Source organism: Rhodococcus sp. SJ-3, assembly GCF_051918125.1.
Classification (GTDB): domain Bacteria; phylum Actinomycetota; class Actinomycetes; order Mycobacteriales; family Mycobacteriaceae; genus Rhodococcus.
This window is the reverse complement of sequence record NZ_CM123306.1, coordinates 3321519-3378443: the sequence shown is the minus strand read 5'-3', so window position 1 is coordinate 3378443 and position 56925 is coordinate 3321519. Positions and strand designations below refer to the sequence as shown.

Sequence of the window (56925 nt, the reverse complement as noted above, 5' to 3'; positions counted from 1 at the left end):
CTCACCGATCTCGGTGCCCGAGTCCTCAAGGTCGAGCCCCTCGCCGGCGATTCGATGCGCAACCTGGTTGCATTCCCCGAGGCGGGCGGAGCCAAAGTATTGCAGGGCAAAGAGTCTGTCGCGCTCGACATCAACACCCCCGAAGGCCTCGCGATCGTCCACGAACTCGCGAAGAGGTCCGACATCGTCCTCCAGAGTTACCGTGCGGGCGCCGCGAAACGCATCGGTGTGGACGCCGCGACCTTGAAGGGACTCAATCCGGATCTTGTGTACCTCAACGCTCCCGGGTACGGCACGGAAGGTCCTTACGGTGGCCGCCCGGCATACGCGCCCTCTGTCGGTGCCGCATCCGGCCTGACCATGAGCGACCTCGGTGGCCTCGACCTCCACGGCGACGATCTCGAGGAGATCAAACGTGTCGCCCTGCGCCGGCACACCGCAGGCGCCAATCCGTCCGTCCAGGCCGACGGGGTCGCCGCCCTCGGTGTCGCTTCGTCGATGCTGCTCGGTTTGCTCGCCCGTAAACGCGGCCGCGCGCTGGGCGACATGACCGCGACCATGCTGTCCTCCGCCACCCACGCGCTCATGGACCGTAACTCCGACTACGCGAACCGTCCCGAGCCGCCGGTCTCCGACCCGGACATGTACGGTCTCGGCGCTCTGTACCGCCTGTACGAGGCGTCGGATGGCTGGATCTTCCTCGCCGCACCGCGGGATTTCGAGTGGAACAGCCTGGTCGAGGCGCTGACCCCATACGCCGACCTCGGAGACGAGAAGTTCTCGACGCCGGATCTGCGCACCACCAACGATACGGACCTCGCCGAGACGCTCGCTGCCGTGCTGCGCACGCGTTCCAAGTTCGACTGGGAGAAGGAACTCAACGCGCACGACATCGGCTGTGTCGTCGTGACCGAACAAACCTCCGAGCGTCATCTGCAGGGCGACGAATACTTCGAGGCCGGATACACCGTGCTCGCCGACAGTCCCGTCTTCGACGAGCACCGACGTCTCGCTCCCCTGACCCGGTTCTCCCGCTCGGGCGTGAAGGCCGACGCCGGATGCACCATCGGTGAGCACACCGACTCGGTCCTCACCGAGATCGGGATCAGCCCCGAACGCATAGCCGAGTTGAGGGAGAAGGACGTCGTCGGCTGACCGATCCGAACCCCGTTACAGGACGAGGCCGGTGTCCCCTTCGGGACACCGGCCTCGTCTCGTGACAGTGAGTTCGCTCGGCCCGTCAGGACAGCCGGTCGAACACCTCGCCCACGGCACGGTCCCGAAGGACCTCCGGCCGGCCGATCCACGCCTCGTTGGCCGTGGCACGGCGCAGCAACAGATGCGCGGGATGTTCCCACGTGAAGCCGATACCGCCGTGGATCTGGATGCAGTCCTCCGCGGCGGACACCGCAGTGCTGAGCGCGGCCGCCGCGGCAAGGTTCGCGGAGGTTGCCGCATCGGGATCGGATTCGACGCAGTCCGCGGCCAAAAGCACCTGGCCCCGTGCACCTTCTGCGCCGACCAACAGGTAGGCACAACGGTGGGAGATTGCCTGGTACGAACCGATCGGCTGGCCGAACTGTTCACGCTGTCCGGCCCAGTCCACCGCCAGCGCGAGAGCTCGATTGGCGACACCCACCGAGTCCGCGGCAACGAGCAACTGCGCGACGCGGCGAGCGTGGACCAATACGTCATCGACGGTCTGCCCGGACGCGAGCACCGTGGCCGGTGCTCCGTTCGCGGTGACGATACCCACGGTTGCGGTGAGGTCCACCGAGTTCTGCACCGTGACAGTGACATCTGCAGGCTGCACCGAGACGAGCACGCGGTCGCCTGTGGCCGCGTCGGTCGCGAGAGCCACGAGCACGTCGGCGACGGGCACGCCCGCGACCCGCTCGACCCGGCCGGTCAAGCGACCACCGTCGAGCACGGGCAGACCTGAACCGGTAACCCAACCCCGGTCGTCGACAGGAGCGACGAACGCAGCGGTTGCACCAGAGATGACGGTGCGAGCAACGTCGTCCACGCCGGCAGCGACGAGCACCTCGAGTGCGATCGCGGTCGGTACGAGCGGCACCGGCGCGAGATGGTACGCAGCCTCTTCGACGGCGGCGCACAGCAGCCGCAACGACTGGCCGCCACCACCGAGAGATTCCGGCGCGGTCAAACCGGGCAGACCGAACTTCACGAGTTCGTCCCACAGGCCGATGTCGTAATCGCCAGGCGTCGACTCACGCGCAAGGAGCTTTTCGGTGTCCACGTAGGACGACACCAGGTCGCCGAGTACCTCGCGCAGCGCCGCCTCGTCTTCTTCGGGAGCAGTGAGCGGTCGGCCCGGTGCGACCACCGGGTCTCGGCGGCCCTCGCCGCGATGCGATGGCAGGCCAAGCACGTTCTCCGCGATGGTGTTGCGCTGGATCTCTGCGGTACCCGCACCGATCGTCGCGGCGCGTGCCATCACGTATCCGTATGTCCAGCGACCCTTTTCGACAACACCTTCGGACCGTGTATTCAGCAATGCGCCGGAACCGGTCAGGCGCAGTGCGAGCCGGTGCATGTGCTGCTCGAACTCCGACTTGACCAGGCGGTTGACCGAGGCGACTCCACCCGGATCCTCGTTTCGCAGCACCGCGTCGAGTGCTCGGGCACTGTTGGCGGCGATCGCGCGGACGTTGGTTTCGACCTTCGCAAGTTCCTGACGAATCAGCGGGTCGTTCGCGTAACCCTGCTCTGCGGCAAGCGTGAATACCTTGTCGACCGTTCCGCGGTAACGAAATTCGTCGGCGAGGAACGCGGTGGCGCGCTCGTGACCGAGCGAGGTCCGCATGATCGACCAGCCGCCGCCTTCTTTGCCGAGCCGGTTGGCGACGGGCACCTCGACATCGTCGAAGAAGACCTCCGCGAAGTGGTGACCGCCTGCGGCGTCGCGCAGCGGACGTACCTCGATACCGGGTGAATTCATCGGAATCAGGAGGTAGGTGATTCCGGACGTGCCGCGGCCGGGGGCGCCGGTCCGCACCAGCGCAAAGATCCAATCGGCCTTGTCGGCCATGGTGGTCCAGATCTTCTGGCCGGTCACCCGATAGACGTCACCGTCGCGCACCGCGCGGGTGGACAACGACGCGAGGTCGCTGCCAGCGCCCGGTTCCGAGAAGCCTTGGCACCAGAATTCGTCTGCGCGCAACAGTGGCTCGAGGAACCTGTCCTTCTGCTCCTGTGTGCCGTGCACGATGATCGTCGGTGCGACGATGAACGACAGGCCACACGGATGCTTCGGCGCACCGGCTTTGGTCGTCATCCGGTAATAGTCGAGCTGATCCTCGAGCGAGAGCTCCATGCCGCCGACTTCGCGGGGCCAGCCCGGCGCCGCGAGACCCGCATCAACGAGCTCGGACTGCCATGCCTTGGCAGCCTCGAAACGCTCACGGGACGTTGCCGGCCGCGGACGCTTCCGGTAGTCGTCGAGCAGAGTGGCCAGGCTGTCACGCCAGTCGCCGGTCGTTGCTTCGAGTACCGCCGTGGTCTTCTGTTCCACCGCGCCACCTCCCATGATCTCAGAGCTCGGATTGTGTATAGATCAGGACTTTTCGGAGCGACGCTTGCTGAACCGCGCGCCGATATCGGCGCCGTCGGAGCGATGCGTCGCGCTTGCTTCGGCCTCGAGGCCGAGCGCATGTGCGAGCGAGGTGCCCGCACCTTCCTTGAGCAGACGCAGCATCCGCTGTACTGCACCGGGATGTCCGTTGGCGATCTTGCCGGCGATCTCGAGCGTGCGTGCCATGAGCTCATCGTGCTCGACCACCTCGTTTGCGAGGCCGATCCGTGCGGCGACGTCTCCGTTGATCGGCTCACCGCTGAGAATGAACTGGATCGCGGCTGGCAGCCCCACCATGCGCGGCAGCATGGCGCTGCCGCCCCAGCCGTTGAGGAGCCCGATCTGGGCGTGGGTATCGGCGAATTCGGCACGATCGGACGCGATGATGAAGGAACAGTTCACGGCCAATTCGTAGCCGCCGGTGTAGCACGGCCCGTTCACGGCAGCGATCACCGGCTTCGTGATCCCTCGCAGAACCTGCGTCGGCGTCACACCCTCAGTGCGGGGCGGTGGCCCGGACAGCGCCTCGGGCAGGTCCACTCCGGACGAGAAGGAGGTCCCGGCACCGGTGATCACTACGACGCGCACGTCGTCGTCACCGTCTGCGCGCCAGAGTTCTTTCTTCAGAGCCTTGCGCATCGCCCGGTTGATGGCGTTGCGCCGGTCGGGCCTATTGAGTGTGAGGATCACGACCGGCCCGTCCTTGGTGACGAGCAGCGGAGATTCCTCTTGGGTTGTGGCGTCGCGTGCGTCGGTCTCGGTCATTGCGCGCTCCTCACGACACAGAAACGGAGTCGGTGATCTTGTGAGTCAAGGAGAGCAGCTTCTCCTCGGCGTCCCAAGCGATGCGGCGCACGAGTTCGCCGGCCGGCGGGATGTCGCGGATCAGGCCCTGTGCCACACCCACGGTCCAGATTCCAGCTTCGGGATCACCGTTCTCGTATACTTTGCGGCCCCGGGTGCCGGCGACGAGGTCCTTGACGTCCTTGAAGCGTCCGCCCTTGTTGAGGATGTCAACGACTTCTTCGCTCACCGAGTTCTTCGCCGCGCGCATGGTGTTGCGGAGCTGGCGGAAGATCAGTTGGGTGTCGAGCTCGCTGGCGCCGACGATCTGCTGCTTGATGTTCTCGTGGATAGGGCTTTCCGCGGTGCACATGAACCGGGTCCCCATGTTGATGCCGTCAGCGCCGAGCGTGAGCGCGGCAGCGAGGCCCCGGCCGTCTGCGAAACCACCGGATGCGATGAACGGGATGTCGAGAGCGTCGGCAGATGCCGGGATCAGGACCAGGCCGGGGACGTCGTCCTCACCTGGGTGGCCTGCGGCCTCGAAGCCGTCGATACTCACCGCGTCGGCGCCGATGCGCTGTGCTTTGAGAGCGTGGCGAACGCTTGTGCACTTGTGGATTACCTTGATGTCGTGCTCTTTGAAGTGCTCGACGTGAACGGTCGGATCGGAGCCGGCGGTCTCGACGATCTTCACGCCGGAGTCGATGATCACCTGTCGGTACTCTGCGTAGGGCGGTGGGTTGATCGACAGGGTGAGAGTGAGGTTGACGCCGAACGGCTTGTCGGTCAGCGCGCGGCACCGCTCGATTTCTTCGGCGAGATCCGCGGGGGTGGGCTGGGTCAGCGCCGTGATGATACCGAGGCCACCCCCATTGGAGACCGCGGCGGCAAGCTCTGCCCGGCCGACCCACATCATTCCGCCCTGCACGATCGGATGTTCGATACCGAATTCCTCGGTGAACCGCGTCCTCAACATTGCCGCTCCTCGGAGTCCGCCGGCAATCCGGCGCTTGGTCTCACGGTGAAAACCACCGTGTGCTTACATAGATAACATAGTTGACTATGTATGGTAGGCGCAAGGAGCGATCGTGTGCCTCGGGCGGCTGGCCCTACCGGCCATCTCATCACCGGAATCGGAGGACCTGTGTCCGAGAGCCTGCTGTTCTCGCCGATCTCACTGCGCGGCATCACTTCCCGAAATCGGATCTGGGCGGCCCCGATGGCGCAATACTCGGCACCGGAATCCGGAGTACCCACCGACTGGCATCTCGCGCACCTCGGCGGAATGGCACGCGGCGGCGCCGGACTGGTCATGACCGAAGCGACCGCCGTAGAACCGGCGGGGCGTCTCGGCCCTGCCGACACCGGGATCTGGAACGGCGAGCAGGCCGATGCCTGGAAACGCATCACCCGATTCATCTCTGACATGGGCGCTGTCCCCGCCATCCAACTTGCCCACTCCGGCCGCAAGGGCAGTATCCGCCACCGAGGCACTCCGCTACCCGCAGAGGAAGGCGGCTGGCAGGTCGTTGCGCCGTCGGCGATCGCCTACGAAGGCCTCCCCGAACCACACGCACTCACCCGCGACGAGATCGCAACGCTCGTTACCGCCTACGCCGACTCCGCGCGCCGTTCGATCGACGCAGGATTCGAAGTGGTCGAGATCCACGCCGCGCACGGCTACCTGATCAACGAATTCCTTTCCCCGCTGGGAAATACCCGCACCGACGAATACGGTGGGAGTTTCGAGAACCGTTGCCGTTTCCTACTCGAGATCGTCGCCGCCGTTCGTGCCGCGCTCCCCGACACCACCCCGCTGCTGGTACGCATCTCCGCCACCGATTGGGCCCACGGCGGCTGGGCCCTCGAAGACACGGCCGAACTGTGCCGCCTCCTCGACGGAACCGGTGTGGACATGATGGACATCTCGAGTGGAGGGATGGTCAAGCACCAGAAGATCACCGTCGGACCCGGCTACCAGGTCCCGTTCGCTCGGGTTGCCCGCGAAGCCAGTTCACTCCCCGTTGCGGCGGTCGGACTGATCACCGAAGCAGTCCAGGCCGAACAGATACTCGTCGATGGCGCTGCCGATGTCATCATGATGGGCAGGCAACTACTGCGGGATCCGCATTGGCCCTACCGCGCGGCTGTAGACCTGCGTTCAGAATTGCGCTGGCCCGCTGCATACAGCAGCGCCCGCTACCGGGGCAGCATCCCGTGACGTACCTTCACAAGTAGATTCCTTCGAGGACCGCTCGTCGGGTACTTTACTAGGTACGCGAAGTTCTAACAGAGCAGGAAGGTGCCCCCCGTGACCGACGAAGCATGGGCTCCGATCTTCGATGCCCCCGGCACGATGGGACGAGCAATTCGAACACCCAAGACAGCCGAACTCGTCGCACGCAAATTGCGCCGCATGATCGTCGACGGTGAGCTCAAGGACGGCGACCACCTGCCTCACGAAGCCGAGCTCATGGAGCATTTCTCCGTGAGCCGGCCCACGCTTCGTGAGGCCGTTCGGGTGCTCGAGGCCGAACGCCTCGTCGAGGTCCGCCGTGGTTCCCGCACCGGCGCTCGCGTATGCGTGCCGGGCCCCGAGGTGGTCGCGCGACCGGCGTCGCTGTTGCTGGAACTTTCGGGCGCCACCGTCGCCGACGTGTATGTCGCACGCGAAGCGATCGAACCCGCCGCAGCGCGGTTGCTCGCCGAAACGGGCACCGAAGAAGCCTTCGACGAACTCGAACGCATCGTGGATGAAGCCATTCCGTCGTCGTACGCGGCAGGAACCTTCGGCCAGACTGCTGCGAGGTTCCATCTCCGCATGGTCCAGCTGGCAGGCAACGCCACACTCGCCTTGATCGCAGGGATGTTGCACGAGATCTACGAACGGCACACCACCAATGTCACCCGCGAGCGACTCGCGACCGATGTGGACAAGTACGAGGCGAACTACAAGCTGTTCGTCCGTTCACAGCGCAAGTTGATCAAGCTGCTGCGGGCCCGCGACGGTGCGGGGGCGTTCACGCACTGGCAGAAACATATGGTCGTGGCTCAGGACATGGTGCTCGCTGGGCGGGACGGCACACAGGTTCGCGACATCCTCGACTGAGGTCGGGTTCGAAAGCCGGTACTCACGCTCCACGGTGGCGACGTAAACTGATTACGTTCGTCATCAGATGGAGGAAGGGTGCGCACCATCGAGTCGGTCGGTGATCTCGTCTCCCCACTCGGAGGGACGATCAACGCAGCCAACGTGATCATGCAGTTGGCCGACCCCGGCGTCGGCCAGGGTGTGGTCGACAGCTCCGTCGACTCCGGTCGCGCCGACCTGCATCCCATCAAACGCGCCCGCACGACGGGGACCTACCTGGCAGTGGCGGTGTTCGGCACCGAAACCGACCGCGAATACCTGCGCGAGACGGTGCGGAAGATCCACGCCCGCGTCGTGTCCGAACCGAACGCCGACGTCTCGTACAGCGCGAACTCACCCAGGCTGCAACTCTGGGTAGCCGTATGCCTGCTCAAATACTTCATCGACCAGCACGAATTCCTGCACGGCCCGCTGACCGAGAATGAATACACCAGCGTCCTGAGCGACGGCATCACCCTGGCGACCACGTTGAACGTGCGTCCCGACTCCTGGCCGAGGACCCGCGACGAATACGACGCGCTCTGGCGCGAGGGCCTTACCCGGATCTCCATGAACGACGGGGTGCGCGAATATCTCACGCGTCTGTGCAATCTGAGCTTCCTCGAAATGCGACTCGGCCGCGCCGGGCGGGCCGCCCACGAGATCTTCGGGCGGGATTTCGAACTGATCACCCGGGGAGCGCTGCCGCCGGAGTTCCGGAAGGTCATGCACTACGACTGGACAGCCGACGATCAGCGACGATTCGACAGATATCTGCGCACGATGCGCGCCGTCCACCGCATGACCCCGCACGTATGGCGCCTGTTGTGGCACGTCTATCTCGTCGACATGCGCATCCGACGCCGCCTCGGCGTGCGAGTGTTCTGAGGAGCCCTATCTCCTGACCACGTTCGAGTGTGCAGTCGTTGTCGTCTTTTTCGAAAATTGCGGCCACAACTGCACACTCGATTTCTCCGTATCAAGCTCCCCCGTACGGACATCCACCCGAACCATTGCTTTCCCGGAACATGTCGAACTATAGTCCAGACACCTGTCCAGAACGTTAGGGAATCGTCTGATGACATTGCGCCCGACCGACAGTTCCATGCTCCTGATCGACGGAAAACTCGTCCCCGGCAGCGGCGGCACATTCGAGGTGATCGATCCCACCACCGAGGAGGTACTCGGCCACGCGGCCGACGGCACCCCTGCGGATCTCGACGCTGCGATCGACGCGGCCCGCCGCGCCTTCGACCACACCGACTGGTCCCGCGACCACACCTTCCGCGCACATTGCCTGCGCCAACTCCGCGACGCCATCCACTGTCACATCGAGGAACTGCGGGAGATCACGATCGCCGAGGTAGGCGCGCCCCGGTTCCTGACCGCCGCCGCTCATCTCGAAGGGCCTGTCGACGACCTGCTGTGGTTCGCTGATCTCGCCGAGAGTTATTCGTGGCAACAAGATCTCGGCAATGCCTCCCCCATGGGCATTCCCACCCACCGGTACCTGCTCAAGGAAGCCACCGGCGTGGTCGGCGCGATCACCCCGTGGAACTTCCCGCACCAGATCAACTTCGCCAAGATCGGGCCGGCACTTGCCGCAGGCAACACCGTGGTTCTCAAGCCCGCGCCCGACACGCCCTGGTGTGCAGCGCTCATCGGCAAGATCGCGGCCGAGGAGACCGACCTCCCACCTGGAGTGCTCAACATCGTCACCTCGAGCGACCACCGCATCGGCGCACTGCTCGCCGAGGACCCCCGAGTGGACCTGATCTCGTTCACCGGTTCCACCGCAACCGGTAAGTCGGTCATGCGGGCCGCATCGGAGTCGCTCAAGAAGGTCTTCCTCGAACTCGGCGGTAAATCCGCATTCCTCGTACTCGACGACGCCGATCTCCGCGCGGCGTGCTCGATGGCGGCGTTCACGGTGTGCACACACGCCGGCCAGGGCTGCGCGATCACCACACGCCTCGTCGTGCCGCGTGACCGCTACGACGAGGCTGTCGAAGCCACCAAGAAGACACTGCAGGGCCTGCGCCCGGGCGACCCCCGCGACCCCGGCACCGTCTGCGGGCCGTTGATCTCGGCCCGTCAGCGAGACCGCGTCGAGGGCTACATCCGCCTCGCCGTCGAGGAGGGCGGCACGGTGGTGGTCGGCGGAGGACGGCCCACCGAGCACGACCGCGGGTTCTTCGTCGAACCCACCCTGATCTCGGGACTCGACAACTCCGCCCGCACCGCACAGGAAGAAATTTTCGGTCCGGTGCTGGTGATCCTGCCCCACGACGGCGACGACGACGCGATCCGCATCGCGAACGACTCCCCCTACGGACTCTCCGGCGCGGTCTACGGCACCGACCCCGATCGCATCGCACGCGTCGTCGCGGGTGTCCGCACCGGCACCCTCGGAGTCAACGGCGGCATCTGGTACGCCGCGGACGCTCCGTTCGGCGGATACAAGCAGTCCGGCATCGGCCGCGAGATGGGCCTCGCCGGGTTCGAGGAGTACCTGGAGACCAAGCTCGTCGCAGAACCCGCGCTCTGACGTTCGCAGTGCCCCACTTAATCGAAAGGACCTGCCATATGTCCAGATTCACCGATCGCACTGCGATCGTCACGGGAGCAGCCCAAGGAATCGGTGAGGCATACGCACGTGCACTCGCCGCCGAAGGTGCGCGCGTGGTGGTCGCCGATATCGATGCCGAACTCGGCGAGCAGGTGGCCAAGCAGATCGTCGTCGACGGCGGAACCGCCACATTTCTACCCGTGGATGTCTCCGATCCGGATTCGGCGAAGGAACTCGCCGACAAGACCGTCGAGACGTACGGGGGAATCGATCACGTCGTCAACAACGCCGCGATCTACGGCGGAATGAAACTCGATCTCCTGCTCACCGTGCCGTGGGACTACTACAAGAAGTTCATGAGCGTCAATCTCGACGGGGCCCTGAACATCACCCGCGCCGTGTGGCCTCACATGACGAGGAGTGGAGGCTCGATCGTCAACCAGTCGTCCACTGCCGCCTGGGTGTACTCGGGCTTCTACGGTCTCGCAAAGGTCGGGATCAACGGCCTCACACAGCAACTCGCCGTCGAACTGGGCGGGTCGAACATCCGGATCAACGCGATCGCACCCGGACCCATCGACACCGAGGCCACACGCACCACCACACCGTCGAACATGGTCGCCGACATGGTGAAGCAGCTTCCGCTCAAGCGCATCGGCACACCCGACGACCTCGTCGGCATGTGCCTGTTCCTGCTATCCGACGACGCGGGCTGGGTGACCGGTCAGATCTTCAACGTCGACGGCGGGCAGGTGATCCGGTCGTGACGATCCGCATCGGCTATATCGGCCTCGGCAACATGGGTGCACCGATGGCGCACCGGCTGCTCGACCACACCGGCAGGCTGTCCGTCCTCGACACCAACCCCGACGCCGTGACCCCGCTTGTCGAAGCGGGCGCCCACTCCGTCTCGAACGCCGCAGAACTCGCCTCCGTCAGCGACATCGTGTGTGTCACCGTCCTCGACGACACCCAGGTCCGCGACGTCGTAGCCGGCCCCGACGGACTGCTGTCGAGCGCGGAACCCGGCACTGTGATCGCCGTGCACTCGACGATCTCCGACACCACAGCCGTCGACCTCGGCGCGCTGTGCGCAACGCACGGCGTGGAGTTCGTGGATGCATCGGTCAGCGGTGGCGCTGCGGGCGCGAAGAAGGCAGCGCTGGCGGTGATGGTCGGCGCATCGGATGAAGCGTTCGAGAAGGTTCGAGATCCGTTCAGCGCATTCGCCGCGCTGGTCGTCCACGCCGGGCCGGTCGGTGCAGGCACCCGCATGAAACTCGCACGGAACCTTCTCCACTTCGTCTCGTTCACCGCCGCGACCGAAGCGCAACGCCTCGCAGAGGCCGCCGGAATCGACATCACCGAACTCGGCAAGGTCGTCCGGCACACCGACGCGATCACAGGGGGTGCCGGATCGATCATGTGGCGCGACAACACATCCCCACTCGAACCCGACGATTCGTGGTTTCCGATCTTCTCGCACGTGCGAGCGCTGGGCGAGAAGGATCTGGCGCTCGCCATGGCGCTCGGCGACCGACTCGACGTCGAACTTCCCCTCGCCACACGCTCCCTCGCAGGCCTCGGTCCCGGCCTCGGAGTCGGGATCGGCGACGTCGCACGCACCCACAGCATGGAGGAGCATTCATGACCGACGACAGGCGCCAGCGCGGCCTCGAGATGATGGGCAAGGTCTACGGGTTCGAGTTCCAGGACGGGCCCGGTGCCCATTTCGCAGCCACCGCCGATCATCTGTTCGCCGACATCTGGTCGCGACCGGGTTTGAGCATCCGCGACCGCCGGCTACTGCTACTCGGAGCCTTGACGGCGCAGGGGCTCAGCGACGTCGCCGAGATCCAGCTCGGCGCTGCCCTGCAGAACGACGAACTCGACGAGGAACAGCTGCGAGAGATCGCATTGTTCCTGTCGCACTATGTGGGTTGGCCACTCGGAACGAAGCTGGACAACGCAGTCGGGAGTGTGCTCGGCAAACGCCGTGCCGCGACGCGGTCGTGACCACGCCCGACATGCCGGAGTTCCCCGAACTCGGCTTCTATGCGCTTGCCGGGCACGCCCCCGACCCGCGCGCAGTGCTCCATGAGATCCGCCACGGCGAACAACTCGGGATGGGCGCGGTCTTCCTGTCCGAACGATTCGATACCAAGGACGCGGGCGTCCTCGCCGGAGCAGCTGCGGCCATCAGCGAATCGATCGGGATAGGTACCGCCGCGACGAATCCCCAGACCCGCCATCCGATGGTGACCGCGACCATGGCCACCACCGCCCACCGACTCAGTGGAGGCCGCTACGCCCTCGGGCTCGGTCGCGGCTTCGACGCCCTCTTCGATCTCATGGGACTGCCCAGAGTGTCGTCGGCGCGGCTCGAAGACACCGCCCAGGTGCTCCGCACACTGTTCCGCGGCGACGCCGCAATCGGCCACGACGGCCCCGCCGGCGCGTTCCCATACCTGCGTCGCACCGCCGACGGAACAGACCGCATCCCGATTCTCATGGTCGCACTCGGCGACCGATCGCTCGAACTCGCAGGCCGCATCGCCGACGGCGTCGTCCTGCACACCTTCTTCTCCGACGCGACGGTGGCGCGGGTCGTCAAGATTGTGCGCGACGCCGCTGCCGCAGCCGGACGCGACCCGGCCTCCGTCCGCATCTGGTCGGTGCTGGCGACCGTCGAAGAATCCATCCCCCACACCGAGCGACGGCGCAAACTCGTGGGCCGGCTCGCCACCTATCTCCAGGGTTACGGCGACGTGCTGATCAAGGCCAACGGTTGGTCCGCTGCCGACCTCGAGCGGTTCCGCACAGACCCGATCGTGCAGCAACACCAGGGCGCATTCGATGCGACCGGCACCGACGACGTACTCCGGCACCTGGAGGCGCAGTTGCCCGAGCACTGGCTCGCGGCGTCGGCCACCGGCACATCCCAGCGATGCGCCGAGCGGATCGCCGACCAATTCGACGCCGGTGCCGACAGCGTGATCCTGCACGGAGCCACCCCCGCAGAGCTTGCTCCGGTACTCGACGCGTGGCGGCACATCCGCGCTCCCCACCGTTTCGCACATCTACCCGCAAATCCCGGATGGAGTACTCGGTGAGCAACACCGTCGTTTCCGATATTGCAGAGCTGTCCCCCGAGTGGCTCAGTGCCGCCCTCGACGCTCCCGTACACACCGTTCGCGCATAGACCATCGGTACCGGGCAGATCGGCACATGCCATCGGCTCGAACTCACCGGCGACGGGGTACCGGAACGACTCGTCGCCAAGCTTCCCGCAGTCGACACCGGCGTACGCGCCATGCTCGCCGGAGCGTACCGCGGCGAAGTCCGGTTCTACACCGATCTCGCAGCAACCGTCTCGGTCCGTGCGCCGCGATGTCACTACGCGGCCCTGGGCGAGGACGGGAACTTCACGCTCCTTCTCGAGGACCTTGCCCCCGCCCGCCAAGGTGATCAGATCCGCGGATGCACACCGGGACAGGCACTCGACGCCGTTCGCAATCTCGCCGACCTGCACGCGCCGCGGTGGAACGACCCGGCACTGCTCGACCTGGAATGGCTCGGACATTCCGACGAAGCGCAGGCCCGTACCCTCTCCGAGCTGTACGGGCCCGCGGTGGATACCTTCGTCGCCGATCTGGGGCACCTGCTCGACGACAGCGACAACGACACGCTGCGCGGGTGCGTCGATGCCACAGAACAGTGGATACTTGCTCGCAGTGAGCGTTTCACCGTGCTGCACGGTGACTATCGCCTCGATAATCTGATGTTCCCCGACGACGGTGTGCCCGGGGTGACGGCCGTGGACTGGCAGACGATCACCGTGGGGCTTCCCGCGCGCGACCTCGCCTATTTTCTCGGCACATCGTTGCCGCCTGCCTTGCGTCGCGAACACGAACACCATCTGGTCACCGCGTACCACCGCAGGCTCGTGGAGCGCGGCGTGGACCGCTACGCGTTCTCCGAGTGCTGGGACGACTACCGATTCGGCGCTCTGCAAGGTCCGCTCATCGCTGTATTCGGGTGCGCCTTCGGCACCCGGACCGAACGGGGTGACCGGATGTTCGCTGCCATGGTGACACGCTCGTGTGCAGCGATACGCGAACTCGACAGCCTCGCCGTCATCGGATGACGGCAGTATCGCGTGCCGTCATCCGATGACGGCAGTATCGCGTGCCGAGTGCTCTCGGTAATGTGGCACACGAATATTCAACTCGTCCGACGAACGGAGACCGACCGCGATGACTCGTACCTCCCTCCCCCGTGAGGCGCTCGAACTCGCGGAAGCTACACCGGGTTTCATGCCCCTCGACGAAGGCACGGCATTACACGACGCAGCTGTCCGCTACCTCGGCACCGGAGTGGGCGTCGAGATCGGCACTTACTGCGGCCGCTCCACGGTGTATCTGGGCGAGGCTGCGAAGGCGACAGGCGGCACCATCGTCACCGTCGATCACCACCACGGTTCCGAAGAACACCAACCGGGCTGGGAGTACCACGATTCGTCGCTGGTCGACCCGCACACCGGCAAGCTGGATACGGTCGGGAAACTGCGGCACACCCTCTCCGACGGGGGTCTCGAGTCGCACGTCGTCGCGGTCGTGGGCAGTTCTCCTCAGGTCGCGGCGTTCTGGCGAACGCCGCTCGCCTTCGTCTTCATCGACGGCGGGCACAGTAGCGAAGCGGCGCAGGCCGATTACTCGGGCTGGGCACGATGGGTGGAGCCCGGAGGCGCCCTGATCATCCACGATGTGTTCCCCGACCCCGCCGACGGCGGACGCCCCCCGTACGAGATCTACTGCCGCGCACTCGAAAGTGGGGAATTCACCGAAGTCTCCGTCACCGGATCATTGCGAGTGCTCGAACGCACCGGAGGGGTCGTCGGCTCGTAAAGGTGTGGCTCGGATACTCCCTCAGACGAACACCTCGCAGTGCTCGGTGCAGTGTCAGACGAACACCTCGCAGTGCTCGGTGCAGTGTCAGACGAACACCTCGCAGTGCTCGGTGCAGTGTCAGACGAACACCTCGCAGTGCTCGGTGCAGCGATCACGACCCACCTGCCCCCGGGGCATTGCAGCATCACGAAACACCGCATTGCCGCCGGTCGTCCGCGACAACGCATCCGCCGCAAGGATCACCGCCGCGCTCGTCCACGAGCTGACCTCGACGGGCCACCGCTTACCGTCGTCGTAGACAAGGCCCGTCCAGTACGAACCGTCCGGGTCGCGCAGGTGCTGCATCGACGCGAACAGCTCGTGTGCTCGTTCGCTGTCGCCGAGGGCATCGAGCGCGAGAACGAGCTCGCACGTCTCCGCGCCGGTCACCCACGGTTTGTGGTCGACACAGCGGATACCGAGTCCGTCCACGACGAAATCGGACCATCGCTCGCGGATGCGCCGATGGGCTTCGGGGCCTCGCAGCGCGCCACCGAGTATCGGGTAGTACCAGTCCATCGAGTATTCGGGCTTCGGCGTGAACACCTCGGGGTGCCTGCGCAACGCATGCCCCAATCGATACAGCGCCACTTCCCATTCCGGCTGCGGGTCGTCGACGAGTTCTGCGAGCTGAACCCCGCACCGCAAGCTCTGGTGGATACTGGCGCATCCGGTGAGCAGCGCCTCGTCGACGAGTCCGCCCGACCCACGCGCCCACGCGATATGGCCGCCGGGAAACTGCATGTCGACGACGTGGTCGAGCGCGGCTCGCACGCTCGGCCACATCTCGGACGTGAACATCCGGTCGCCGGTCACGAGATGGTGATGCCACACCCCCACCGCGATGTACGCGGTGAAGTTGCTGTCGGTATCGGCGTTCTCGATGATCCCGTTCCGGAACTTCACGGGCCATGAACCGTCGGGACGTTGTGTACTGCGAAGGAATCCGAAGGCAGCCGACGCTTCCTCACGCAGCCCGGTGACCGTCAGCGACATTGCGGACTCGACGTGGTCCCACGGATCTGTGTGACCGCCCGGGAACCAGGGAATCGCCCCGGACGGCTCCTGCATGCGCGCAATCGCCTGCCCTGTCGCATAGCATTCGTCGCGCGACAGCACACCGGGTACCTCCGGCATCATCCGGCGATGGAACTCACTGCGGCGCACCGGATGCACCCGGCTTCTCGAGGTAGAACACGACGCTCTTGCCGATGACGGGGTCGAGGAGTTTCTCCGCGGTCCGGGTCAGCCACGGACCTTCCATCAGGTCCCACACGAGCATCCGGTGGTAGGCCTTGGTCAGTGGATTGTTCTCGTTGTCGACGCCGACCGCACACTTGAGCCACCAGTACGGCGAGTGCAGAGCGTGAGCGTGGTCGGTCCCGCGCACCGTCAAACCGGCCGCGCCGAGCTTCGTGGCCAGCTCGTCCGCCTTGTAGATGCGGACGTGCCCGCCCTCGACCTCGTGGTACGCGTCCGACAACGCCCAACAGATCTTCTCGGGTAACCATCGCGGGACAGTCACAGCTGCGACACCACCGGGTTTGAGGACCCGCACGAACTCCGCGATCGCGCGATCGTCCTCGGGAACGTGTTCGAGGACTTCGGAAATCATGACGACGTCGAAGGTCTCGTCGGCATAAGGCAACGCCAGCGCGTCACCCACCTCGGCGCGGGCAAGGGCCCCTTCGGGTACCTGACCCTCGAGTTCCATCGCCACGAACATGTCGGCGACCGCTTTCATGTCGTCGGCACTGCGGTCGAAGGCAACGACGTCCGCACCGCGCCGGTACAGCTCGAACGAGTGTCTGCCTGCGCCGGCGCCGATGTCTATCGCGCGGCAACCCGGCCGCACCCCCAGCCGATCGAAGTCGACGGTCAACATCAGTTACTCCTTCCTTCGTGTACGGCGATCGCGTTCTCGTAGACGCTCGCGGTTTGCGCGGCGACCGCAGCCCAGCTGTATTTCTCTTCGACGCGGGCGCGGGCAGCGGTGCCCAGTTGCGTCCTGCGCGCCGGATCGTCGAGCAGTGCCGCGATCGCGTCAGCCAACTGCTGGGCATCACCCGGTGGCACGAGCTCGCCGGCGTCGCCCACGACTTCGGGAATCGCGCCTGCGCGACTGGCCACGAGGGGTGTCCCGCACGCCATGGCCTCGACAGCAGGCAACGAGAAGCCCTCGTACAACGACGGGACCGCAGCGATCTCCGCCGACGCCAGTAGCTCCGCAAGCGCGGCGTCGTCGATCCCCGACACAGTGCGCACGACATCGCCGATCGCGAGATCTTCTATCCGACGCTCGGTGGCGCCGCCGGGGGCGAGCTTGGAAACGAGCACGAGCTCGATCTCGCGCTCGGTGTGCAATTTGGCCACCGCTTCGAGCAGCGTCGGCACACCTTTGAGAGGAGCGTCGGCGCTGGCCACACACACGATGCGGCCCGGGACCCGAGGCGTGGTCGCGGGAGCGAACAGATCGGTGTCGACGCCGAGGGGAATCGTGTGGATCCGGTCCTGCTCGATGTCGAACGCGGTGCGAATATCGTCGGCGGAGCTCTCCGAGACGGTGAGCAGCATCGGTATCTTCCGGGCCACCCGCCCCTGCATTCGCAGGAATCCGTACCACCGCCGCAGGGTGATCTTGCGACGCACGGTGGTTGCCGAGGCGAGATCCAGTTCGCGGTCCCGGGTGATGGGGTGGTGGATGGTCGCGACCAGCGGTAGGTCCTTTGCGATGCGGAGGAGACCGGATCCGAGTGATTGGTTGTCGTGGACGACGTCGAAATCGGCGATTCGATCACGAAGGAGCCGGGCCGCGCGAAGGCCGAAGGTGCGCGGTTCCGGGAACCCGGCCGTCCACATGGTGGCAACCTCGAGGACGTCGATCAGGTCGCGGTACTCGCCGGGTCGCGGCGTGCGGAACGGGTCGTCGTCGCGGTAGAGATCGAGACTGGGAACTTTCGTCAAGGTCACCGACGGATCGAGTTCCGGGTACGGCTGGCCCGAGAAGACCTCGACTTCGTGGCCTTGGGCTGCGAGCTCCCGACTGAGGTGGCGAATATATACGCCCTGACCTCCGCAGTGCGGTTTGCTCCGGTACGACAGCAGAGCTATGCGCACATCAACCCCCGGATTGTTCGGACGCGTGTCCATGCAGTTACGTAGGGCACACACTAGAACATGTTCACTCGGTCGCGGTAGCCGAGCACGCCGAATGCCGGTCGGCGACAGTGCTGTAACGACGACGAAGGCCCGGTATCTCATCGATACCGGGCCTTCGCGCAGAGCGACCCTGACGGGACTCGAACCCGCGACCTCCGCCGTGACAGGGCGGCGCGCTAACCAACTGCGCCACAGGGCCATAGGAACCCATCGGGCTCTCATAGCTGGGCCCACCGCACGCGGTGGGCCACTTGTATTCATTTTTCGATGGTCGAAACGCAACCATCGTGGTGGCCAGGGCCGGGATCGAACCGGCGACCTTCCGCTTTTCAGGCGGACGCTCGTACCAACTGAGCTACCTGGCCGGATGGCACCCGAACCGAATGCCGATCGCAAACTTCTGCGACCCTGACGGGACTCGAACCCGCGACCTCCGCCGTGACAGGGCGGCGCGCTAACCAACTGCGCCACAGGGCCTTGCTATTCAATTCTCTGCCAGCGTACTGCACACATTCGGCCGAAACCGAAGTGTACCCCCTACGGGATTCGAACCCGCGCTACCGCCTTGAAAGGGCGGCGTCCTAGGCCGCTAGACGAAGGGGGCCCGACCGGATTCCTCCGACCCGTACCCTCAACGGGATTTTCCGTTCCGCTGGGAGCTTGCACAGCTTATGTCACGGCATTCCTGATTCACAAATCAGCTGGTCATGCCATCATTCCGCTGTTCGCGGCCAACCCCGCTCCCGCCAGCGAGCCAGCCACTGCTCCGAGGCCATCGCTTCGAGCGGGACCTCGAGACAGGCTTCGAACTTCGACTTGACGTCGATGTCCGGCGAAGTGAGGTCCGCGAGGTAGCGCTGGCCGGCCAGCGACGATCCGACCGCCTCGACGAACCTACGAATATCCACGTCCGGACGGAACAATCCCTGCTCCTGCGCTTCGACCGCGAGCTGATAGCCCGCTCTCCCCCAGATATAACTGCCACGCAATCGCGCTTCGTTCATGAACTCGGGTTCGGTGACGAGCCTGAACTCGGCCGCAATCACATCGTCGTTGTGGAGAGCTTCTCCGAGCTCGGCGATCATCCCGTGCAGGCGCTCGAACGGGTCGAGGTCTGCGGCCCCGACCCAGTGAGTCACGATCGCCCGGTAGTGCTCGAGACCTTCTTCGAGCACCGCGCGCGCAAGTTCGTCCTTGGACGCGAAGTGGAAGTACATGGCGCCCTTGGTGGCGTTCGAGTGTTCGAGAATCGAGTTGATCGACGCGGCGCCGTAGCCACGCTTGGCGAACTCGACTGCAGCCGCCCTGATGATGGCGGAACGCGTACGACGCGCACGTTCCTGTTGACGTGACATGAGCGAATCGAGCCTTCCGAGTATCCGAGCCCCGAAACGAAACAGTAGTCGCGCAGCATCCCTCGTGACCGCGTGACCTGACCTTCGGAGCACCATGAACCACAGAACACACCGAGTGGTATGCTTTCCGCGGCTCGGGTGCGGAAGCAGGGGGTGTGCACCCGAGCCCATTGAAGTATTCGGCTGCGCGTCGGATACGATCAGGCGGCGCGGTGTGGTTACACTGTGCGCCCATGCCCCTATAGCTCAGTTGGTAGAGCTACGGACTTTTAATCCGCAGGTCGTAGGTTCGAGCCCTACTGGGGGCACCAGCGATGACCTGGTGATTCTCTTCGGAGGACGCCAGGTCATTTTCGTGCGTACCAACCAACTGCCAAATCGCTCCCCGATCGGGTTGAGCGTTGGGTGTGCCGCGACCGATGGACAACGTGCGACACCTTGTGCCAAGGTTCGACCACAACAAAAAGAGCCCGCCGCGAGATTAGGCCCTCGCGACGGGCAGATGTCCGACTAAACAGGAGTCGAACGATGTCCCAGCATACCCATGTCTCGAGCACGGGCGGTATCCGTCGCGGCCCACGCCTCGCCGACAACTTCACCATCCTCTCGAACACGATCATCAACAACGAAGCCCTCAGCTTCCGCGCCCGCGGAGTCCTGATCTGGCTCCTCTCCAAGCCGTTCGACTGGAGCATCCGCTCCGAAGTGATCGCCGACCAGTCCCCCTTCGAGGGACGCGAAGCGATCCGCACCGTGATGCGCGAACTCGTCGCCCACGGGTACCTCGTCCGCGAGAAGGTGCAGAACGAGAAGGGCCACTGGGCCACGATCCAGACCATCTACGAAGAGCCCGTCACCAGCGACACCACGCCTCCCGAACCGAAGACCAGGAAATCGACTTCCGGTCAGCCGCGCGACGGACAGACGGGCGCCTTTACAAAGGATGGATCACCAAGAACTGAAACCGACAACAACACCGGTCAGGCCGACACGTCACCTGTCGACATGCTCGGGACCTCGTTGTCGTTGCCTGACTCCGCCCAGAAAGAACTCGACGAGCGCGACCGCAACTACGCGGCACTGATCGACGCCTGCGCCCACGCCGGTCTCCCCGGATCGTTCGAGCACGTGAAGCCCGCCCAGAAGAGCGAGATCCTCGCGATGATCGATCTGCACGGCGCCGCAGCACTCGCCGAGCGCGCGAAGGCCATGCATCGTGACGCCAACCCGACGCTCTACGCGCAGGGCTGGATCCGGCTGTGGAAAGCCATGCCGCGCCCCCGCCCCACGCCCACGCCCGCCTACTACGGCACAGTGAAGTGCACCGCCTGCGAAGGCACCGGGTACGTGATGAACGACGACGACCTCGCCGTCCGATGCCTCTGTCGCACCCATGCCGTAGGACGGGCAGCCGCGTGATGGTGAGGATTCATGCCGACTTCGGACAATGGTCAGCGATCCACGGAACCCCTCGAGAAACCCTCCGGTGGTACACCGTCGGCTGAGCCACCCCGTGGATCGGTGTCGCGCTTCTCTGCGTCTGCAGCCTTCCGCTCGAGGTCGGCGCGCGCAGCACGAAGGTCCTTCCCGCGCTTCCGGTATCGGGCCACGGCGATGACGAGGAACACGAACACGAGGACGCCGATAACAGCTCCGACCAGGGAGGCCCCCCGGAATCCGGGCGCATCGACATCCATGATCCGTTCACCGGCGTGCGCCGCGTTCCCACCGCCGAGCACCACACTGAGCGTCATCAGGTTCGGTATCGCGACAACGAGCGCGAGCACCGTGAGGGCGATCTGGACGCCGCGACCGTACTTCCACCCGCGCACCTGCCAGACCCAGACGAGGAGAACGAGCGGGATCGCGGTGCACAGGATTCCGAAGAGCAGGCCCCACATGATTCCGCGGGAGAATCCCCCTTCGGCGAGGCCGGCGACGCGTTGCGCCCACCACCGAGGCAGGAAGGCGGCGAGCACGAAATAGGTGATGACGAGTACGAGCAGAGTCACGACCACTGCGATGGTCTTCTTGAGCCACGGCTTCATTCCCGCTCGCTCGATTTCGGACGATGTCCTGGCGTCAGACATGCACCCAGCCTACGGTCCACCCGGCGCGCAGTGGATTCGATTCCGTGTCCTGGCGTTTCAGCCCGCGTTCGCCGCCCCGGTTTGGATAGTGTGAGCACGCGCGAATCGAATTCGGTGGGAGGCACATGCGCAGTTTCGTGGATCTGGGCCTGTTCCTGGCTGCCGTGGCGCTGGGCATCGGCACCGTTTTGCCCATGGTCGGCGGGGTACGTTCCACCGAAGCCCCTCTTTCCGGGCTGCGCGACGGATTTCCGAGCGGCGATCCCACGAGCCTCGCCGTTGCGGGCCTACCACTGTACGAGTCGCTCGCGGTTCCGCTCGCGGCAGCAGCAGTACTACTGCTGATCGCCGCACTGTTCGACTCCGTGGTCACCGGCTGGGCCGGCACCGTCCTCGCCCTTACCGTGTGTGCGACTGCAGCGGTGCGTATCTTCCAATCTCACGGCGATTACCTGGTGGAGAACCACAGCACTGCCCTGACCAATCAGAACGGGTTCGTGCTACTGGTCAGCGGCACCCTCGTCAGCCTGGTGTGCTGCCTCGTTTCGCTACGACGACCCTCCCGCCAGCCGGCACGCGGCTGACTGTGACGCGGTCGATACTCTCACCACACCGGCGCCTCTCGGTGGGGTGCCCTGACCAGGCGAGGGTGCACATGGCAAGCCTTGACGAACTGATCTCCCAGGTACCGATAGACCAGGTGGCGCGCGAACTCGGCGTCGACACCGCAACGGCGGAGACCGCGGTCCGCGCGGCCCTCCCGACTCTCGTCGGTGGCCTGGACGCGAACGCTCAGGACACGGCGGGCGCGGCGTCTTTGATGTCGGCCGTGAACAAGCACTCGGGTTCGACGATCCTCGACGGCGGTGTCGATGTTGCAAAGGTCGACACCGCGGACGGCAACAAGATCGTCGCCAACGTGTTCGGTGCCAACAAGGACCAGGTCATCAGCACCCTCGGTTCGGTCAACGGTTCCGGAGGCAAAGACCTCATCGCGCAACTGCTGCCTATCCTGGCGCCGATCGTGCTGTCCTATCTCGCGAAGCAGATCACCGGCGGATCCGCTCCCGCCTCGACCACCGCGAGCACAGGCAACCAGGGCGTTCTCGGCGACCTGCTCGGCGGACTTCTGAAGAACGCTGCGGGCGGCTCGGGTAACACCGGCGGCGGACTCGGCGACATACTCGGGGGCGTCCTCGGCGGTCATTCCGGCGGCGGACTCGGCGGGCTGCTCGGCGGGCTGCTGGGCGGAGGAAAGCGCTGATCAGCACAACCTGATCTCTCGTGCGGAAACGGCCTCGGACCCACCCGGGGCCGTTTCCGATTCAGGGACTTCCGGCGGTACGCGGCGGTGACCCGGTACCGTAGCCACGGACATTTTGTGACAGGCAACATTGTGATTCCGATCGGCTGCCAGGTTCCGGTGCGCGGCGACAGACTTCGACGGGCACAAACCTACGGTCCCGTAGGCTGCAGCACGACACGACATCACACGGACAGGGGTACGAATTCATGACGCGAGTCCTGACTCAACTGGAGCTACTGCGTGAGCTGGAGCCCGTGGCCGAGGCGAACGTCAACCGACACCTCTCCATGACGAAGGATTGGCATCCCCACGATTACGTGCCGTGGGACGAGGGCCGCAACTTCGCCGCGATGGGCGGCAGCGATTGGGATCCCGAGCAGTCACGCCTCGGCGAGGTGGCCAAGGCCGCGATGATCACCAACCTGCTCACCGAAGACAACCTGCCTTCCTACCACCGCGAGATCGCCGTGAATTTCTCGCGCGACGGCGCGTGGGGCACATGGGTCGGACGGTGGACGGCGGAAGAGAACCGGCACGGCATCGTGATGCGCGACTACCTCGTCGTCACGCGCGGTGTCGATCCGGTGGCGCTCGAGAACGCCCGAATGGAGCACATGACGAACGGGTTCGCGTCGCCGAACGAAGATACGGGTTTGTTGCGTTCGGTCGCCTACGTCACCTTCCAGGAGCTTGCGACCCGCGTTTCCCATCGCAACACCGGCCACGCGTGCGACGACCCGATCGCCGACAAGATGCTCCAGCGCATCGCCGCCGACGAGAACCTGCACATGATCTTCTACCGCAACATCTGCGAAGCAGCCCTCGACGTGGCGCCGGTCCAAGCCCTCGAAGCGATCACCGAGGTCTTGAAGAACTTCCAGATGCCCGGCGCAGGCATGCCCAATTTCCGTCGCAACGGCGTCCTGATGGCAAAGCACGGCATCTACGACCTGCGCCAGCACCTCGACGACGTCGTGATGCCCGTTCTGCGCAAGTGGAAGCTGTTCGATCGCGACTACGGTAGCGCCGGCGCCCAGACGCTCGACGAACTCGGCACCTTCCTCGAAGACCTCGAGAAGCAGACCGTGAAGTTCGAGGAGATGCGCGACCGTTCTCTCGCCCGCGAGGCAGCAAAGCGCGAGCGCGCCGCGGCCGTCTCCTGACGCTGCGAGTGGAGCCCGAATCGACCGATTCGGGCGCCACCACCACCGGCAGTTATCCTGTGCCCGGTGCCGGTTTCGGCGCCGGGCACAGGTGTCCCACCCTGCATCTGCAGGAACCTGGTCGTATTCCTTTGCACCACAACGCTTTCTCGAGGTTCTCATGTCTGCCCTGAAGATCGGCTCGCTCGAATTGGACAGCCCGGTCGTGCTGGCTCCGATGGCCGGGGTGACGAATGTCGCATTTCGCACTCTGTGTCGTGACCTCGAACTCGAGCGGATCGGCAGCACGTCCGGCCTGTACGTGTGCGAAATGGTGACCGCGCGCGCCCTCGTCGAACGTCATCCGGTCACGATGCACATGACCACGTTCGGCCCCACCGAGACACCCCGTTCGCTACAGCTCTACACGGTCGATCCCGACACGACATATGCCGCAGCGAAGATGATCGTCGACGAGGACCTCGCAGACCATATCGACATGAACTTCGGGTGCCCCGTCCCCAAGGTCACCCGTAAGGGCGGTGGATCGGCTCTGCCTTACAAGCGTCGCTTGTTCGGACAGATCGTCGCGGCGGCGGTACGCGCCACCGAGGGCACGAATATCCCGGTCACCGTCAAGTTCCGCATCGGCATCGACGACGAACACCACACCCACCTCGATGCGGGGCGCATCGCTGCAGCCGAGGGTGCTGCTGCTGTGGCATTGCACGCCCGCACCGCTGCTCAGCGATACTCGGGCACCGCGGACTGGAACGAGATCGCCCGCCTCAAGGACCATGTCACGGACGTACCGGTCCTGGGCAACGGCGACATCTTCGATGCCGAGGACGCCGAGAAGATGATGGCGCAGACCGGATGCGACGGTGTCGTCGTCGGACGCGGGTGCCTGGGGCGTCCCTGGTTGTTCGCCGAATTGAGCGCGGCGCTGAACGGCCGGGAGATCCCCACCCCTCCCACGCTGGGCGAGGTCACAGTGATCATGCGCCGCCACGCCACGCTGCTCGCGAATCACCACGGTGAAGACAAGGGCATGCGCGAAATACGTAAGCACATCGCCTGGTACCTGCGTGGCTTCCCAGCGGGTTCAGAAGTCCGGAGCAGCCTGGCGCGGGTGTCGTCGCTGAGCGAACTCGACGATCTCCTCGGCCTGCTCGACCCGGCCGTCCCGTTCCCGGCCGATGCCGAAGGCCCGCGTGGCCGCCAAGGCTCCCCCAGCTCCGTGGCACTTCCCGACGGATGGCTCGACGACCCCGACGACACTCTGGTCCCAGCGGGCGCGGACATCATGCACTCTGGTGGCTGAACTGCGCTGATTCACCATCCGGGCGAGACAAAGCTCGCACATCTCCGTTCGTCGCCCGGCAGTCAGTATCATGGCGAGGTCGCTCGGACCGAGGGCGAACACTACGAGTGCGGAAACGCGACGCGGAGAGGCCGGGGCATCTGTGGATGAGGAGCACGATCCGGGTTCGCCCGACAGTCGTGCCCCCTGGGAGCGACCGATCGCCGACCCCTCCAACCGCGACGCACACTCCGGCCGAATCCGCCGGGACCGGCCCGACAGTGCAGGAACCGATCGCGCTGGGCCGGACACCGGGAGAAGTGGCGGTTCTCGCTCCGACAGCCGCCGCAGCGAGAGCGCACGCAGCAGGCGCAACGACTCTGCAGACAAATCGAAACAGCTCACCGTCGCGGAGCTGATGAACAAGGTGGATCGCGAGAAGAATTCGCCCCCCTCCACCCCGTCATCACCGTCCACCTCGTCATCGCCGCCTGCCCGGCCAGCACCGTCACTGCCGCCGCCTCCCGCCGCATCTCCACCTCCCCCGGCGCCACGACCGCCCACCTCACCTCGGGCTCCCGATACTCCGCCTGCGCCCCGGACGCCGCAGGCTCCGCCTCCGGTGGCGTCGCGGCCTCCACGCGTATCCGGGCCACCGCATCAGCAACCTCGCACGCCCGTGGAAGCGACACCTCCGCAGCGGACGGATCCACCTCCCCTGACCGCGGCGGCGGCGCTTCCCCCCGCTCACCCACCTCATGGCCGCGTCCCGACCCGGGCAACCCCGGCCGACCATGACCGCACCAGATCGGTCGCGCCGGCCACTGCCGTAGCCCCCCAAGGGCCAGGCACAGAGCCCGACGATGTCGGCGACGAGCCGACGGCGACGCCCCATGCGGTGGCCGGCGACGGCCTGAGCCGGCTGGCATTGAGCAAGAAGCGCAAGAAACGGAAACTCCGATTGTTCGCGCGTGCCTCGGTCGCGCTCGTATCCGTCCTCGCCCTGGTGGGTACTGGGTCGGTCTGGAGTTATCTCCGAGCGACGGAGGCCGGGTTCTCTCAGATCGCAGCGCTCGACACCGAGTCCGCAGACATCGTCGATCCGATCGGGCAGACCGGTGACGAGACCTACCTGATCGTCGGTACCGATACGCGTGCGGGCGCCAGCGGCGAGGTGGGTGCAGGCAGCGTCGAAGACGCGGAGGGCTCTCGCGCCGACGTCGCGATCCTCGTCAACATTCCCGCCGATCGCAGTCGCGTCGTTGCGGTGTCATTCCCCCGGGATCTCGATGTCGAACGGCCGGTCTGTCTCGCGTGGGACAGCTCGACCGGCGACTACAGTTCGGAGATCCACCCCGCGGCCGATGGCGACAAACTCAACGCGGTATACGCCCTGGGCGGTCCGAAATGCCTGGTCAAGACCATCCAGAAGATGTCGGGCCTGAAGATCGGTCACTTCGTCGGTATCGACTTCGCGGGCTTCGAATCGATGGTCGACGAGGTCGGCGGTGTCGAGGTCTGCACCCCGACTCCGTTGGTGGACGGTGAGCTCGGCACGATCATCGACACGGCGGGCACCCACCTTCTCGATGGTCGGCAAGCCCTCGATTACGTTCGTGCGCGCAAGGTCGAGTCCGAGATCAACAGCGACTATTCGCGTATCAACCGCCAGCAGAAGTTCTTGTCGTCGCTGCTGCGGTCCGCGCTGTCGAACAAGGTCCTGCTCGACCCGGGAAAGCTGAACGGTCTCATCGGTGCCTTCACCCGCGCGACCTTCGTCGAGAACGTCAACGCCGATTCGCTGGTGAAGCTCGGCCGGTCCCTTCAGAATGTCGACGCCGGGGCCGTGACTTTCCTGACCACACCCACTGCAGGCACCACCGAGTGGGGCAACGAGATTCCCCGGCTCGACGACATCGAAGCCATCTTCACCGCGATCATCGACGACCAGCCCCTTCCGGGAGAAAAGCGCGACCCGGCCGCCGACGCCGATCCGGACGCACCGCCGGAGATGGCCCCCTCCCTCTCGGCGGTCGATCCGTCCTGGGTGTCGGTGCAGGTATCCAACGCATCGGATGTGTCCGGGCTCGCCGCAAGCACTGCCGACGAACTTGCCATGTACGGGTTCCCCATCTACAACACCGGTAACTACACAGGCACCAGCACACACACGGTCGTCCGGTTCGCTCCCGGGATGGAGGCCGAAGCGATGACGGTCGCCTCGACGTTCCCCGGTGCGGTGCTGCAGCGTGCATCGGATTCGTCGATCGGCAACGTGGTCGAGGTCGTTCTCGGATCGGGCTACGACGGTGTCGTCGCGTCACCCACGCCGCCCGGGAGCCCGCTCGAACCGGTCGCCATCGAAGAAGCCGACGCCGAGGGTGCCGTCCAGCTACCCGCCGACCTCACCGTTACCAACGCCGCCGCCGATCCCTGCAGCTGAGAGCGCTGAACCCATCCGCGTCGTTCACCTCCGGTTCACTCTCTGATCGTGATAAGGACCCTCGGACGCCGTATGGTGTGACATTATGCGCGTCGCTTACAACGAACAGATGGATGAACTCACCGGGCTACTCGGCGAAATGGCCGGGCTCGCCGGAACGGCGATGGAACGGGCCACCCAGGCCCTGCTCCAGGCCGACCTCCCGCTCGCGGAGATGGTGATCGAAGAGCACGACAAGATCACCGAACTCGGTGCCGTGTGCGAAGAGAAGGCGTTCGCGCTTCTCGCGCTGCAGGGTCCGGTCGCCGGCGACCTGCGCGCAGTGGTGAGCGGAATCCAGATCGTCGCCGACATCGACCGGATGGGTGCGCTTGCCCTGCACATCGCGAAGGCCACGCGTCGACGTCACCCCAATCACGTGCTTCCCGACGAGGTCAGCGGATACTTCGCCGAAATGGGCCGGATCGCCGTGTCCCTCGGCGCCGCAACCCGCGAGATCCTCGAAACCCGAGACCCCGAGCGCGCGGCACGCCTCCACGAGGAGGACGAAGCGATGGACGATCTCCACCGTCACCTGTTCACGGTACTCATGGACCGCGAATGGAAGCACGGTGTGGCGGCGGCCGTCGACGTCACCTTGCTGGGACGCTTCTATGAGCGCTTCGCCGATCACGCCGTCGAGGTGGGCCGTCGTGTGATCTTCCTGGTAACGGGCAAGCTGCCCACCCTCGAGGACTTCCACACCATGCAGCAGCGCGTCGACAAGCTCACTGTGTACCCCGAATCCTGAGTTCTCCTGCCCCACACAGTTCTCCTGCCCCACACGCGCAGAGCCCCGACCGGATCAATCCGGTCGGGGCTCTCCTATTCGTACTGTCGCCGGGGAGATCTCAGCCGAAGCGACCCGAGATGTAGTCCTCGGTGGCCTTCTGCGTCGGGTTCGAGAAGATCTTCTCGGTGTCGTCGATCTCGATCAGCTTGCCGGGCCTGCCGGTGGCCTCGAGATTGAAGAATGCGGTCTGGTCACTCACGCGGGCTGCCTGCTGCATGTTGTGAGTGACGATGACGATCGTGAACTCCTGCTTCAGCTCCGTGATCAGATCTTCGATTGCGAGCGTCGAGATCGGGTCGAGGGCGGAGCACGGCTCATCCATGAGCAACACGTCAGGCTGTACCGCGATCGCACGGGCAATGCACAGACGCTGCTGCTGACCGCCGGACAGGCCACCACCGGGCTTGTCGAGGCGATCCTTGACCTCGGTCCACAGGTTCGCGCCACGCAGCGACTTCTCGGCAACCTCGTCGAGCTTGCCCTTGTCGCGCATTCCCTGCAGCTTCAGTCCGGCTACGACATTGTCGCGAATGGACATCGTCGGGAAGGGATTCGGCCGCTGGAACACCATGCCTATCGTCTTGCGAACCCCCACAGGATCGACGGCCGCGTCGTAGATGTCCTCGCCGTCGAGGAGCACCGAACCCTCGACGTAGGCACCGGGGGTCACCTCGTGCATACGGTTGAGGGAGCGGAGCACGGTGGACTTACCGCAGCCGGACGGGCCGATGAACGCCGTGACGTTGCGAGGAGGCACCGACAGCGTCACGTCGGACACCGCGTGGAACTTCCCGTAGAAGATATTGACGTCCTTGAGGTCCAGACGCTTGGCCATCATCGGCTCCCTAATGGTGTATCGAATTCGAAGTATGTGGTCATCGCCGGCTCGTCTACTTGGAGCCGACCTGCGACAAGCGGCCGATCAGCTTGGCGGCGATGTTGAGGATCGCAATGATGAGGATCAGGGTCAGTGCAGCACCCCAGATGCGCATCGAGCCCGCTTCGGTGGGGTTGTTCATCTCGGCCACCATCAGACCCGGCAGGGTTGCCATCTCGCCACCGAACAGGTTGAAGTTGATGAACGGTGCGTATCCCACGAGAATCAGCAGCGGCGCAGTCTCCCCCATCACGCGAGCAAGGGCGAGCATGATGCCGGTGATGATGCCTGCGAGCGAGGTCGGGAGCACGATCCGGGCGATCGTCTTCCACTTCGGGACCCCGAGCGCGTACGACGCCTCTCGGAGATCCTGAGGAACGATTCGCAGCATTTCCTCGGTGCTGCGCACCACGACCGGCACCATCAGCAGCACCAGCGACAGGGACACCGCGAATGCGGACTTGGGCATTCCGAAGGTCGCCACCCACAGCGCGTAGATGAACAACGCGGCGACGATGGACGGCACACCACTGAGGATGTCGACCATGAAGGTCGTGATGCGGCCGAGCTTCGACTTACCCGCGTACTCGACGAGATAGATCGCGACGAACACGCCGAGCGGGATCGAGATGATCGCGCACACCAATCCCTGCAGGAGGGTGCCGACGATCGCGTGGTAGACACCGCCTCCCATGGACGAAGCGGTCAGTCCGCTCAGTGAATGGGTGAACCACGTCGAGGAGAGCAGGGCGGGCATGCCCTTGGAAATCACGGTGATGAGCACCCAGGCCAAAGGCACGAGCGCAATGAGCACCGAGAGGGTGACGAGCACGGTGGCCGCGACGTCCTTGGCCCTGCGTGCACCGCTGACACGCTGGAACGTCGGTGCCTTGACGGGCGATGTGAGGGTTGTCGTCGTCATGGCGTCAGTCCTTCTTTCCAGCGACGATCATGCGGGCTGCGGCGTTGACGACGAAGGTCAGGACGAAGAGCACGAGACCCGCGGCGATGTAGGCACCGGCCTGGATGTTGTTGTTGAATTCGGCGTAACCGAGAGCGATCTTCGATGCGATGGTGGCGCCACCGTCGAACAGCGACCAGGAGAACGCTTCGGACGTGGTCCGCAGGATCAGATAGAGCGCCATGGTCTCGCCGAGTGCACGTCCGAGACCGAGCATGGAACCGCTGACGTAGCCGGACTTGCCGAACGGGATCACCGTGGTCTTCACGACTTCCCAGCGGGTCGCACCGAGTGCGAGTGCAGCCTCGATGTGCGCGGTGGGTGTCTGGACGAACACCTCGCGGCTGACCGCGGCAATGGTGGGCAGGATCATCACGGCGAGCACGATGCCCGCGGTGAAGATCGTTCCGCCGCCGATGATCGATCCGCTGCCCGTCGCGAACAACGGGAACCAGCCGAGGTTGGTGTTGAGGAACTCGGCGATCGGTCGCAGGAAGGGCGCCAGGACGAGCATGCCCCACAGGCCGTAGACGATCGACGGCACCGCGGCGAGCAGGTCGATCACGTACGCGAGCGCCTTCTTGATCCGTTCGGGGCAATACGAGGTGAGGAAGATCGCGATACCGAGGGCCACCGGCATCGCCAGTACCAGCGCGAACATCGACACGAGGACCGTGACCTGGAAGAGGTCGAGGACACCGAAGGCCATCGCCTCGATGTCCTGCGTGATCCAATCTCGGCTGGTGAGAAAATTGACGGTGTTGCGTTGCAGCGCAGGCACCGCACGCCACACCAGGAACACCGCGATCGCGGCGATGATCACCGAGACCAGGACGGCGGACCCGGAAGCCAACGAACTGAAGATCCGGTCGCCTGGCCGAACGACGGTCTTCTTCTTGGTCTGTGGGGAAGTAATCTTGGCCTCCGGTGTACTGCCGTGCGGACCGCCCGGTCCTGACCCGGCCGGGTCAGGACCGGCGGCGCGAGTAGCCGAGGTGCTCGGCGCGTCACTCATGTGAACTCGCAATCTATCTCGTGGTGAATTTCCCGAACGGGCGGTCCGCCTGTGCAGACGATCAGGCGATGGCGTCGATCGATTCGGTCAGCTTCGACTTGAAGGACTCGGGAAGCGGGACGTAGCCGATTTCCTCGAGGCCCTCCTGGCCTTCGTTGGCCGCGCTGACCAGGAACGACTTGACCGCTGCCGAGGTGTCGGCGTCGTAGCCGCCCGAGCACACGATTTCGTAGGTCGCGAGCACCAGCGGGTATGCGCCTTCTGCGTCGGTGCCGAAGATCGACGTGAGGTCCAGGGTCAGGTCGCCGCCGCCTGCGCTGGCGAACTCTGCGCCATCGATGGCCGCAGCGGCGGTCTCGGAGTTCAGCTCGACCGGGCCGTTGCCGGTGTCGATGGAAGCGATGCTGAGTCCGTTCTGCTCGGCGAACGACAGCTCGACGTAGGTGATCGATCCGGGAGCGCCCGAAACAGCCTGGGCGACACCGGCCGAGCCCTTCGCACCTTCACCGATACCGCCGGTGAAATCGGAGCCTGCACCGGTGGTCCATGCGCCGTTGGATGCTGCTTCGAGGTACTGCTGGAAGTTGTCGGTGGTACCCGACGAATCGGAACGGACGATCGCGGTGATCGGACTGTCGGGCAGTTCGACGCCCTCGTTCAGCGCGGCGATCGCCGGATCGTTCCACGTGGTGATCTGGCCGTTGAAGATCTTGGCGGCGACCTCACCGTTGACGACGAGATTGTCGACGCCCTCGAGGTTGTAGGCAAGTGCGACCGGGCCGAACACGAGAGGCAGGTTCCATGCCGGGTTACCGGCGCAACGCTCGGCTGCCAGCGCGGCCTGCTCCTCCTTGATGGCCGAATCGGAGCCGGCGAAATCGATCTGGTTGGCGATGAACTGCGTGCGGCCGTCACCGGAACCCGACGGGTTGTACGCCACGTTGACCGAGGCGCCCTTCTCGTTGCAGACGGCGATGTAGGTGGAAACGAAGTTGTCCATCGCGTTCTTCTGCGCAGACGACCCCGCACCGGAGAGGTTCGCCTTGCCCTCGCAGGTCGCGCCCGACGCGTCGGCGTCGACCTCGACCGAGCCCGCATTGTTGTCGCTACCGCAAGCCGCGAGCGTGAGTGCGCCGGCCGCAAACAGGCCGAGCAGGGCACCATTGCGCTTCAGGTTCACCTGTACTCCTTCAGGAATATCGCTTCCGCCACACAAGGCTGGGTGGCGACTTCGAGACGCGGGAGGATCCCCTGCGCCGAGTCGTCAGCATCCGACCCGTATGCAGAAGGTAGGCGGATCCGGTGGACGGATACTCTCTCGCCGGTTAACGGGAGATGAACACGCCGGATACAGGCACTATTGGTGTTGCGACAATCACCCGAACTTCACCGGACAACAACGTGTCGTCGGGAGATGTTCACTTCGCGTATGCGACATCCACATGGAATCGCTCGAACCCGAGCTTGCCGTAGGTGTTGAGCGCGGCTGTGTTGTCACCCTCGACATAGAGCAGCACAGTGGGTAGTCCCCGCTCGCGCAGATGATGCAGTCCGGCGAGCGTGAGGAGCCGCCCGAGTCCCCGGCCCTGTGCCTCCGGGTCGATGCCGACCACGTACACCTCGCCGAGCGCCGGTTCCGTCGGCCCCGGCGGGTGCACCTTCGTCCAGTGGAATCCCAAGAGGCGATCCGGGTCGGCGACGTCGAATGCGAGAAACAGCCCGGCCGGATCGAACCACGATTCGGCCCGACGGTCGGCCACGTCGCTCGCGGTCATCCGCCCTTGCTCAGGGTGCCATTCGAAGGCGGAAGCATTGACCCGCACGAGTTCCGGATCGTCCGAAGGTCCTCGATACGTGCGCAGCTCGACCGAATCGGGTATTTCGAGTTCGGGGAGCGCGAGATCGAGCGGCCTCCTCAGCTGAAGGAGTTCGCGAACGCCCCTGAGGCCGTGCTTCGCGGCGACAGCGCGGGCTGCGGGAAGATCTCCGTGCGCCCACACCCGTGCTTCGGGACCCCCTTCGGTCAGGGCTGCGCCGACGAGCTCGCCGCCGAGGCCGTGACCCCGGTAGGCCGGATCGACGACGACCTCGGACATCGACGGATGTTCGTCGTGCGCAGGCATGAGGTTCGCATACCCGGCGACCGCCCCGTCGACGACGGCGATCAGATGCCGCGCATCGGTGTCGCGGGTCAGCGAGTGAACTGCCTGCTCCGACACCGGAGCCGTCCCGTCGTGCGCGGTGGCACGCTCGAGCAGTGCCTGCACCTCGGCGGCCTGCGCCGCGGTCGGACGATCGACGAACTGCTGCTGCAGCGGGAGCTCTTCGCGCTCATTGGGCCCGAACTTCATGCACCCGAGGGTAGCGATTACTCGGCGAACTCGTCCTCGGGGTGGCCGACCGTGTGACCGCCCTTGGTACGGCTGCTCGGCCGGACGGCTTTGTATCCGACGTTGCGGACGGTCCCGATGAGGGCTTCGTGTTCGGGGCCGAGCTTCGCGCGGAGTCGTCGCACGTGCACGTCGACCGTCCGGGTGCCACCGAAGAAGTCGTAGCCCCACACCTCCTGCAGCAGTTGTGCGCGGGTGAAGACTCGGCCTGCGTGCTGGGCGAGGTACTTGAGAAGCTCGAATTCCTTGTACGTCAGGTCGAGCGGTTTCCCGCGCAGCCTCGCTGTATATGTGTCCTCGTCGATGGTGAGTTCGCCCAGCGTGATCCGCCCGGAGGTCTCGGCAGAGACCGCACCGCCGGACCGAGCAAGGAGCAACCGCAACCGAGCGTCGAGTTCGGCGGGCCCGGTGCCTGTGAGCAGGATGTCGTCGAGCGCCCACTCGGGGTTGACCGCGACAAGCCCGCCCTCGGTGAGAACAGCGACCACGGGTATCGCCGACCCGGCGCCACCGAGCAGGCGGCACAATCCGCGCGCCGCCGCGAGATCGGTTCGGGCATCGACGAGCGCGATATCGGCGGTGGCCGCCTCGAGCAGCGACGACACTTCGGTCGGGACCGGCCGTACCGAATGCGCCAGCAGCGACAACGACGGCAACACAGCATCAGGATCCGGATCGGAGGTCAGAAGGAGAAGCTCCACCGGGCCTCCGTTTCTTCGCACTGCCTGGGCAGACCGTTCCGGATGAACGGTGTGGTACAGATTAACCCCCCATTTGTTACCGCCGTGTTAGCTGGCGAGAACGCCGCCCGGTACGTTCCGTCACAATGGTCGGCGTGCGCAAACTCATTTATGGTCTCGTCGTCCTCGTCGGACTCGTTCTGCTGGTCGATTTCGGAGCGGCGGCCTGGTCGGAGTATCGGCTGTCTCGCGCACTGCGTGAGGGAGGCGCCCTCGAGGCCGATCCCGCGGTGACGATCCACGGTTTCCCTTTTCTTCTGCAAGCGCGCAACGGTCACTACGAGAACGTCGAGATCACTGCGGATCGGGTCCCCACCGACATGCTCGGGGACATCACCGTCGAAGCGAACCTGGTGGGCGCCCACGCAGAGGCGTCCGCGCTCCTCGACGGATCGATCCGGTCGGTACCGGTCGACCTGCTGTACGGCCGTGTCATGATCGACGCCACCGAGCTCGGTCAGGCACTCGGCATTCCCGATCTGCAGATTTCTGCGCCGCCTGCCAGCAAATCGGACGGCACGGGCGGATCAGGCGGATCCGGTCCGACCACCGCGGGCGGTGTCGTGCTCACCGGCACCGTGCCGGTCGGCCCGCTCTCCGCGCGGGTCAGTGTCCAGGCAGATCTCGTCCTCGACGGCGACCGGGTACAGATCGTGGCGTCCGACCTGTACTTCGGCCCCGAAGGGCATGCCGACTTCTCCGTTCCCGATCCGCTGAAACCCCTGGTACTGGGGTTGTTCACCACCACAATCGAACCACAGGATCTGCCGTTCGGCGTCTATCCCACGTCGGTGGAGGCACGGGGCTCGCGGATCGTGATCGAAGGTGAAGCGCACAACGTGACCATCGACCTCACCGAAGTGCAACAGCCCTCGTGAACGCGCTCATCGTCCTTGCGGTCGTGATCGTCGCGGCGGGTGTAGTGGGTGCGGTGATCCGGTCCCGGTCGGGCCGGCTGAAGCAACTACCCATCGCCGAGACTTCGGCCGCGGACCCTGAACTCGGCAAGGTCGGGGTCGGTGAGGGCGAACCGGTGATCCTGCACTTCTCCGCGCCATGGTGCGGGCCATGTGCCGCAGTCCGCCGGGTCGTTTCCGGGGTCATCGAGGACAACGGCGGCACAGCGGCGCCGGTGCGCGACATCGAGCTCGACTTCGACGAGAACGTCTCCCTCGCCACGCAACTCGGCGTACTCTCGCTTCCCACGACCTTCCTGTTCGACGGCGACGGACACCAGCGCTACCGGGTCTCCGGGGTTCCGACGACGAACGATCTGAGGCAAGCACTGGCCGCGCTGTGACACCGGCGGGCACCCGGGCTGTGAAACAAGCAGGCACCCGGCCCTTCCCTGCGCCGTTTTCTCGGTTAGACTGCGACGCGTGCTGACCTGCCAAGAGCTGATGCTCACCCGACGCCGCACAGTTGATCTGTGCCGCCTCGGTGGCACTTGTTGTACCTGCTGATCCACCCGCGGTCGACCTACCGCGATTCGACTCGCCCCAGCGATATCGATCCAGCAGGAGTACACACATGTCTCTCACCACATCCTCTGCTCTCCAGGTGGACGTGCGCGGACCCCGGTTCGCCGCCTGGATCACCACAGTGGTTCTCGTCTCGGTCCTCGCCATCGCCTCGTTCGCACCGCGGGCAGCAGGCATCGTGCTGGCCGTACAGACCGTCGTGTTCCTCCTCGGCGCCACTGTCGGCCCACGCCGAAGCCCGTACGGCACGCTCTTCGCCGTCGCGGTTGCACCGCGCCTGTCGCTGCCGTCCGAGACCGAGCCCGCCGAGCCGTTGCGGTTCGCGCAGGGGGTCGGCTTCGTATTCGCCTTGATCGGCACCGCCGCACTACTGGCCGGTGCCGTCACGCTCGGTCTCGTCGCCGCAGGATTCGCGTTGTTCGCAGCCCTGTTGAATGCCGCATTCGGGGTGTGCCTCGGGTGCCGCATGTATCCGCTCGTCTCCCGGTTGCGGTCACAGACCACCTGAATTCGCTGTTCCGCCAGCACTTCTGCCGTTCCACCCACGACTACTTCAGTGTCACCACGAAAGGAACAACTATGGCTCGCTCCGACGTTCTGGTCTCCGCCGACTGGGCTGAGCAGAACCTGCAAGCGCCGAAGACCGTCTTCATCGAGGTCGACGAAGACACCTCCGCCTACGAAGGCGGCCACATCGAGGGCGCGATCCGACTCGACTGGCGCAAGGATCTGCAGGACGCGGTCCGTCGCGATTTCCTGAACCAGGAGCAGTTCTCCGCGCTGCTGTCGGCCAAGGGCGTCTCGAACGACGACACCGTCGTGCTGTACGGCGGCAACAACAACTGGTTCGCCGCGTACGCCTACTGGTACTTCACGCTCTACGGCCACAACGATGTCAAGCTCATCGACGGCGGCCGTAAGAAGTGGGAGCTCGACGGTCGCCCCCTGTCGAAGGACGAGGTCAGCCGCCCGGCTACCGAGTACAAGGCCGCCGCACCCGACACGTCGATCCGCGCGTTCCGCGACGAGGTCATCGACGCCATCGGCAACAAGAACCTCGTCGACGTGCGTTCGCCCGACGAGTTCTCCGGCAAGATCCTCGCCCCCGCGCACCTTCCGCAGGAGCAGGCACAGCAGCGTGGACACGTACCCGGCGCGATCAACATCCCGTGGAGCACCACCGCCAACGAGGACGGCACGTTCAAGTCCGACGACGAGCTCACCGCTCTCTACGCAGCGAAGGGCTTCGACGACACCAAGGAAACCATCGCCTACTGCCGGATCGGCGAGCGCTCGAGCCACACCTGGTTCGTGCTGCAGGAGATCCTCGGCAAGCAGAATGTCAAGAATTACGACGGCAGCTGGGTCGAGTACGGCTCGCTCGTCGGCGCACCGATCGAATTGGGAGCATAAGAACATGTGTGGAGCACCCGTCCAGTCCCAGACTCTTCCGTCGAACGTCGATACCGAGAAGGAAACGGTCATCACCGGCCGTGTTCTCGCAGCCGACGGACAACCCGTCGGTGGCGCCTTCGTGCGCCTGCTCGACAGCACCGATGAGTTCACCGCCGAAGTGGTCGCGTCGGCTACCGGCGACTTCCGCTTCTTCGCCGCACCCGGCGAGTGGAAGATCCGTGCGCTGTCCAGCACGGGCAACGGCACCGCGACCGTGAGCCCGACCTCCGCCGGTGTCCACAACGTCGACGTCACCGTCGCGAAGTAGCCCCGACCGACAGGTCACGTTCAGGGCATCAGGGCCTCGCTCCGATCAGGAGCGGGGCCCTTCGCGTTCCCACCCGGCCGAGTCGTACCGACGAACACCGAGGAGCTAATATGTGCCCGTGGTCATTTTCTTCGAAGTTCTCCTGGTCCTCGCAGCGCTGCTCATCATCTGGTTCACGCTGTACACCATCTACCGCCTGGTCACCCAAGACCAGTGACGGACGACGGACCCCGCCGCAGCGGTAACGACGCCATCGCCGATGCCGAGAAACGCGCCGAGGCCACCGCCGAGCGCAATATCCCGGCCCTGCCCGGTCTCCCCGGCCCTGAGGACACCGCGAACCTGAGGCTCGGGCCCGACCTGAACCCGGCGATGCTGGCATTGCTGCCGCTCGTCGGTGTGTGGCGCGGCGAAGGCGAAGGACACGATCCCGAGACGGGCGACTACCGCTTCGGTCAACAGATCGTCGTCTCACACAATGGATCCGACTATCTCGCGTGGGAAGCGCGCTCGTGGCGGCTCGACGAGGCCGGCGAGTTCAGTGCACCCGATCGCCGTGAAAGCGGCTTCTGGCGTGTGTCGGGCACCGACGCCGCAGGCAGCGAGGATCCCGAGACCGTCGAACTGCTGCTCACCCACAGCTCCGGTGTCGTCGAGTTGTACTACGGAGCGGCCCTGACCCAGTCCTCCTGGGAACTTGCGACCGACGTCGTGATCCGCACGAAATCCGGTGAGACCGTGGGCGGAGCCAAGCGGCTCTACGGCATCATCGAAGGGGGCGACCTCGCCTACGTCGAAGAACGCGTCATCGGCGACGGCGAGTTGATCCCGCGCATGTCAGCGCGGTTGTCGCGCTACGTCGGCTGACGCTCCGGCTCCGCCGGACGCGTCACTTCGAGTCGGCCGGCCGCTCTGCGGCGCGGGCCGACTCCTGACTGTCCGTCTCCGGCCCTTCCTGTTCTTCTTCCTCCGGGATTGCGTGCGTGACCACAACCACCTCGGGTGCAGGTAGGCCCTCGGCCGCGGCAAGCGCCTCGGCCGAGTACACCTCGGGCCACTGCCTGGTCACCGGTTCCGGGCGTTCACCGAGGTCCTCGCGGATGCCGCGCACAAGGCTGTACATCATCACCCAGCCCATCACGAAGAACGGCAACCCGACCACCGTGATGACCTGTTGCAGCGCGTCGAGCCCGTCCTTACCGGTCGCGACGAGCATCGTCGCCGCAACGGCACCCATCAGGACCGCCCAGAACAGACGCTGATGAATCGGCGCCTTCTCCTCGTGACCGGACGCCATCATGTCCAGCACCATCGCCGTCGAATCGACCGACGTCACGAAGAAGATCACGACAAGCACGACCGCGATGAACGAGACGACCCCGGTGAACGGGAAGTGCCCGAGGAATTCGAAGAGCGCACCGGGGATGTCACCGTCGTCCACGACACGCTCGACCAGACCACCTTCACCGTTGAGTTCGATGTCGAAGGCGCCCATGCCGAAGATGCTGAACCAGATCACGGAGAAGAGCACGGGCAGCCCGAGCACACCGCCGACGAACTCGCGGACCGTGCGGCCGCGGGAGATCCGGGCGATGAAGATACCGACGAACGGCGACCAGGTGATCGTCCATGCCCAGTAGAAGACGGTCCACGTGTTCTGCCATCCGGAGTTCGCGAAAGTGTCGTTCCAGAACGCCAGTCGCGGTAGGGATTCGCCATAGATACCGACCGATTCGATCATGCCCTTGAGCAGAAACAGGCTCGGGCCGGTGACGAGCACGAAGATCAGAAGACCCACCGCCATGCCGATGTTGAGATTCGACAATCGTTTGATGCCCTTGTCGAGCCCGAGAGCAACCGAGACACCGGCCATCACCGTGACGATCGCGATCAACCCGATCTGGATGACTCCGGATTCCTCGACGTCGAACAACTGCGCGAGACCGGCATTGATCTGCAGTGTCCCCAGACCCACCGAGGTCGCGACACCGAACACGGTGCCGAGAATCGCGACGACATCGATCGTGTGGCCGATCGGTCCGTAGATCCGTCCGCCGAGGAGGGGCGCGAAGATCGAACTGACACGCGGCGGCAGATGCCGCTTGTAGATGAAATAGCCGAAGCACAGGCCGGGGAGCGCAAAGATAGTCCAGGTGTGCAGACCGAAGTGATAGAGGGCGAAGCCCATCGCCTCTTCAGCGGCCTCGACCGAACCCGGTTCGACGTCCTGCCTCGGCGGGTTCGCAAAGTGCGAGATCGGTTCTGCAACTCCCCAGAACATGAGAATCGTGCCGATACCCGCCGCGAAAAGCATCGAGAACCATGCGATGTTCGAATGTTCCGGTCGTTCGTCGTCGCCGCCGAGACGGACCCTGCCGTAGCGGGTGAGTGCGATCCCAACCAGGAAGAGCAGGAAGGTCGTGACCCCGAGTATGTAGAACCAGCCGAGGTTGGTCATGATCCAGTTCGATGCAGTACTGAATATTTCGTCCACGGCGTCGGTGAACGCGATCGTCAGCACGACGAACAGGATCGCGACACCCGCCGAGGCAAAGAAGATGCCCGGCGAAGTGCGTAGCCGGAGAGCATCGTGGGCCTGCTGCAGAATCGGCATCATCCATGTGTACCCCGGCGCCTGCACACACACACTGAGTTTTCGGAACCGTGCGAATGATCACTTCGGAATCCACCGTCCGGAACGCGAACGACCCCCGAGCCTCCCGGCACATCACAGAACGACGTCCGTGAATGCCGGGTCCGGTCCGGACAGACCGGTGCTCGGGGGCCGGGTGACCACCTGGGATTCGCCTGCCATGTGCGGCGGGTGAATTCCGTCGTCACACTGCTAGCGGATGGTCACCTCACGCGTCCGAATATCAATCACTTCCAGACCACCTCCTTTCTCGTGTACCTGAGAAAGTACGCGCGGATCACAACGTCGGCAACGCATTTTTCTCGACGCGTACCACCAGGTCGGCGGCGGTGCCCTCGGGCAGGTTGTGCGTGACGAGGACGATCGTCCGAGCGGCAGCGACGAGTCCCGAACCGGCATCGAGGAGCCGGCGCTGCAGGTGCGCGGCGTCCTCCGCATCGAGGTGTTCGGCCGGTTCGTCGAGCAACAGTATGTCCGCCGGAGACAGAATCGCGCGTGCCAGGAGCAACCGGCGGCGCTGTCCGCCCGAGATGTCGCGGGCACCTGAGGTCAGCACCGTGTGGACGCCGTCGGGTAGTGCGTCGACCCACTCCCCGAGTCCTACCGACGCGAGTGCGGCCCGCGCCTCGAACTCGTCGACGGTACCCCGGGCGACACGCAGATTCTCGAGGATCGACGTGTCGAAGATGTGGGCGTCCTCGGCGAAGAAAGCGATACGCCGGCGGACCGCGGCCTGATCGATCTCAGCAAGATCCACGCCGTCGAGGGTCACCGATCCACCCGCCGGTACGAGCAGTCCGGCCAGTGTCATCAATGCGGTGGTCTTGCCACTACCGCTGCTCCCGACGATCGCGACCCGCGAACCGGGGCCCACCTCCAGATCGACGGGTTCGGTGTCCGCGCCGCCCGGCCATCCGCTGCGCAGTCCGTCGGCGCGGAGTGTGCCCGGGCCGTCCGCGGAGGCAGTTCCGTGGGGTACGGGCCGATCTGCACGGTCGAGAATGTCGACGATGCGCCTGGCCGCAAGTCGAGCTCGGGTCAGTGTCTGTGCCGCAGCAGGAAGGACCGCTGTGGCTTCGAACGCGGACAGCGGCAGCAGCACGAGGACTCCGAGGGTCGTGGGGCTCATCGTCGAAGCATCCGACCCGAATGCCGTGACGCCGATCAACAGAGCACCGAGCACACTCGCCCCGACCGCGAGCGGTGTTGCCGCGTCGGCGAATGCGGCGGGAGCCGCCGAACGATCGGTGGCACGCACCGATTCGAGATTCGCGGCCCGCGCGCGGTCGGTCACGGCGGTCAAGCGCCCCGCGACACGTAGTTCCGCGGCATGGTCGAGTGCGGTCACGGCGTCCTCACCGAAGCGGGACCGGGCGGCGTCGCCGTCGGCTTCCGCACGGGCCGCGGCGGACGCCGAGAGCCACGGTGCGACGACTCCCGCGATCAGCAGAGCAACGGCGAGGACCGCGCCCGCAGCGGGTACGAGGATCCCGACCGCGATCACGGCGGCGACGCACAATACGACCGCCACGGCGATGGGTACGAGGGCGCGCACCACGACATCGCCGAGGGCGTCGACGTCGGAACCGGTGCGGGCGAGCAGATCCCCGCGTCGCAGCCCGGCGGAGGCAGCCGGGTCACCTTCGGCGAGGCGCTCGTACAGCCGCGACCGTGCCGATGTCATGCCGCGAAGAGCTGTGTCGTGGGTGGCCAGGCGCTCGAAGTACCGGAAGAGTCCGCGCGAGATACCCAGCGCACGCACCGCGACGACCGCCACAGTCAGGTCGAGGACCGGAGGCATCTCCCACGCCCGCACGATGAGCCACGCCGAGACTCCGGCGAGCAGCAACGCGCTGCCGAGGGTCGCAACCCCGGCGCCCACGGCGAGCATCACGCGTCGAGGTTCGAGTTCGAGCAGCGCCATCGCGCGCCGCAGCAGGTACTTTCTGTCGCTGCGGCCCTTCGGCTCGGTCATGCGGCACGCCCTTCCACGGCGACCACCCGGTCCGCGATCGCGAGCAGGGAAGGTCGGTGCGCGACGATCACGACGGTGCGTCCTGCTTCCGCGCGGTCACGAAGCGTGTTCAACACGGTGACTTCGGTGACGTCGTCGAGGTGTGCGGTGGGTTCGTCGAGCAGCAGGACATCTCGCGGTGACGCCAGGGTGCGGGTGAGTGCCAGCCGTTGCCGCTGGCCCAGCGACAAACCGGTGCCGTCGGCACCGACGACGGTGTCCCATCGATCCGGAAGGTCGGCCAGAACAGCGTCGAATCCCGTTGCGACGCAGATCTCGTCGAGTTCGGGCGTCGCGGGGTCGGCCCCCGTGAGTTGCAGGTTGTCGGCGAGGGTGCCTGGAACCAGCACCGGTCGTTGCGGCAGCCAAGCGACCCGATTCCACCACTGATCGGTGCCTTCTGCCGAGGCACCGTCGACGGTGACCAGTCCTTCTGCCGCTTCGGCAAGGCCGAGGAGCGCGAGCAATGCGGTGGACTTACCGCTGCCGTTGGGTCCGGTGAGGACGGTGATCTCACCGGGTCGGCAGACCGCACTGAACCGGTGCGGGGCGTATCCGTCACGGCCCGCAACACTGAGCCCGTCGAACACCAGTTCCGGCGCGCTGCCCCGGCTCGGATTCCGGTGCTTCGTCGGCCCTGCCGGTGGTCGGGGCGCACCGGTGCCCACGCTGTCGAGGATCGCGAATGCTCTCTCCGCGGCGGCCATCCCGTCCTCGGCGGCGTGAAACTTGCTACCCACGGTGCGTAGCGGCCGGTAGGCCTCCGGTGCGAGGATCAGCGCGATGATGCCGGCTTCGAGGGCCATATCGCCGGTGACGAGGCGCAGGCCGATTGCCACCGCGACGAGCGCGACCGAGAGGGTCGCGAGGAATTCGAGCACCGTACCCGAGAGGAACGCAACCCGGAGCGCCGACATCGTGGTGCGACGGTGGTCCTCGCCGAGTTGGCGCACACGAGCTTCCGGTCCGCGTTCACGACCCAGTGCGCGCAGGGTCGGCAGTCCCGCGACCAGGTCGAGCAGTTGTGACGACAGTGTGGTCATCGCCGAGAGGGTGCGGTCGGCTTTCCCTTTCGTGAGGACTCCGATGAGGATCATGAAGATCGGGATCAGGGGAAGGGTGATCACCACGATGAGCGCGGACGTGAGGTCTTGCGTGGCGATGACGACGATCGTGATCGGGGTGAGCGTGACGGCCAGGAGCAGCGCCGGGATGTAACCGGTGAGGTAATCGCCGAGACCGTCGAGCCCGCGGGTGAGTACGGTCGCGATCTCGTCGCGCCGCGGGTCCAGTTCGCGGGGCGGCAAGGTGGTTGCCGCGTCCAGGACCTCGTGTTCGAGTTCTGCGATCACCCGGGTCGCCGAGCGGTGGGCGTAGCGCGAATGCAACCAGGTCACCGCGACCCGCACGACGACAACCGCAGCGAGGAGACCGAGTTCGGTGCTCCAATCTCCGAGCGACCGCGCGTCTGTGGTGATGACCCCGGCGAGGACCGTACCGATCATCAGCGCCGCCGCGATCACCATCGCCACATCGACGAGCGACGTGATGACCGTCAGGACGAGGTACCCGCGCGCTGCGGCGGAGTAGCGCCACAGTCGCGGGTCGATCGGCCCCCGTCTTCGTGCAGACACGTCGGCGGAAACCGCAGCGGACTCGACGGTCATTTCGTTCCGATTGTCAGCCCGATGGACTTGGGAATCTGGGCGGTCGAGATACGTTGGCGGAAAACCCAGTACGTCCAGCCCTGATAGATCAGAACGACCGGGGTCATGATCGCAGCAGCCCAGGTCATGACCTTCAGGGTGTACGGGCTCGAGGACGCATTCTCGATCGTCAACGACCATGCGGGGTCCAGGGTGGACGGCATGACATTCGGGAACAGCGAGGCGAACAGCAAGACGACGGTCGCGATGATCGCGATGGTCGTGAACGCGAATGCCCAGCCCTCACGTTCGGCGACAGTGAGTGCCACGACCACCAGCAGCGACAGCGCCGCGGCGGCAACCAGGATCCACGTCCAGTCCTTGCCGTAGGCGAGCTGTGTCCACAGCACGAACCCGCCCGCGACCGGGACAGCCGGGAGTGCAAGTCGCCGTGCGAGTTTCACCGCATCCTCGTGCACGTCGCCGGCGGTCTTGAGCGCGATGAACACTGCCCCGTGCAGAGCGAACACGAGTGCGGTGGTAACGCCGCCGAGCAGCGCGTAGGGATTGAGCAGATCGAAGAACCCGCCGACGTACTGCTTGTTCTCGTCGATTGCGACGCCGCGGATGATATTCGCGAATGCCACACCCCACAGCACCGCCGGTACCCATGAGCCGAAGATGATGCCCCGGTCGCAGCGGCGACGCCACCTCGGATCATCGATCTTGCCGCGCCATTCGATGGCGCACACGCGCAGGATGAGCGCGAGCAGTATCAACAGCAGCGGTAGGTAGAAGCCGGAGAACAAGGTGGCGTACCACTCGGGGAAGGCAGCGAACAGCGCACCGCCTGCGGTGATCAGCCACACCTCGTTGCCGTCCCATACGGGTCCGATGGTGTTGAGCAACACGCGCCGACGGGTGTCGGCGGTCTCGTCCCTGCCCCGTCCGAGTACCGGAATGTGCATGCCCACACCGAAATCGAACCCCTCGAGGACGAAGTACCCGGTGAACAGCACGGCGATCAGGATGAACCAGACTTCTTGGAGCCCCATGGCCGTCTCCTAGTACGCGAAGGACAGCTGTTTGGGCTGTCCGTTGTCGTCGGACTCGTCGTCGTGCTCGCCGGGTGGCTGCGCGTCGTGTTCCATCGGGCCTTCCATCGCATACTTGCGGATGAGCCAGAACCACACGACGCCGAGGCCCGCGTAGACCAGAGTGAACGCGACGAGCGAGGTGATCACGGTCGCGGGCGCGTGGTCCGAGACGCCCTGTTCGACCGTGAGCCGGATCATGTCGACACCGGTCGGGTTCGGGTGGACCACCCAGGGTTGACGGCCCATTTCGGTGAAGATCCAGCCGGCGCTGTTCGCGAGGAAGGGTGTGGGAATCGCCGCGATGCTGAGCCATCCGAACCACTTCTGATCCGGCACCCGTCCGCGTCGGGTGACCCACAGGCCGGCGAGCGCCAGGGCGGCAGACCCCGCCGCGAGACCGATCATCGCCCGGAACGACCAGTAGGTGACGAACAGGTTGGGCTTGTAGTTGCCCGGACCGAACTGCTCCTCGTATTGGGCCTGCAGGTCTTCGACGCCCTGCAGTGTCACACCGGAGAACTCGCCTTCGGCGAGGTACGGCAGCACGAAAGGCATTTCGAGAACGTGGATCACGCCATCGCAGTTGTTGTGGGTGCCGATGGTGAGAATCGAGAAGTTCGGGTCGGTTTCGGTGTGGCACAGGGATTCTGCCGAGGCCATCTTCATGGGTTGCTGCTCGAACATGAGTTTTGCCTGGACATCCCCCGTCACGAAGAGACCGATCCCGGAGATGATCATGATGAGCAGCCCCAGCCGTGTCGCGGGGCGGAACATCGTCCGCGCGTCCGATTCGAGTCGCTCGGCCTCTTCGAGGACATCCGTCTCCGGCGCTTCGGATTCACGGAGCTTCGCGGCACGACGCATGTTCCGCACCATCCACCAGCCTCCGATACCGGCGACGAAGGTCGACGCCGTGAGGAAGCCCCCGGCCACCGCATGCGGGAACGCCGCCAGCGCGGTGTTGTTGGTGAGCAGTTCCCAGATGCTTGTCAGCTCTGCGCGCCCGGTCTCCGGGTTGTACACCGCACCGACCGGGTGCTGCATGAACGAGTTGGCTGCGATGATGAAGAACGCGGAGGCGTTGACGCCGATGGCGACGAGCCAGATGGTCGCGAGGTGTACCAGTTTCGGGAGGCGGCTCCACCCGAAGATCCACAGTCCGAGGAAAGTGGATTCCATGAAGAAGGCTACGAGACCTTCGAGCGCGAGTGGCGCGCCGAACACGTCGCCGACGAAGCGCGAGTACTCGCTCCAGTTCATGCCGAACTGGAATTCCTGCACGATGCCCGTGGCCACACCGAGTGCGAAGTTGATCAGGAACATCTTCCCGAAGAACTTGGTGAGCCGATACCAGTGATCCTTCTTCGTGATCACCCACATCGTCTGCATGATCGCGATCATCGGGGCGAGCCCGATGGTCAGCGGGACGAGAATGAAGTGATACACCGTCGTGATCCCGAATTGCCATCGGGACAGGTCGAGCACGTCCATTGCCACTCCGAGTCGAGCCAGTACAGGTAGGGCCGGTACCTGGATGAAGTCCGAGCGCGGGGCCCGCGTCGGATTCTGTTCACAAGACCGACCGCGCACATGCAGAACGGCTTGTTACTACGAACAGTAGTAGAAAATGTCGGTCTCGCCCATCATCGGTGGCCACCACCACAACCAGCCCGCCCCCGCGGCCGGGCTCACGCGAGTGTCAGCGTGCGGTCTCGATCGCCTTGTCGACCAGCTTCTCGATCTCGTCGCCGAGCGCCTCAGTGGCGAGCGAGTGACCGTCCAACGTGTGCACACGCGCGGCGAGCGCCACACTCGACAACAGCCAGACTCCGTCCGCGACGATGAGATCGGCGGGCCGCAGCGCCTCGTACCGCACCGTCAAGTCGTGCCCGCGAGCTGCCTCGAACAGAGCCTGCTGGGTGGTGCCCGGCAGAATGCCCTGTTCCGGCGGGGTCGTGAGGAGAGTCCGTCCGCGCGCGATCACCACCGTCGATCGCGGGCCTTCCAGAACGTGGCCCTCACTGCTCGTGTAGATCACGTCGTCGGCCCCCACGGATTCCGCGTGGCGCAGCGCAGCCATGTTGGTCGCATACGACAACGTCTTCGCGCCGAGGAGCTGCCACGGTGCTTTCTGCGCGAGGTCCACCGAGAACCCGCGCTCGAGCGACACCACCGAGACACCGTCGCGCCGCGCGGCCTGAACACGCTCGGCCACCGGGGTCACCAGCAGGAACGCCGTGGGCCCGTCGCCGAACTCTCGGCCGCGGGTGTAGACGAGACGAAGTACACCTTCTCGCGCATCTCCCCACTGCTCGACGGCAATGTCGATGGCCATACGCCAGTCGTCGAGCTCGGGGGCAGGAAGATCAGCTACGGATGCGGACGACGCGAGCCGTGCAAGATGCAGCTCGACCGCGCGGGCTCGCCCGCCTCGCACCAGTAGCGTCTCGAAGACACCGTCCCCTCGCAGCACTCCGAAATCGTCGGCGTGCAGCAGGGGCGCATCAGCATCCCTCACCTCGCCATCCAGTGTCACCAGCACCCGATCAGCCATGCCGCCCACCCTATCCACTACTCCCCTGCCGATCGCTTCCCCATAGACTGGTGTCGTGGCCGAGTTTCCGATCGTGTCCGAGAGCCCGTTGCTCACCTTCCCCGATGCCGTCGCGTCCCCGCCCGGAAGTCCCGACGAGGGCCTGCCGTGGCACTACGGAGATCCGCTGGGCGAACAGCGCGCCGCCGTCGGCTCCGTCGCCGTCGTCGACCGCTCCAACCGCTTCGTGATTGCGATCCGCGGCGACGAACGCCTGAGCTGGTTGCACACCATTTCCAGTCAGCACGTGCAATCCCTGCCCGACGGCACCTCCGCCGAGAACCTCAGCCTCGATATGAACGGTCGCGTCGAACACCACTTCGTGCAGACCGACCTCGACGGCACCACCTGGATCGACACCGAACACGACCGTGGCCCCGACCTGCTCGGGTTCCTCACCAAGATGGTCTTCTGGGCAAAGGCCGAGCCCCGTGACGGCAACGAACTCGCGGTGCTCTCTCTGCTCGGCCCCGATGCCGACGGCGCGCCGATCCTCGCCGCACTGGGCCTCGATGCCATGCCCGCCGAGGCTTATGCGGCCGTCGCGCTCCCCGGCGGCGGATTCGTGCGGAGAATGCCGTGGCCCGCCGAGCACTCCTACGACCTGCTCGTGCCGCGCGAGAAACTCGGCGAGATTTTCACCGCGCTCACCACCGCAGGCGCCCGCGCCGCGGGCATCTGGGCGTTCGAGGCACTGCGCGTCGCCGACTCCCGGCCGCGCGTGGGTCTCGACACCGACGAGCGCACCATCCCACACGAGGCCCGCTGGATCGGAGGTCCTGCCGAGGCCGGCGCGGTCCACCTCGACAAGGGCTGCTACCGCGGCCAAGAGACCGTGGCCCGCGTCCACAATCTCGGTAAACCGCCGCGTCACCTGGTTCTTCTGCACCTCGACGGCTCGGCCGACGGGCGTCCCGAACCCGGTGAGGCGATCACCGCCGGAGGCCGCTCGGTCGGACGGCTCGGCACCGTCGTCGATCACTACGAACTGGGCCCGATAGCGCTGGCCCTCGTCAAACGCAACATCGCGACCGACACCGCGCTCGTCGTCGGTCCGTGTGCGGCCGCCATCGATCCGGATTCGGTGCCGGCCGACGACACGATCCAGGCCGGCCGCCTCGCGGTCGACCGATTGCGCGGCCGTTGAGTCCCGCACCGAATCCCGGCCGGGTCGACGCCGTGTGTGTGGTGCACGAGATCCGGGCCAGCGGCACCCGCCGCGTCCCCGTCACCGGGATCGACAAGCGCCCCGTGGCGGGTCCCGTCCATGTCGGACGTCTCGGCCTCGACGGTGACCGCCAATGCGATACCGAGAACCACGGGGGCCGCTTCAAAGCCGTCTACGCGTACGGCGACGACGAAGCCGGGCGCTGGGCCGGCGACCTCGGCCGAGACCTTCCCGCCGGATGGTTCGGAGAGAATCTTCGAACCAGTGGCATCGCGACCAGCGACGCGGTCATCGGCGAGCGGTGGCGGGTAGGCGGCGCCGGTCTCCTGCTCGAGGTGACAGGCCCGCGTACGCCCTGCGGCACGTTCGGTGTGTGGTCGGGCGAAACGGGGTGGGTCAAGCGGTTCGCGGCCCGCGGCGACACGGGCGTCTACCTGAAGGTACTCGTCGAAGGCCCGGTGCAGGCCGGCGACCGCATCGTCGTCGAGGACGTCCCGGGGCACGGGGTGACCGTGCGCGACTTGTTCACCGGACGCGACCCGGAACGGATCGCGATGATGCTCGAGCAGCAGGACGATCTGTCGCCGAGTGTCGCGGACAAGGCCCGGCGACGTGTCGCCGGGCGAGAGGTACGGGTGATGTATTGAGCGTCGAACTGGTCGAAGTGGTGCGCTCCGGATTCCGGGAGTGCATACATCGGGGATCTCTCGTGGTCCTCGATCCCCGCGGTGAGGTGATCGTGTCGCTCGGCGAGGTTCACACTCCCGTCTATCCGCGCTCGTCGAACAAGCCGTTGCAGGCAACCGCGATGCTGCGGTTGGGCTTCGCGCCCCGCAACACCGCCGAACTTGCCATCGCGACGGCGTCGCACGAAGGCGAATCGGACCATATCGAACTCGTCGAGGAGCTGCTCGCCTACTCCGGCTTCGGGGAAGACGCACTGCAGTGTCCCGCGGACCTACCCGGCAACGAACTCGCCCGCGCCGAGGTCCTCGCAGCGGGTCGCGCCCCTCGTCCCGCCTACATGAACTGTTCGGGTAAACACGCCGCGATGCTCGCGACGTGCGCGGTCAACAACTGGCCCACCGCGAACTACCTCGACTCCGCCCACCCCCTGCAGCGAGCTGTGGTGGAGACGATCCTCGATCTCACGGGCGACATCGAGGAGACGGATCTCGGAATCGACGGATGCGGGCTTCCCATTGTCCCGGTGCCGTTGATCAATCTGGCCCACGCGTACTCCCGGCTGGCGACCGCCGATCCCGACACGCCCGAACACGCTGTCGCCGATGCGATCCGCGAGCACCCGTTCCTCATCTCAGGGTCGGGTAAGGACGACCTGCGGCTCATTCAGGCCGTTCCGGGATTGGTGTGCAAGGCCGGAGCCGACGGCATCCATGCGGGCGCCCTTCCGAACGGCTCGGCGTTCGCTTTCAAGATCGACGATGGTCATGAACGTGCCCGGCTCCCGCTCACCGCTGCGGTCCTCACCCGGCTCGGGATAGCCGTCGACGAGAAGCTGGCAGCTCTGGCTTCGCAACCCGTACTCGGTGGTGGTGCGCGTGTCGGCACCGTCCGAGCCGTACCGGGGGTGTTCTGAGCCGCATCTTCACACAATTGAATACCGCATTACTGCAGGTCGGGTGTCAATGAGATGTAAAGGACACCGGCCTGAACGGGTGGGTGGGAGCGGAACTGAGTTTTCCAAGCTAAAGTGGGGCACAGGAAAATACTCAACACACCGGGGCCGCCAAATTCCCCAGGCCGCCCCGTCAAAGCGCGAGGGGGTTGGCCATGGGCCGCGGCCGAGCTAAGGCAAAGCAGACCAAGGTTGCAAGGCAACTGAAGTACAGCTCGCCATCCACCGACTTCGAGAGCCTTCAACGAGAGTTGTCGGACGGAGATCTGTCGGGCGGTGCACCCAACTCGCACAGGGACGAGGTCTTCGCCGACCAAGGTTCCGGTTGGGACGACGACGACGACTGGCGTCGCTGACCAGACGTAAACCATCAGTGGAGGGGGAGCCGGCATCGGCTCCCCCTCCACTGATGGTGACATCGGCTGATCGAGCGGTCCCCCTGCGTGTGCGACGCAACGACCGCGAGTTCACATAGAAACACCCAAGGGCCGGATATTCACGCTCCAGCGTGAATATCCGGCCCTTGTTTCGTATTTTGCCGCTGCCGTCAGAAGCGCGGGTGATCACCGAGGAGCAGCGCCCGCTCACCGTCGGCATCCTGCGCCTTCCGGACAGTTCCGAGAGTCCAGCTCTCGATGTGCCGAGCCGTGAGCACCGCAAGCGCGCGGTCGACGTCCTCGGGCGCGACGATCGCGACCATGCCGACACCCATATTGAAGGTCTTCTCCATCTCGGCGCGCTCGACACGACCGCGCTGAGCGATGAGACCGAAAACGGGTGCCGGGCTCCACGTGGTGCGGTCGAGTTCAGCGACGAGGCCCTTCGGCATCACGCGCGCAAGATTGGCCGCAAGCCCGCCACCGGTGACGTGGCAGAAGGTGCGCACCTCGGTCTCGGCGGCGAGGGCCAGGCAGTCCTTCGCGTAGATCCGCGTCGGCTCGAGCAGTTCCTCACCGAGTGTGCGGCTGAACTCGTCGACGTGGGCCGTCAGGCTCATCTTGCCGATTTCGAGCAGCACCTTGCGTGCGAGGGAGTACCCGTTGGAGTGCAGTCCCGACGAGCGCATCGCGATCACGACATCACCCGGGCGGACGCGCTCGGGGCCGAGGAGTTTCTCGGCCTCCACCACACCGATACCTGTCGCAGACAGGTCGTAGTCGCCGTCTGCCATCACGCCGGGGTGTTCTGCGGTCTCGCCGCCGAGAAGAGCGCAGCCGGCCTGGACGCAGCCTTCGGCGATACCCGAGACGATCTCGGCGACGCGCTCGGGCACGACGCGCCCGACAGCGATGTAGTCCTGCAGGAACAGCGGCTCGGCGCCGCACACGACCAGATCGTCGACGACCATGGCCACCAGGTCGAGACCGACGGTGTCGTGCTTGTCCAGCGCCTGCGCCACCGCAAGCTTCGTGCCGACGCCGTCGGTGGACGCGGCGAGCAGCGGCTCCTTGTAGTCGCCCTTGAGTGCAAACAGACCCGCGAAGCCCCCGAGACCTCCGAGCACCTCCGGTCGTGTTGCCCTCTTCGCGTGCGGAGCGAACAGTTCGACGGCCTTGTCGCCCGCCTCGATGTCCACGCCTGCCGCTGCGTAGGAAGCTCCGGGGGTTGTCTCCTCGGTCATGGGTTGTCGGCTCCAGCTTCGAGTTGTGAATAGGGTTGTCAGGTTGCGTTACGGCACGTTCGTGACCGAAATGCAGGGTGGCCGGTGTCCGTCAGAACGCATGCGAAAGCGGGCCCGAGAGAGCCGACCGCGCACTCACGGTACCGGAACCGGATCTACGGACGGCTCAGAACGTCCGCGTTGGCGTTGTCCAGCACGGTCGGAGTGACCGATTCCGCATCGACGACACCTTCGAGGACGTTCTTGCCGATCGCGTACTCGGTAGGCAACGCAATCGGGTAGCTGCCGTCGAAGCACGCCGCACACAGACGCGTCGACGGCTGCTCGGTCGCGCCGATCATGCCGTCGATCGAGATGTAGCCGAGCGAATCGGCACCGATCGACCGGCGCACCATCTCGACCATCTCGTCGTAGTCGTGCTCGTCGATGTCCGTGTCGCGGTGACCGCCACCGTTGGCGATGAGCTCGGTGGGCGAGGCGAAGTCGATGCCGTAGAAGCAGGGCCACTTCACAGGGGACGACGCGATCCGGACGTGGATCTCGAGCGCCCCGGCCTCACGCAGCATGCGGATCAGTGCACGCTGGGTGTTGCCACGCACGATCGAATCGTCGACGACGACGAGTCGCTTCCCGCGGATGACCTCGCGCAGGGGATTGAGCTTGAGCCGAATACCCAGCTGACGGATCGTCTGGCTCGGCTGGATGAAGGTGCGGCCCACGTAGGCGTTCTTCATCAGCCCCTGTCCGTACGGCAGACCGGAGCCCTGTGCGTAGCCGACCGCGGCGGGAGTTCCGGACTCCGGGACCGGGATCACCAGGTCCGCGTCGATCGGATGTTCCTTCGCGAGGCGCCGTCCGATCTCGACACGCGTCGCGTGCACCGAACGTCCGCTGATCGTCGAGTCCGGTCGCGCCAGATACACGTATTCGAAAACACAGCCCTTCGGTTCGGGCGCCGCGAAACGGGACGACCGGACACCGTCGGAATCGATGGCGAGCAACTCACCGGGCTCGATGTCGCGAACGAAGGACGCTCCGACGATGTCGAGCGCCGCGGTTTCGCTGGCCACCACCCAGCCACGATCGAGACGACCCAGGCACAGCGGCCGGATGCCCCAGGGGTCGCGCGCCGCGTAAAGGGTGTGTTCGTCCATGAATGTCAGGCAGAACGCGCCGCGGAGGGTCGGTAGCAGCTTCATTGCGGCGTTTTCGATCGTGCTGTCCGCCGCCGCATGGGCGAGGAGCGCACCGACGAGGTCCGAGTCGGAGGTCGCTGCGCCCGGACGATTCTGGTCGAGCGCGCCCAGCTCACGCGCCTTCTGCGCAAGTTCGGCGGTGTTGACGAGGTTGCCGTTGTGGCCGAGCGCCACGCCGGTGCCTGCCGCCGTGGTGCGGAAGATCGGCTGTGCGTTCTCCCACGTCGTCGATCCCGTCGTCGAGTAGCGGCAGTGGCCGACGGCGATATGACCCGGCATCGCAGCCAGGGTCTGCTCGTCGAAGACCTGGCTCACCAGACCGAGATCCTTGAACACGAGGACCTGCGCACCGTCGGAAACTGCGATGCCCGCGGCTTCCTGACCTCGATGCTGAAGGGCGTAGAGCCCGTAGTACGTGAGTTTCGCCACGTCCTCGCCGGGAGCCCACACTCCGAAGACGCCGCACTCTTCGCGCGGCTCGTTCTCGGGTTCGTCCGAGGCGAGAAGATTGCGTGTGTGAACCGACAGATCGGCACTGGTCACCGGGGTGCTCCCTGGGGCTGGACAAAATCGGGGCAGGCCCATTCTACGTGCCGTTCGGGACGCCCCCGACCATGCACCCGCACGGACTCCTGGATCACAGACGAAGGAGCGGAAGCCAATGTGCGATCTCACCTGTCCGTGCGCCCGACGCATCGACGCCGCCGGCGCCCACTGCATCGTCGAACACCTCGAGTCCCACGACCAGCCGCAGCCACGTCCGGGGGTCCGTCTCGACAACATTGGGGGGCGTCCCACGCGTATGCCGGGGACCTTCGATGCATTGCACCGCCACGAACGGTGGAACCCGCACCTCGACGCTCGAGCCCGGCGCGATCTGTTCGAGAGTCCGGGCGCTGAGCCGCACCGCCACCGCGAGGTCCGTCCTCGATGGCTTCTCGTCGCTGCTGCCCGACACCCACGACCCGACGCGCAGGAGCGCCTCACGGAGGTCGGCGGGATCGACGATCTTGCGCGGTGCCATGGAGTCGAGCCTAATTCGCTGTGTGGGACCGGCCGGTCCCGGCCGTCGCGACCCGCACCGCGACCGCTCCCCCGACATTGATCGCGAGATGAGCCAGTGCCGGCGCGAGAACGCTGCCGCTCCCCCTTCGCAACCACGCGAAGGCCAAGCCCGACAGGGCCGTGACGACCACGGTCGTCGCTACGCTGTCGCCGACGGCGATCGCCGGGCGCACGTGCCACAGTCCGAACGCCACCGCCTGAGGCACCGGCCCGACGAGGGCCGTCAACGCGCCTCGGAAGAGCAACTCTTCGGCGAGGACGGTGCCGATCGGAATGTGCAGGCCGATCCATTCGTAGAAGTCCTCGCGCCGGCCCCGTTCGTCGTCGACGAAGTGGATGCGCAGCGCCGGAACGGACAGCGCGACGACATAGCCGGCCCCGATGGCGCCTGCCGCGGCGGCTCCCCACCGCAGGCCTGCACGCAGCCGCGATACGTCGAGACCGAGGGCATGTCGGTCGAGACCCGACGCGCGGGTCAACGCCACCGCACCGATCCCCGCACCGACGGCGAGCAGCGCGCGGCCACGCGGCCCGACAGGGGCTGCGGGCAGGATCGCTCCGAGCGCCACTGCAGCAACCGCAGCGACCGGTCCGCGCCACATCCGGATGCTCATTTCTCCGGCCCCTGCGTCTTGCGCAGCGCCTCCAACGCGATCCGGACCCGTTCGGTGTCGGTATCGGTCCAACCCTCGGGTTGCGTCACCGCCACCCACCCGTCGAGCACGGTGGTGCCGTAGTTGTGACCGTGCCCGTCCGGAACCCCTGCCGCGTTCGTCAGATCGGCCGAGACCTGCCAGAACGTGACGAACGGGAACCAGCGCATCTGCGGGAGCCGATCCGGCCCGGGCGGCTCGGACAACCAGTCGGGACGTGTGAACAGCAGGTCCGGCGTCCACCAGACGACAGGGTCCGAGGCGTGCTGGATGTACAGGACGCGCGGCGACAACCACGGAGTGTCGGGAACACCGATCTCCTGTCGGCTGTCCGCGAACCGAACGACGAGACCATCGGCATACACCGGCTCGACCTCGGTACTACCCGGATCCCGGCGCTCGACGAGCTGACTCCACAGCCGATTCGAATTCGGCGGTCCGACCCACAGCACACCGTCGACGGTCTCCCGGATGTCCGCGAGACTGTCGAAAGCACCTTCACCCGACTGCGTTCCGAGACTCTCGCCGTAGACGAACAATTCGGGCCGCTGGTCTTCGGGGAGCTCGAGCCACCGCTGGTGCACGCGGTCGATCAGCATCTCGCCTGCAGCAGCGGCCTTCTCCTTGTCGGCCAGGAACGAAATCCAGCTCGGCAGGTACGAGTACTGCCACGCCACCATCGCGACGTCGCCGTTGTGCACGAGCTCCATCGCCTGCGCCGCCGTAGGGTTGACCCAGCCGGTCCCTGTCGTGGGGATCAGCACCAGTACAGAACGGTCGAACGCACCGGTGCGCTCGAGCTCGTCGACGACGAGATCGATGCGTTCCTCGGCTGTTTCGGCCGTATCGAGCCCGACGTAGACGCGAATCGGTTCCTGCGCGGGGACACCGTTGATCGCGGCCAGTTCGTCGGTGTCCAGTCCCCGCGACACGAAGTTCCGGCCTTCGAACCCGAGTGTCTCCCAAGGTGCGAAAGACTCGGGACTGCCGGATTTCGCGGGGCTCAACGGTTGTATCGCGCCGGGTCGGGTGGTGTCGTCCTGAATGCTGAATGCCGAGTTCGTGATCGCGTAAGCACCGCGCAGAAGCACACCGTCGATGAGCATGAAGGTCGCGAGGACGACGACCATCACCGCGAGGGTGCGGGCGAGCCCCGCCGGCATCCGTGTGCGCCGCACGAGTTGCCTGGAAATCCAGCGGCCGAGGTCGCGCAACCCGCGCCACAGCGAGATCAGCAATGCGGCAACGGCAAGGGCGAGCAGGCAGGTGCGAAGGTAGCCGGACGTCGTGGTGCCCTCGGCGTCCATGAGGGCAGCCAGCTGACGTTGCTGACCGGCGGCGAGCACGAGAGCGACCAGCGAAGCGAGGATGCCTGCAACCGGGACCGCCACCCTGATCGCCCGTTCGACGGGCAGCGGCAGCGGCCACCACGCTCGTCCCCTGAGCACGAATCGAGTGACGGCCCAGCCGACGACGCAGCCGAGCCCGTACCCGATCGTGGCGTTGAGCCCACCGATGATGCCCTGGAACAGCCAGTCGCGCGGCAGTAGCGACGGCGACAACGACCAGCAGAAGAACAGAGCGGCGAATGCCACCCCGGTCGTATCGAGGCTGAGCCACCCCCACACCCGAGCGGTGAGGGGGTGGCGTTCACCGAAATCGGTGACTGCGGCGATGATCTGCCCCTGACGGGCTTCTATCGCTGCCAGCCGATCGACCTGGGCAGCCGCCATT

At 65.6% G+C, this 56925-nt stretch carries 53 protein-coding genes and 5 tRNA genes (1 of these 58 cut by a window edge); 29 read left to right on the top strand and 29 right to left on the bottom strand.

Features of this window, described 5'->3' with window-relative positions; genetic code table 11:
- Window positions 1–1155, top strand: the final stretch of a protein-coding gene (locus ACTDXD_RS15630; RefSeq protein ID WP_440123233.1) for a CaiB/BaiF CoA transferase family protein. The gene continues 1293 nt to the left of window position 1, outside the view; the window shows 1155 of its 2448 coding nt (coding positions 1294–2448); its start codon lies off the left edge, out of view; the stop codon is at window positions 1153–1155.
- An 85-nt stretch (window positions 1156–1240) separates the two neighbouring features.
- Here ACTDXD_RS15630 and ACTDXD_RS15625 read toward each other — a convergent pair whose 3' ends face one another.
- From ACTDXD_RS15625 to ACTDXD_RS15615, 3 genes are read right to left on the bottom strand one after another with little or no spacing between them, the layout of a single operon-like run.
- Window positions 1241–3550: an acyl-CoA dehydrogenase family protein gene (locus ACTDXD_RS15625; RefSeq protein WP_440123232.1), complete on the bottom strand. Its 2310-nt coding sequence runs from the start codon at window positions 3548–3550 to the stop codon at window positions 1241–1243.
- Window positions 3551–3577: 27 nt separating this feature from the next.
- Entirely contained in the window at window positions 3578–4360 is a 783-nt protein-coding gene (locus tag ACTDXD_RS15620) for an enoyl-CoA hydratase-related protein (RefSeq protein WP_440123231.1), read from the bottom strand.
- A gap of 10 nt (window positions 4361–4370) precedes the next feature.
- A complete protein-coding gene (locus ACTDXD_RS15615) occupies window positions 4371–5357 on the bottom strand; it encodes an NAD(P)H-dependent flavin oxidoreductase (RefSeq protein WP_440123230.1) in 987 nt (328 codons plus the stop codon).
- A 168-nt stretch (window positions 5358–5525) separates the two neighbouring features.
- Here ACTDXD_RS15615 and ACTDXD_RS15610 point away from each other — a divergent pair, with 168 nt between their 5' ends.
- The 10 genes from ACTDXD_RS15610 to ACTDXD_RS15565 all read left to right on the top strand — a co-directional run bounded on the left by ACTDXD_RS15610 (window position 5526) and on the right by ACTDXD_RS15565 (window position 14987).
- The gene (locus tag ACTDXD_RS15610) at window positions 5526–6602 is read left to right on the top strand and encodes an NADH:flavin oxidoreductase/NADH oxidase (RefSeq protein ID WP_440123229.1); all 1077 of its coding nucleotides are present in this window, start codon (window positions 5526–5528) and stop codon (window positions 6600–6602) included.
- Window positions 6603–6692: 90 nt separating this feature from the next.
- Window positions 6693–7490 (top strand): FadR/GntR family transcriptional regulator, encoded by a 798-nt coding sequence (locus tag ACTDXD_RS15605; protein WP_440123228.1) that lies wholly within the window; start codon window positions 6693–6695, stop codon window positions 7488–7490.
- Between the two features lie 78 nt (window positions 7491–7568).
- Window positions 7569–8399 carry an oxygenase MpaB family protein gene (locus tag ACTDXD_RS15600; RefSeq protein WP_440123227.1) on the top strand — a complete coding sequence of 277 codons (831 nt, stop codon included), beginning with the start codon at window positions 7569–7571 and terminating at the stop codon, window positions 8397–8399.
- 190 nt (window positions 8400–8589) lie between these two features.
- Entirely contained in the window at window positions 8590–10059 is a 1470-nt protein-coding gene (locus tag ACTDXD_RS15595) for an aldehyde dehydrogenase (RefSeq protein WP_440123226.1), read from the top strand.
- 38 nt (window positions 10060–10097) lie between these two features.
- The gene (locus tag ACTDXD_RS15590; protein WP_440123225.1) at window positions 10098–10847 is read left to right on the top strand and encodes an SDR family oxidoreductase; all 750 of its coding nucleotides are present in this window, start codon (window positions 10098–10100) and stop codon (window positions 10845–10847) included.
- Window positions 10844–11731: an NAD(P)-dependent oxidoreductase gene (locus tag ACTDXD_RS15585; protein ID WP_440123224.1), complete on the top strand. Its 888-nt coding sequence runs from the start codon at window positions 10844–10846 to the stop codon at window positions 11729–11731. Before ACTDXD_RS15590 ends, ACTDXD_RS15585 begins: the two co-directional genes overlap by 4 nt.
- On the top strand, window positions 11728–12096 hold the full coding sequence (locus tag ACTDXD_RS15580) for a carboxymuconolactone decarboxylase family protein (protein WP_440123223.1): 369 nt from the start codon (window positions 11728–11730) through the stop codon (window positions 12094–12096). Before ACTDXD_RS15585 ends, ACTDXD_RS15580 begins: the two co-directional genes overlap by 4 nt.
- Window positions 12093–13193 (top strand): TIGR03857 family LLM class F420-dependent oxidoreductase, encoded by a 1101-nt coding sequence (locus ACTDXD_RS15575; protein WP_440123222.1) that lies wholly within the window; start codon window positions 12093–12095, stop codon window positions 13191–13193. The genes ACTDXD_RS15580 and ACTDXD_RS15575 overlap by 4 nt, the downstream gene beginning before the upstream one ends.
- A 200-nt stretch (window positions 13194–13393) precedes the next feature.
- The gene (locus ACTDXD_RS15570; protein WP_440123221.1) at window positions 13394–14227 is read left to right on the top strand and encodes a phosphotransferase; all 834 of its coding nucleotides are present in this window, start codon (window positions 13394–13396) and stop codon (window positions 14225–14227) included.
- 109 nt (window positions 14228–14336) lie between these two features.
- On the top strand, window positions 14337–14987 hold the full coding sequence (locus ACTDXD_RS15565) for a class I SAM-dependent methyltransferase (RefSeq protein WP_440123220.1): 651 nt from the start codon (window positions 14337–14339) through the stop codon (window positions 14985–14987).
- 120 nt (window positions 14988–15107) lie between these two features.
- Here the strand turns inward: ACTDXD_RS15565 and ACTDXD_RS15560 are convergent, their stop codons facing one another.
- From ACTDXD_RS15560 to ACTDXD_RS15525, 8 genes are all read right to left on the bottom strand, one after another.
- Window positions 15108–16169, bottom strand: coding sequence for a prenyltransferase (locus tag ACTDXD_RS15560; protein ID WP_440123219.1), 1062 nt, complete (start codon window positions 16167–16169; stop codon window positions 15108–15110).
- 13 nt (window positions 16170–16182) lie between these two features.
- Window positions 16183–16914 (bottom strand): class I SAM-dependent methyltransferase, encoded by a 732-nt coding sequence (locus ACTDXD_RS15555; RefSeq protein ID WP_440123218.1) that lies wholly within the window; start codon window positions 16912–16914, stop codon window positions 16183–16185.
- A complete protein-coding gene (locus tag ACTDXD_RS15550) occupies window positions 16914–18179 on the bottom strand; it encodes a glycosyltransferase family 4 protein (RefSeq protein ID WP_440123217.1) in 1266 nt (421 codons plus the stop codon). The genes ACTDXD_RS15555 and ACTDXD_RS15550 overlap by 1 nt, the downstream gene beginning before the upstream one ends.
- A 134-nt stretch (window positions 18180–18313) precedes the next feature.
- Window positions 18314–18387, bottom strand: a tRNA-Asp gene (locus ACTDXD_RS15545).
- Between the two features lie 89 nt (window positions 18388–18476).
- Window positions 18477–18553 (bottom strand) — tRNA-Phe (locus tag ACTDXD_RS15540).
- A gap of 38 nt (window positions 18554–18591) precedes the next feature.
- Window positions 18592–18665: transfer RNA gene (locus ACTDXD_RS15535), tRNA-Asp, on the bottom strand.
- 54 nt (window positions 18666–18719) lie between these two features.
- Window positions 18720–18792 (bottom strand) — tRNA-Glu (locus ACTDXD_RS15530).
- Window positions 18793–18901: 109 nt separating this feature from the next.
- Window positions 18902–19543, bottom strand: a complete 642-nt coding sequence (locus tag ACTDXD_RS15525; protein WP_440123216.1) for a TetR family transcriptional regulator — start codon at window positions 19541–19543, stop codon at window positions 18902–18904.
- A gap of 235 nt (window positions 19544–19778) precedes the next feature.
- On the opposite strand from ACTDXD_RS15525, the gene ACTDXD_RS15520 reads away from it, so the two are divergent.
- Window positions 19779–19854: transfer RNA gene (locus tag ACTDXD_RS15520), tRNA-Lys, on the top strand.
- A gap of 217 nt (window positions 19855–20071) precedes the next feature.
- The gene (locus ACTDXD_RS15515) at window positions 20072–20962 is read left to right on the top strand and encodes a replication protein (protein WP_440123215.1); all 891 of its coding nucleotides are present in this window, start codon (window positions 20072–20074) and stop codon (window positions 20960–20962) included.
- Window positions 20963–20994: 32 nt separating this feature from the next.
- Here ACTDXD_RS15515 and ACTDXD_RS15510 read toward each other — a convergent pair whose 3' ends face one another.
- A complete protein-coding gene (locus tag ACTDXD_RS15510) occupies window positions 20995–21633 on the bottom strand; it encodes a hypothetical protein (RefSeq protein WP_440123214.1) in 639 nt (212 codons plus the stop codon).
- A 125-nt stretch (window positions 21634–21758) separates the two neighbouring features.
- Between ACTDXD_RS15510 and ACTDXD_RS15505 the strand changes: the two genes are divergently transcribed.
- The 6 genes from ACTDXD_RS15505 (at window position 21759) to phoU (ending at window position 28617) form a co-directional block, all read left to right on the top strand.
- On the top strand, window positions 21759–22217 hold the full coding sequence (locus ACTDXD_RS15505; RefSeq protein WP_440123213.1) for a hypothetical protein: 459 nt from the start codon (window positions 21759–21761) through the stop codon (window positions 22215–22217).
- A 71-nt stretch (window positions 22218–22288) separates the two neighbouring features.
- Window positions 22289–22897, top strand: a complete 609-nt coding sequence (locus tag ACTDXD_RS15500) for a DUF937 domain-containing protein (RefSeq protein ID WP_440123212.1) — start codon at window positions 22289–22291, stop codon at window positions 22895–22897.
- 248 nt (window positions 22898–23145) lie between these two features.
- The gene (locus tag ACTDXD_RS15495; protein WP_440123211.1) at window positions 23146–24102 is read left to right on the top strand and encodes an acyl-ACP desaturase; all 957 of its coding nucleotides are present in this window, start codon (window positions 23146–23148) and stop codon (window positions 24100–24102) included.
- 160 nt (window positions 24103–24262) lie between these two features.
- Window positions 24263–25405 carry a tRNA dihydrouridine synthase DusB gene (gene dusB / locus ACTDXD_RS15490; protein WP_440123210.1) on the top strand — a complete coding sequence of 381 codons (1143 nt, stop codon included), beginning with the start codon at window positions 24263–24265 and terminating at the stop codon, window positions 25403–25405.
- A gap of 397 nt (window positions 25406–25802) precedes the next feature.
- The gene (locus ACTDXD_RS15485; RefSeq protein ID WP_440123209.1) at window positions 25803–27827 is read left to right on the top strand and encodes an LCP family protein; all 2025 of its coding nucleotides are present in this window, start codon (window positions 25803–25805) and stop codon (window positions 27825–27827) included.
- An 85-nt stretch (window positions 27828–27912) separates the two neighbouring features.
- Entirely contained in the window at window positions 27913–28617 is a 705-nt protein-coding gene (gene phoU / locus ACTDXD_RS15480; protein ID WP_054806866.1) for a phosphate signaling complex protein PhoU, read from the top strand.
- 100 nt (window positions 28618–28717) lie between these two features.
- Here the strand turns inward: phoU and pstB are convergent, their stop codons facing one another.
- From pstB to ACTDXD_RS15450, 6 genes are all read right to left on the bottom strand, one after another.
- Complete coding sequence (gene pstB, locus ACTDXD_RS15475) at window positions 28718–29494, bottom strand: phosphate ABC transporter ATP-binding protein PstB (protein ID WP_440127659.1); 777 nt, start codon at window positions 29492–29494, stop codon at window positions 28718–28720.
- 55 nt (window positions 29495–29549) lie between these two features.
- Complete coding sequence (pstA, locus tag ACTDXD_RS15470) at window positions 29550–30458, bottom strand: phosphate ABC transporter permease PstA (protein WP_440123208.1); 909 nt, start codon at window positions 30456–30458, stop codon at window positions 29550–29552.
- Between the two features lie 4 nt (window positions 30459–30462).
- Window positions 30463–31512, bottom strand: a complete 1050-nt coding sequence (gene pstC / locus ACTDXD_RS15465) for a phosphate ABC transporter permease subunit PstC (protein WP_440123207.1) — start codon at window positions 31510–31512, stop codon at window positions 30463–30465.
- 61 nt (window positions 31513–31573) lie between these two features.
- Window positions 31574–32692: a phosphate ABC transporter substrate-binding protein PstS gene (gene pstS, locus ACTDXD_RS15460; RefSeq protein ID WP_440123206.1), complete on the bottom strand. Its 1119-nt coding sequence runs from the start codon at window positions 32690–32692 to the stop codon at window positions 31574–31576.
- 238 nt (window positions 32693–32930) lie between these two features.
- Window positions 32931–33863 carry a mycothiol synthase gene (mshD, locus tag ACTDXD_RS15455; protein ID WP_440123205.1) on the bottom strand — a complete coding sequence of 311 codons (933 nt, stop codon included), beginning with the start codon at window positions 33861–33863 and terminating at the stop codon, window positions 32931–32933.
- A gap of 17 nt (window positions 33864–33880) precedes the next feature.
- Window positions 33881–34603: a winged helix-turn-helix domain-containing protein gene (locus ACTDXD_RS15450; protein ID WP_440123204.1), complete on the bottom strand. Its 723-nt coding sequence runs from the start codon at window positions 34601–34603 to the stop codon at window positions 33881–33883.
- 134 nt (window positions 34604–34737) lie between these two features.
- Here ACTDXD_RS15450 and ACTDXD_RS15445 point away from each other — a divergent pair, with 134 nt between their 5' ends.
- The 6 genes from ACTDXD_RS15445 (at window position 34738) to ACTDXD_RS15420 (ending at window position 38713) form a co-directional block, all read left to right on the top strand.
- Window positions 34738–35520 (top strand): LmeA family phospholipid-binding protein, encoded by a 783-nt coding sequence (locus tag ACTDXD_RS15445; RefSeq protein ID WP_440123203.1) that lies wholly within the window; start codon window positions 34738–34740, stop codon window positions 35518–35520.
- Window positions 35517–35942 carry a thioredoxin family protein gene (locus ACTDXD_RS15440; protein ID WP_440123202.1) on the top strand — a complete coding sequence of 142 codons (426 nt, stop codon included), beginning with the start codon at window positions 35517–35519 and terminating at the stop codon, window positions 35940–35942. The genes ACTDXD_RS15445 and ACTDXD_RS15440 overlap by 4 nt, the downstream gene beginning before the upstream one ends.
- Window positions 35943–36172: 230 nt before the next feature.
- Window positions 36173–36631 carry a DUF4395 domain-containing protein gene (locus ACTDXD_RS15435; protein WP_440123201.1) on the top strand — a complete coding sequence of 153 codons (459 nt, stop codon included), beginning with the start codon at window positions 36173–36175 and terminating at the stop codon, window positions 36629–36631.
- Window positions 36632–36702: 71 nt separating this feature from the next.
- Window positions 36703–37536, top strand: a complete 834-nt coding sequence (locus ACTDXD_RS15430; RefSeq protein WP_440123200.1) for a sulfurtransferase — start codon at window positions 36703–36705, stop codon at window positions 37534–37536.
- A gap of 4 nt (window positions 37537–37540) precedes the next feature.
- Complete coding sequence (locus tag ACTDXD_RS15425) at window positions 37541–37846, top strand: DUF1416 domain-containing protein (protein ID WP_440123199.1); 306 nt, start codon at window positions 37541–37543, stop codon at window positions 37844–37846.
- A gap of 213 nt (window positions 37847–38059) precedes the next feature.
- Complete coding sequence (locus ACTDXD_RS15420) at window positions 38060–38713, top strand: FABP family protein (RefSeq protein WP_440123198.1); 654 nt, start codon at window positions 38060–38062, stop codon at window positions 38711–38713.
- Window positions 38714–38735: 22 nt separating this feature from the next.
- Here ACTDXD_RS15420 and ACTDXD_RS15415 read toward each other — a convergent pair whose 3' ends face one another.
- The 6 genes from ACTDXD_RS15415 to ACTDXD_RS15390 all read right to left on the bottom strand — a co-directional run bounded on the left by ACTDXD_RS15415 (window position 38736) and on the right by ACTDXD_RS15390 (window position 47810).
- Window positions 38736–40463, bottom strand: coding sequence for a BCCT family transporter (locus ACTDXD_RS15415; RefSeq protein WP_440123197.1), 1728 nt, complete (start codon window positions 40461–40463; stop codon window positions 38736–38738).
- Window positions 40464–40776: 313 nt separating this feature from the next.
- Complete coding sequence (gene cydC / locus ACTDXD_RS15410; protein WP_440123196.1) at window positions 40777–42474, bottom strand: thiol reductant ABC exporter subunit CydC; 1698 nt, start codon at window positions 42472–42474, stop codon at window positions 40777–40779.
- Entirely contained in the window at window positions 42471–44180 is a 1710-nt protein-coding gene (gene cydD / locus ACTDXD_RS15405) for a thiol reductant ABC exporter subunit CydD (protein WP_440123195.1), read from the bottom strand. Before cydD ends, cydC begins: the two co-directional genes overlap by 4 nt.
- Entirely contained in the window at window positions 44177–45214 is a 1038-nt protein-coding gene (gene cydB, locus ACTDXD_RS15400; RefSeq protein WP_440123194.1) for a cytochrome d ubiquinol oxidase subunit II, read from the bottom strand. Before cydB ends, cydD begins: the two co-directional genes overlap by 4 nt.
- Window positions 45215–45223: 9 nt before the next feature.
- Window positions 45224–46747 (bottom strand): cytochrome ubiquinol oxidase subunit I, encoded by a 1524-nt coding sequence (locus ACTDXD_RS15395; RefSeq protein WP_440123193.1) that lies wholly within the window; start codon window positions 46745–46747, stop codon window positions 45224–45226.
- A 208-nt stretch (window positions 46748–46955) separates the two neighbouring features.
- Complete coding sequence (locus ACTDXD_RS15390; protein ID WP_440123192.1) at window positions 46956–47810, bottom strand: aminodeoxychorismate lyase; 855 nt, start codon at window positions 47808–47810, stop codon at window positions 46956–46958.
- Between the two features lie 55 nt (window positions 47811–47865).
- Here ACTDXD_RS15390 and ygfZ point away from each other — a divergent pair, with 55 nt between their 5' ends.
- The 4 genes from ygfZ (at window position 47866) to ACTDXD_RS15370 (ending at window position 51012) form a co-directional block, all read left to right on the top strand.
- Window positions 47866–48996, top strand: a complete 1131-nt coding sequence (gene ygfZ, locus ACTDXD_RS15385; RefSeq protein ID WP_440123191.1) for a CAF17-like 4Fe-4S cluster assembly/insertion protein YgfZ — start codon at window positions 47866–47868, stop codon at window positions 48994–48996.
- Window positions 48993–49664 carry an MOSC domain-containing protein gene (locus ACTDXD_RS15380; RefSeq protein ID WP_440123190.1) on the top strand — a complete coding sequence of 224 codons (672 nt, stop codon included), beginning with the start codon at window positions 48993–48995 and terminating at the stop codon, window positions 49662–49664. Before ygfZ ends, ACTDXD_RS15380 begins: the two co-directional genes overlap by 4 nt.
- On the top strand, window positions 49661–50617 hold the full coding sequence (locus tag ACTDXD_RS15375; RefSeq protein ID WP_440123189.1) for an asparaginase: 957 nt from the start codon (window positions 49661–49663) through the stop codon (window positions 50615–50617). The genes ACTDXD_RS15380 and ACTDXD_RS15375 overlap by 4 nt, the downstream gene beginning before the upstream one ends.
- A gap of 194 nt (window positions 50618–50811) precedes the next feature.
- Window positions 50812–51012, top strand: a complete 201-nt coding sequence (locus tag ACTDXD_RS15370; RefSeq protein WP_169688290.1) for a DUF3073 domain-containing protein — start codon at window positions 50812–50814, stop codon at window positions 51010–51012.
- Window positions 51013–51203: 191 nt separating this feature from the next.
- Here the strand turns inward: ACTDXD_RS15370 and purM are convergent, their stop codons facing one another.
- The 5 genes from purM to ACTDXD_RS15345 form a co-directional block, all read right to left on the bottom strand.
- Window positions 51204–52277, bottom strand: a complete 1074-nt coding sequence (gene purM, locus ACTDXD_RS15365; RefSeq protein WP_440123188.1) for a phosphoribosylformylglycinamidine cyclo-ligase — start codon at window positions 52275–52277, stop codon at window positions 51204–51206.
- A 155-nt stretch (window positions 52278–52432) separates the two neighbouring features.
- On the bottom strand, window positions 52433–54016 hold the full coding sequence (gene purF, locus ACTDXD_RS15360) for an amidophosphoribosyltransferase (RefSeq protein ID WP_440123187.1): 1584 nt from the start codon (window positions 54014–54016) through the stop codon (window positions 52433–52435).
- A gap of 94 nt (window positions 54017–54110) precedes the next feature.
- Entirely contained in the window at window positions 54111–54497 is a 387-nt protein-coding gene (locus ACTDXD_RS15355) for a sterol carrier family protein (RefSeq protein ID WP_440123186.1), read from the bottom strand.
- Between the two features lie 10 nt (window positions 54498–54507).
- Window positions 54508–55152: a lysostaphin resistance A-like protein gene (locus tag ACTDXD_RS15350; RefSeq protein WP_440123185.1), complete on the bottom strand. Its 645-nt coding sequence runs from the start codon at window positions 55150–55152 to the stop codon at window positions 54508–54510.
- Window positions 55149–56924: an alpha/beta hydrolase gene (locus ACTDXD_RS15345; protein ID WP_440123184.1), complete on the bottom strand. Its 1776-nt coding sequence runs from the start codon at window positions 56922–56924 to the stop codon at window positions 55149–55151. Before ACTDXD_RS15345 ends, ACTDXD_RS15350 begins: the two co-directional genes overlap by 4 nt.
- Between the last annotated feature and the right edge of the window lies 1 nt (window position 56925).

What these genes read in the sequence shown, in the direction of transcription:
- ACTDXD_RS15625 (WP_440123232.1), bottom strand. Translation starts at nt 3,550, where the DNA reads ATGGGAGGTGGCGCGGTGGAACAGAAGACCACGGCGGTACTCGAAGCA.
- ACTDXD_RS15620 (WP_440123231.1), bottom strand. Translation starts at nt 4,360, where the DNA reads ATGACCGAGACCGACGCACGCGACGCCACAACCCAAGAGGAATCTCCG.
- ACTDXD_RS15615 (WP_440123230.1), bottom strand. Translation starts at nt 5,357, where the DNA reads ATGTTGAGGACGCGGTTCACCGAGGAATTCGGTATCGAACATCCGATC.
- ACTDXD_RS15595 (WP_440123226.1), top strand. Translation starts at nt 8,590, where the DNA reads ATGACATTGCGCCCGACCGACAGTTCCATGCTCCTGATCGACGGAAAA.
- ACTDXD_RS15590 (WP_440123225.1), top strand. Translation starts at nt 10,098, where the DNA reads ATGTCCAGATTCACCGATCGCACTGCGATCGTCACGGGAGCAGCCCAA.
- ACTDXD_RS15580 (WP_440123223.1), top strand. Translation starts at nt 11,728, where the DNA reads ATGACCGACGACAGGCGCCAGCGCGGCCTCGAGATGATGGGCAAGGTC.
- ACTDXD_RS15570 (WP_440123221.1), top strand. Translation starts at nt 13,394, where the DNA reads ATGCTCGCCGGAGCGTACCGCGGCGAAGTCCGGTTCTACACCGATCTC.
- ACTDXD_RS15565 (WP_440123220.1), top strand. Translation starts at nt 14,337, where the DNA reads ATGACTCGTACCTCCCTCCCCCGTGAGGCGCTCGAACTCGCGGAAGCT.
- ACTDXD_RS15560 (WP_440123219.1), bottom strand. Translation starts at nt 16,169, where the DNA reads ATGATGCCGGAGGTACCCGGTGTGCTGTCGCGCGACGAATGCTATGCG.
- ACTDXD_RS15555 (WP_440123218.1), bottom strand. Translation starts at nt 16,914, where the DNA reads ATGTTGACCGTCGACTTCGATCGGCTGGGGGTGCGGCCGGGTTGCCGC.
- ACTDXD_RS15550 (WP_440123217.1), bottom strand. Translation starts at nt 18,179, where the DNA reads ATGGACACGCGTCCGAACAATCCGGGGGTTGATGTGCGCATAGCTCTG.
- ACTDXD_RS15525 (WP_440123216.1), bottom strand. Translation starts at nt 19,543, where the DNA reads ATGTCACGTCAACAGGAACGTGCGCGTCGTACGCGTTCCGCCATCATC.
- ACTDXD_RS15515 (WP_440123215.1), top strand. Translation starts at nt 20,072, where the DNA reads ATGTCCCAGCATACCCATGTCTCGAGCACGGGCGGTATCCGTCGCGGC.
- ACTDXD_RS15510 (WP_440123214.1), bottom strand. Translation starts at nt 21,633, where the DNA reads ATGTCTGACGCCAGGACATCGTCCGAAATCGAGCGAGCGGGAATGAAG.
- ACTDXD_RS15505 (WP_440123213.1), top strand. Translation starts at nt 21,759, where the DNA reads ATGCGCAGTTTCGTGGATCTGGGCCTGTTCCTGGCTGCCGTGGCGCTG.
- ACTDXD_RS15500 (WP_440123212.1), top strand. Translation starts at nt 22,289, where the DNA reads ATGGCAAGCCTTGACGAACTGATCTCCCAGGTACCGATAGACCAGGTG.
- ACTDXD_RS15495 (WP_440123211.1), top strand. Translation starts at nt 23,146, where the DNA reads ATGACGCGAGTCCTGACTCAACTGGAGCTACTGCGTGAGCTGGAGCCC.
- dusB (WP_440123210.1), top strand. Translation starts at nt 24,263, where the DNA reads ATGTCTGCCCTGAAGATCGGCTCGCTCGAATTGGACAGCCCGGTCGTG.
- ACTDXD_RS15485 (WP_440123209.1), top strand. Translation starts at nt 25,803, where the DNA reads ATGAACAAGGTGGATCGCGAGAAGAATTCGCCCCCCTCCACCCCGTCA.
- phoU (WP_054806866.1), top strand. Translation starts at nt 27,913, where the DNA reads ATGCGCGTCGCTTACAACGAACAGATGGATGAACTCACCGGGCTACTC.
- pstB (WP_440127659.1), bottom strand. Translation starts at nt 29,494, where the DNA reads ATGGCCAAGCGTCTGGACCTCAAGGACGTCAATATCTTCTACGGGAAG.
- pstA (WP_440123208.1), bottom strand. Translation starts at nt 30,458, where the DNA reads ATGACGACGACAACCCTCACATCGCCCGTCAAGGCACCGACGTTCCAG.
- pstC (WP_440123207.1), bottom strand. Translation starts at nt 31,512, where the DNA reads ATGAGTGACGCGCCGAGCACCTCGGCTACTCGCGCCGCCGGTCCTGAC.
- mshD (WP_440123205.1), bottom strand. Translation starts at nt 33,863, where the DNA reads ATGAAGTTCGGGCCCAATGAGCGCGAAGAGCTCCCGCTGCAGCAGCAG.
- ACTDXD_RS15435 (WP_440123201.1), top strand. Translation starts at nt 36,173, where the DNA reads ATGTCTCTCACCACATCCTCTGCTCTCCAGGTGGACGTGCGCGGACCC.
- ACTDXD_RS15430 (WP_440123200.1), top strand. Translation starts at nt 36,703, where the DNA reads ATGGCTCGCTCCGACGTTCTGGTCTCCGCCGACTGGGCTGAGCAGAAC.
- ACTDXD_RS15425 (WP_440123199.1), top strand. Translation starts at nt 37,541, where the DNA reads ATGTGTGGAGCACCCGTCCAGTCCCAGACTCTTCCGTCGAACGTCGAT.
- ACTDXD_RS15415 (WP_440123197.1), bottom strand. Translation starts at nt 40,463, where the DNA reads ATGATGCCGATTCTGCAGCAGGCCCACGATGCTCTCCGGCTACGCACT.
- cydC (WP_440123196.1), bottom strand. Translation starts at nt 42,474, where the DNA reads ATGACCGAGCCGAAGGGCCGCAGCGACAGAAAGTACCTGCTGCGGCGC.
- cydD (WP_440123195.1), bottom strand. Translation starts at nt 44,180, where the DNA reads ATGACCGTCGAGTCCGCTGCGGTTTCCGCCGACGTGTCTGCACGAAGA.
- cydB (WP_440123194.1), bottom strand. Translation starts at nt 45,214, where the DNA reads ATGGGGCTCCAAGAAGTCTGGTTCATCCTGATCGCCGTGCTGTTCACC.
- ACTDXD_RS15395 (WP_440123193.1), bottom strand. Translation starts at nt 46,747, where the DNA reads ATGGACGTGCTCGACCTGTCCCGATGGCAATTCGGGATCACGACGGTG.
- ACTDXD_RS15390 (WP_440123192.1), bottom strand. Translation starts at nt 47,810, where the DNA reads ATGGCTGATCGGGTGCTGGTGACACTGGATGGCGAGGTGAGGGATGCT.
- ACTDXD_RS15370 (WP_169688290.1), top strand. Translation starts at nt 50,812, where the DNA reads ATGGGCCGCGGCCGAGCTAAGGCAAAGCAGACCAAGGTTGCAAGGCAA.
- purM (WP_440123188.1), bottom strand. Translation starts at nt 52,277, where the DNA reads ATGACCGAGGAGACAACCCCCGGAGCTTCCTACGCAGCGGCAGGCGTG.
- ACTDXD_RS15355 (WP_440123186.1), bottom strand. Translation starts at nt 54,497, where the DNA reads ATGGCACCGCGCAAGATCGTCGATCCCGCCGACCTCCGTGAGGCGCTC.
- ACTDXD_RS15350 (WP_440123185.1), bottom strand. Translation starts at nt 55,152, where the DNA reads ATGAGCATCCGGATGTGGCGCGGACCGGTCGCTGCGGTTGCTGCAGTG.
- ACTDXD_RS15345 (WP_440123184.1), bottom strand. Translation starts at nt 56,924, where the DNA reads ATGGCGGCTGCCCAGGTCGATCGGCTGGCAGCGATAGAAGCCCGTCAG.